This window comes from Schaalia suimastitidis DSM 15538, from assembly GCF_000429105.1.
GTDB lineage: Bacteria > Actinomycetota > Actinomycetes > Actinomycetales > Actinomycetaceae > Pauljensenia > Pauljensenia suimastitidis.
The window spans coordinates 1-57,412 of sequence record NZ_AUBF01000012.1 but is presented as its reverse complement, the minus strand read 5'-3'; the positions used below and the strand labels follow the sequence as shown (position 1 = coordinate 57,412).

At 56.2% G+C, this 57,412-nt stretch carries 51 protein-coding genes, 3 tRNA genes and 1 rRNA gene (1 of these 55 cut by a window edge); 27 read left to right on the top strand and 28 right to left on the bottom strand.

Annotated features, from left to right (window positions below):
- Positions 1-1,333 carry the 5' portion of a TrkH family potassium uptake protein gene (locus tag G438_RS0106395; RefSeq protein WP_051259374.1) on the bottom strand. It extends 92 nt beyond the left edge of the window, so only the first 1,333 of its 1,425 coding nucleotides appear in the window; its start codon is at positions 1,331-1,333; its stop codon lies off the left edge, out of view.
- A gap of 249 nt (positions 1,334-1,582) precedes the next feature.
- On the opposite strand from G438_RS0106395, the gene G438_RS0106390 reads away from it, so the two are divergent.
- The 3 genes from G438_RS0106390 to G438_RS11190 all read left to right on the top strand — a co-directional run bounded on the left by G438_RS0106390 (position 1,583) and on the right by G438_RS11190 (position 4,745).
- Positions 1,583-1,801: a helix-turn-helix domain-containing protein gene (locus tag G438_RS0106390; protein WP_026460605.1), complete on the top strand. Its 219-nt coding sequence runs from the start codon at positions 1,583-1,585 to the stop codon at positions 1,799-1,801.
- Positions 1,802-1,840: 39 nt separating this feature from the next.
- Positions 1,841-1,939, top strand: coding sequence for a 30S ribosomal protein bS22 (locus tag G438_RS12250; RefSeq protein WP_003792170.1), 99 nt, complete (start codon positions 1,841-1,843; stop codon positions 1,937-1,939).
- Positions 1,940-2,264: 325 nt separating this feature from the next.
- Entirely contained in the window at positions 2,265-4,745 is a 2,481-nt protein-coding gene (locus G438_RS11190; protein WP_084403172.1) for an ATP-binding cassette domain-containing protein, read from the top strand.
- 23 nt (positions 4,746-4,768) lie between these two features.
- On the opposite strand, the gene G438_RS11185 is transcribed toward G438_RS11190, so the two are convergent.
- Positions 4,769-5,620 carry a cutinase family protein gene (locus G438_RS11185; protein ID WP_051259373.1) on the bottom strand — a complete coding sequence of 284 codons (852 nt, stop codon included), beginning with the start codon at positions 5,618-5,620 and terminating at the stop codon, positions 4,769-4,771.
- A 307-nt stretch (positions 5,621-5,927) separates the two neighbouring features.
- On the opposite strand from G438_RS11185, the gene G438_RS0106370 reads away from it, so the two are divergent.
- Complete coding sequence (locus tag G438_RS0106370; protein ID WP_034285505.1) at positions 5,928-7,130, top strand: carboxylate--amine ligase; 1,203 nt, start codon at positions 5,928-5,930, stop codon at positions 7,128-7,130.
- Positions 7,131-7,338: 208 nt separating this feature from the next.
- Here G438_RS0106370 and G438_RS0106365 read toward each other — a convergent pair.
- Positions 7,339-7,415, bottom strand: a tRNA-Pro gene (locus tag G438_RS0106365).
- 127 nt (positions 7,416-7,542) lie between these two features.
- Between G438_RS0106365 and G438_RS0106360 the strand changes: the two genes are divergently transcribed.
- Positions 7,543-7,616: transfer RNA gene (locus G438_RS0106360), tRNA-Gly, on the top strand.
- 302 nt (positions 7,617-7,918) lie between these two features.
- Here G438_RS0106360 and G438_RS0106355 read toward each other — a convergent pair.
- From G438_RS0106355 to G438_RS12005, 7 genes are all read right to left on the bottom strand, one after another.
- Positions 7,919-8,404: a hypothetical protein gene (locus G438_RS0106355; protein ID WP_026460603.1), complete on the bottom strand. Its 486-nt coding sequence runs from the start codon at positions 8,402-8,404 to the stop codon at positions 7,919-7,921.
- A 2-nt stretch (positions 8,405-8,406) separates the two neighbouring features.
- Entirely contained in the window at positions 8,407-10,986 is a 2,580-nt protein-coding gene (locus tag G438_RS0106350; protein WP_026460602.1) for a DEAD/DEAH box helicase family protein, read from the bottom strand.
- Positions 10,986-12,614: an Eco57I restriction-modification methylase domain-containing protein gene (locus tag G438_RS0106345; RefSeq protein ID WP_026460601.1), complete on the bottom strand. Its 1,629-nt coding sequence runs from the start codon at positions 12,612-12,614 to the stop codon at positions 10,986-10,988. The genes G438_RS0106350 and G438_RS0106345 overlap by 1 nt, the downstream gene beginning before the upstream one ends.
- A complete protein-coding gene (locus tag G438_RS0106340) occupies positions 12,611-13,261 on the bottom strand; it encodes a DNA methyltransferase family protein (protein WP_026460600.1) in 651 nt (216 codons plus the stop codon). Before G438_RS0106340 ends, G438_RS0106345 begins: the two co-directional genes overlap by 4 nt.
- A gap of 178 nt (positions 13,262-13,439) precedes the next feature.
- Positions 13,440-15,329 (bottom strand): AAA family ATPase, encoded by a 1,890-nt coding sequence (locus G438_RS0106330; RefSeq protein ID WP_026460599.1) that lies wholly within the window; start codon positions 15,327-15,329, stop codon positions 13,440-13,442.
- The gene (locus G438_RS12735; protein ID WP_338054387.1) at positions 15,326-15,778 is read right to left on the bottom strand and encodes an ABC-three component system middle component 2; all 453 of its coding nucleotides are present in this window, start codon (positions 15,776-15,778) and stop codon (positions 15,326-15,328) included. The genes G438_RS0106330 and G438_RS12735 overlap by 4 nt, the downstream gene beginning before the upstream one ends.
- Entirely contained in the window at positions 15,768-16,874 is a 1,107-nt protein-coding gene (locus G438_RS12005; RefSeq protein WP_026460597.1) for an ABC-three component system protein, read from the bottom strand. Before G438_RS12005 ends, G438_RS12735 begins: the two co-directional genes overlap by 11 nt.
- A gap of 398 nt (positions 16,875-17,272) precedes the next feature.
- On the opposite strand from G438_RS12005, the gene G438_RS0106315 reads away from it, so the two are divergent.
- The 7 genes from G438_RS0106315 (at position 17,273) to G438_RS12000 (ending at position 21,187) form a co-directional block, all read left to right on the top strand.
- The gene (locus G438_RS0106315) at positions 17,273-17,881 is read left to right on the top strand and encodes a sigma-70 family RNA polymerase sigma factor (protein WP_026460596.1); all 609 of its coding nucleotides are present in this window, start codon (positions 17,273-17,275) and stop codon (positions 17,879-17,881) included.
- Between the two features lie 86 nt (positions 17,882-17,967).
- On the top strand, positions 17,968-18,264 hold the full coding sequence (locus G438_RS11170) for a hypothetical protein (protein ID WP_034285496.1): 297 nt from the start codon (positions 17,968-17,970) through the stop codon (positions 18,262-18,264).
- Positions 18,261-18,665, top strand: a complete 405-nt coding sequence (locus G438_RS0106305) for a hypothetical protein (RefSeq protein WP_051259372.1) — start codon at positions 18,261-18,263, stop codon at positions 18,663-18,665. Before G438_RS11170 ends, G438_RS0106305 begins: the two co-directional genes overlap by 4 nt.
- On the top strand, positions 18,658-19,794 hold the full coding sequence (locus G438_RS0106300; RefSeq protein WP_026460594.1) for a DUF2800 domain-containing protein: 1,137 nt from the start codon (positions 18,658-18,660) through the stop codon (positions 19,792-19,794). Before G438_RS0106305 ends, G438_RS0106300 begins: the two co-directional genes overlap by 8 nt.
- A gap of 18 nt (positions 19,795-19,812) precedes the next feature.
- Positions 19,813-20,337 (top strand): DUF2815 family protein, encoded by a 525-nt coding sequence (locus G438_RS0106295; RefSeq protein WP_026460593.1) that lies wholly within the window; start codon positions 19,813-19,815, stop codon positions 20,335-20,337.
- 27 nt (positions 20,338-20,364) lie between these two features.
- Positions 20,365-20,568: a hypothetical protein gene (locus tag G438_RS0106290; protein ID WP_026460592.1), complete on the top strand. Its 204-nt coding sequence runs from the start codon at positions 20,365-20,367 to the stop codon at positions 20,566-20,568.
- A gap of 202 nt (positions 20,569-20,770) precedes the next feature.
- Positions 20,771-21,187 carry a hypothetical protein gene (locus G438_RS12000; RefSeq protein WP_026460591.1) on the top strand — a complete coding sequence of 139 codons (417 nt, stop codon included), beginning with the start codon at positions 20,771-20,773 and terminating at the stop codon, positions 21,185-21,187.
- Positions 21,188-22,040: 853 nt separating this feature from the next.
- Here the strand turns inward: G438_RS12000 and G438_RS0106275 are convergent.
- Positions 22,041-22,901: an Abi family protein gene (locus G438_RS0106275; RefSeq protein WP_240471007.1), complete on the bottom strand. Its 861-nt coding sequence runs from the start codon at positions 22,899-22,901 to the stop codon at positions 22,041-22,043.
- 1,039 nt (positions 22,902-23,940) lie between these two features.
- Between G438_RS0106275 and G438_RS0106265 the strand changes: the two genes are divergently transcribed.
- The gene (locus tag G438_RS0106265; protein ID WP_026460588.1) at positions 23,941-24,315 is read left to right on the top strand and encodes an SdpI family protein; all 375 of its coding nucleotides are present in this window, start codon (positions 23,941-23,943) and stop codon (positions 24,313-24,315) included.
- A 449-nt stretch (positions 24,316-24,764) separates the two neighbouring features.
- On the opposite strand, the gene G438_RS11160 is transcribed toward G438_RS0106265, so the two are convergent.
- The gene (locus tag G438_RS11160; protein ID WP_034285491.1) at positions 24,765-25,745 is read right to left on the bottom strand and encodes an alpha/beta hydrolase; all 981 of its coding nucleotides are present in this window, start codon (positions 25,743-25,745) and stop codon (positions 24,765-24,767) included.
- Positions 25,746-25,858: 113 nt separating this feature from the next.
- Here G438_RS11160 and G438_RS0106255 point away from each other — a divergent pair, with 113 nt between their 5' ends.
- From G438_RS0106255 to G438_RS0106245, 3 genes are all read left to right on the top strand, one after another.
- Positions 25,859-26,314 carry a MerR family transcriptional regulator gene (locus G438_RS0106255; protein WP_034285489.1) on the top strand — a complete coding sequence of 152 codons (456 nt, stop codon included), beginning with the start codon at positions 25,859-25,861 and terminating at the stop codon, positions 26,312-26,314.
- 327 nt (positions 26,315-26,641) lie between these two features.
- Positions 26,642-27,430 carry an SDR family NAD(P)-dependent oxidoreductase gene (locus G438_RS0106250; RefSeq protein ID WP_034285488.1) on the top strand — a complete coding sequence of 263 codons (789 nt, stop codon included), beginning with the start codon at positions 26,642-26,644 and terminating at the stop codon, positions 27,428-27,430.
- A 105-nt stretch (positions 27,431-27,535) separates the two neighbouring features.
- Positions 27,536-27,904: a helix-turn-helix transcriptional regulator gene (locus tag G438_RS0106245; protein WP_026460585.1), complete on the top strand. Its 369-nt coding sequence runs from the start codon at positions 27,536-27,538 to the stop codon at positions 27,902-27,904.
- A 71-nt stretch (positions 27,905-27,975) separates the two neighbouring features.
- Here G438_RS0106245 and G438_RS0106240 read toward each other — a convergent pair whose 3' ends face one another.
- On the bottom strand, positions 27,976-28,209 hold the full coding sequence (locus tag G438_RS0106240) for a helix-turn-helix domain-containing protein (RefSeq protein WP_026460584.1): 234 nt from the start codon (positions 28,207-28,209) through the stop codon (positions 27,976-27,978).
- 1 nt (position 28,210) lies between these two features.
- Complete coding sequence (locus G438_RS11990) at positions 28,211-28,690, bottom strand: DUF2975 domain-containing protein (RefSeq protein WP_051259370.1); 480 nt, start codon at positions 28,688-28,690, stop codon at positions 28,211-28,213.
- A gap of 157 nt (positions 28,691-28,847) precedes the next feature.
- Between G438_RS11990 and G438_RS0106230 the strand changes: the two genes are divergently transcribed.
- Positions 28,848-29,480: a GyrI-like domain-containing protein gene (locus G438_RS0106230; protein ID WP_026460583.1), complete on the top strand. Its 633-nt coding sequence runs from the start codon at positions 28,848-28,850 to the stop codon at positions 29,478-29,480.
- 130 nt (positions 29,481-29,610) lie between these two features.
- Here the strand turns inward: G438_RS0106230 and G438_RS11150 are convergent, their stop codons facing one another.
- The 9 genes from G438_RS11150 to G438_RS11985 all read right to left on the bottom strand — a co-directional run bounded on the left by G438_RS11150 (position 29,611) and on the right by G438_RS11985 (position 35,742).
- Positions 29,611-30,324: a Fic/DOC family protein gene (locus G438_RS11150; RefSeq protein WP_051259369.1), complete on the bottom strand. Its 714-nt coding sequence runs from the start codon at positions 30,322-30,324 to the stop codon at positions 29,611-29,613.
- Entirely contained in the window at positions 30,311-30,508 is a 198-nt protein-coding gene (locus tag G438_RS12650; RefSeq protein WP_034285485.1) for an antitoxin VbhA family protein, read from the bottom strand. The genes G438_RS11150 and G438_RS12650 overlap by 14 nt, the downstream gene beginning before the upstream one ends.
- Before the next feature lie 185 nt (positions 30,509-30,693).
- Positions 30,694-30,767 (bottom strand) — tRNA-Met (locus G438_RS0106215).
- 37 nt (positions 30,768-30,804) lie between these two features.
- Entirely contained in the window at positions 30,805-32,418 is a 1,614-nt protein-coding gene (locus tag G438_RS11140) for an MFS transporter (RefSeq protein ID WP_051259368.1), read from the bottom strand.
- Between the two features lie 102 nt (positions 32,419-32,520).
- Complete coding sequence (locus tag G438_RS0106205) at positions 32,521-33,066, bottom strand: dihydrofolate reductase (protein ID WP_034285482.1); 546 nt, start codon at positions 33,064-33,066, stop codon at positions 32,521-32,523.
- Entirely contained in the window at positions 33,066-33,878 is an 813-nt protein-coding gene (locus tag G438_RS0106200) for a thymidylate synthase (RefSeq protein WP_034285536.1), read from the bottom strand. The genes G438_RS0106205 and G438_RS0106200 overlap by 1 nt, the downstream gene beginning before the upstream one ends.
- A 108-nt stretch (positions 33,879-33,986) precedes the next feature.
- Positions 33,987-34,724, bottom strand: coding sequence for a hypothetical protein (locus G438_RS0106195; RefSeq protein ID WP_051259367.1), 738 nt, complete (start codon positions 34,722-34,724; stop codon positions 33,987-33,989).
- A 1-nt stretch (position 34,725) separates the two neighbouring features.
- A complete protein-coding gene (locus G438_RS0106190; protein WP_026460579.1) occupies positions 34,726-35,187 on the bottom strand; it encodes an OsmC family protein in 462 nt (153 codons plus the stop codon).
- A 69-nt stretch (positions 35,188-35,256) separates the two neighbouring features.
- Entirely contained in the window at positions 35,257-35,742 is a 486-nt protein-coding gene (locus G438_RS11985) for a DUF2505 domain-containing protein (RefSeq protein WP_051259366.1), read from the bottom strand.
- A 62-nt stretch (positions 35,743-35,804) separates the two neighbouring features.
- Here G438_RS11985 and G438_RS0106180 point away from each other — a divergent pair, with 62 nt between their 5' ends.
- On the top strand, positions 35,805-37,256 hold the full coding sequence (locus G438_RS0106180) for a sensor histidine kinase (RefSeq protein ID WP_026460578.1): 1,452 nt from the start codon (positions 35,805-35,807) through the stop codon (positions 37,254-37,256).
- Between the two features lie 168 nt (positions 37,257-37,424).
- Here G438_RS0106180 and G438_RS0106175 read toward each other — a convergent pair whose 3' ends face one another.
- Together G438_RS0106175 and G438_RS0106170 are read right to left on the bottom strand one after the other, a co-directional pair.
- Entirely contained in the window at positions 37,425-37,673 is a 249-nt protein-coding gene (locus tag G438_RS0106175; RefSeq protein WP_026460577.1) for a WhiB family transcriptional regulator, read from the bottom strand.
- A 151-nt stretch (positions 37,674-37,824) separates the two neighbouring features.
- The gene (locus tag G438_RS0106170) at positions 37,825-41,262 is read right to left on the bottom strand and encodes an FtsK/SpoIIIE domain-containing protein (RefSeq protein WP_026460576.1); all 3,438 of its coding nucleotides are present in this window, start codon (positions 41,260-41,262) and stop codon (positions 37,825-37,827) included.
- Positions 41,263-41,527: 265 nt separating this feature from the next.
- On the opposite strand from G438_RS0106170, the gene ligA reads away from it, so the two are divergent.
- Positions 41,528-43,909, top strand: a complete 2,382-nt coding sequence (gene ligA / locus G438_RS0106165; protein WP_051259365.1) for an NAD-dependent DNA ligase LigA — start codon at positions 41,528-41,530, stop codon at positions 43,907-43,909.
- 10 nt (positions 43,910-43,919) lie between these two features.
- On the opposite strand, the gene G438_RS0106160 is transcribed toward ligA, so the two are convergent.
- Positions 43,920-45,182: a phospholipase D-like domain-containing protein gene (locus G438_RS0106160; protein ID WP_026460574.1), complete on the bottom strand. Its 1,263-nt coding sequence runs from the start codon at positions 45,180-45,182 to the stop codon at positions 43,920-43,922.
- An 83-nt stretch (positions 45,183-45,265) separates the two neighbouring features.
- Between G438_RS0106160 and gatC the strand changes: the two genes are divergently transcribed.
- The 3 genes from gatC to gatB are packed head-to-tail and all read left to right on the top strand — an operon-like array spanning position 45,266 to position 48,566.
- Positions 45,266-45,562 carry an Asp-tRNA(Asn)/Glu-tRNA(Gln) amidotransferase subunit GatC gene (gene gatC / locus G438_RS0106155; protein WP_026460573.1) on the top strand — a complete coding sequence of 99 codons (297 nt, stop codon included), beginning with the start codon at positions 45,266-45,268 and terminating at the stop codon, positions 45,560-45,562.
- Positions 45,562-47,070, top strand: coding sequence for an Asp-tRNA(Asn)/Glu-tRNA(Gln) amidotransferase subunit GatA (gatA, locus tag G438_RS0106150; protein WP_026460572.1), 1,509 nt, complete (start codon positions 45,562-45,564; stop codon positions 47,068-47,070). Before gatC ends, gatA begins: the two co-directional genes overlap by 1 nt.
- Positions 47,070-48,566, top strand: a complete 1,497-nt coding sequence (gatB, locus tag G438_RS0106145; protein WP_026460571.1) for an Asp-tRNA(Asn)/Glu-tRNA(Gln) amidotransferase subunit GatB — start codon at positions 47,070-47,072, stop codon at positions 48,564-48,566. Before gatA ends, gatB begins: the two co-directional genes overlap by 1 nt.
- A gap of 321 nt (positions 48,567-48,887) precedes the next feature.
- On the opposite strand, the gene G438_RS0106140 is transcribed toward gatB, so the two are convergent.
- Both G438_RS0106140 and G438_RS0106135 read right to left on the bottom strand, forming a co-directional pair.
- A complete protein-coding gene (locus tag G438_RS0106140; protein ID WP_026460570.1) occupies positions 48,888-49,643 on the bottom strand; it encodes an ATP-binding cassette domain-containing protein in 756 nt (251 codons plus the stop codon).
- The gene (locus G438_RS0106135) at positions 49,640-50,842 is read right to left on the bottom strand and encodes an ROK family transcriptional regulator (RefSeq protein WP_026460569.1); all 1,203 of its coding nucleotides are present in this window, start codon (positions 50,840-50,842) and stop codon (positions 49,640-49,642) included. The genes G438_RS0106140 and G438_RS0106135 overlap by 4 nt, the downstream gene beginning before the upstream one ends.
- A 198-nt stretch (positions 50,843-51,040) precedes the next feature.
- Here G438_RS0106135 and G438_RS0106130 point away from each other — a divergent pair, with 198 nt between their 5' ends.
- From G438_RS0106130 to G438_RS0106105, 5 genes are all read left to right on the top strand, one after another.
- The gene (locus G438_RS0106130; protein WP_026460568.1) at positions 51,041-52,597 is read left to right on the top strand and encodes a sugar ABC transporter ATP-binding protein; all 1,557 of its coding nucleotides are present in this window, start codon (positions 51,041-51,043) and stop codon (positions 52,595-52,597) included.
- A 39-nt stretch (positions 52,598-52,636) separates the two neighbouring features.
- The gene (locus G438_RS11130) at positions 52,637-53,869 is read left to right on the top strand and encodes a sugar ABC transporter permease (protein WP_051259364.1); all 1,233 of its coding nucleotides are present in this window, start codon (positions 52,637-52,639) and stop codon (positions 53,867-53,869) included.
- Positions 53,870-53,977: 108 nt separating this feature from the next.
- Positions 53,978-55,087, top strand: a complete 1,110-nt coding sequence (locus G438_RS0106120; RefSeq protein WP_026460567.1) for a substrate-binding domain-containing protein — start codon at positions 53,978-53,980, stop codon at positions 55,085-55,087.
- A 257-nt stretch (positions 55,088-55,344) separates the two neighbouring features.
- Complete coding sequence (locus G438_RS0106115) at positions 55,345-56,772, top strand: NAD-dependent malic enzyme (protein ID WP_026460566.1); 1,428 nt, start codon at positions 55,345-55,347, stop codon at positions 56,770-56,772.
- Between the two features lie 459 nt (positions 56,773-57,231).
- A 16S ribosomal RNA gene (locus tag G438_RS0106105) occupies positions 57,232-57,412 on the top strand; the annotation flags it as partial.

Below are 57,412 nucleotides of genomic sequence, written 5' to 3'. Positions count from 1 at the left end.
GTCCAGCGAACATCAGTAACGCCAAAACGTATTTTGCTCCTGTGGGCAGCGTGGGCGTGATTCCTGTCGACAACCCCACGGTAGCAAAGGCGGAAATTGCTTCAAAAAGTATGACGTCAAGGGTGTAATTCGTCATTGCCAGCAGTACGATGACGGCACCTGCCACCAGGGCGACACCCATAAGGGTTACCGCAACGGCAAGGCGGACAACGGAGATGGGGATACGCCGACCGAAACTTTCAATGTCGCGATCACCGCGCGCCTCGGCAAGTACCGCAAGCACAAGGACAGCAAAGGTAGTGACCTTAATTCCACCCGCCGTTGAAGCCGAACCGCCACCAATCATCATCAGGATGTCTTGCATGAAATGCGTGTGGGGACGCATTACCGAAATGTCGAGGGCGGACAGGCCGGATGAGCGCGTATTGACACCAGCCAGCAAAATATTGAGCGTTTTCCCTGAGGTGTCGAGCTGACCAAGAGTTTCAGGGTTTGTCCATTCTGTTAAGGCCATCATGATGGCGCCAACAAAGACAAGGATGGCATAGACCGACAAAGTGAGTTTGGTGTGGAGACCCCATTTGCGTGGTGTGCGCCACCGCGTAGATACGTCACGAATGACGGGGAAACCGACCGCTCCGATGACGGTGCCCAAAATAATGGGGAACAACATCCACCAGTCCGAAACGAATGGCGCAAGACCGCCCACGTGGATGACGAAGCCAGCGTTATTAAAGACTGAAATGGCCATGAATGCGGCCTGCCAAGCGGCCTCGCCGGTGGACATGGTGCCCAGGGTGAGGAAGCGGGGAAAAAACAAAGAAAAGAGGATGGCTTCAGCAGCCAACGAGGTGACAATAACAGCAGTGAGTAGCCCGCCGAGTTTACTCATATCCTGCTGTTTTGTTTCAGCAGCGGCCAGGAGTCGTTGAGTCAGACCCAGGTGGCGTGACACGGCCACACCAAGTATTGAGGCAAGGGTCATCACACCCAGGCCGCCCACCATAATGCCCAGGGCAATCACCGCCTGCCCGAAGAAAGTCCACTGTGTTGCCGTGTCGACCGTGGTCAGGCCCGTGACACATACAGCGGAAACGGCCGTGAAGACGATGTCGACGAATGAGGGATTCTGCTCACCTGTGGAGGCGATAGGAAGGCTCAAAAGGGCGGTGACTGAGGAAATAATGAGAGCGAAAACGGTAACGGTCAGCCGTGCCGGTGAGGTGCGTGCTTGGCGTGCCACCCATTCGCGGATTGGCGAGGCGTGGGTCTCGTGGACATGAGAGGGCACAGTCCGGCGGGTGGCTCGGCCCCGCTGTGCGTTACGAGTCATGGTGCCTCGACAAGATGGTGGCGGTTTGGGACAACGTGCCAATAGTAGGCCCGTTGATTGCCCAAAGGGGAGTCAATGTTAGGGATGGAACGTTTCGACCGACAAACTGCGTGAAATATCAACGTGACATGAGAGAATCCTGTGAATGGAGTTGCTAATGTGACGACCATTTTGGGTATCATTAATGCGGAGGTCACTCAAGGTACAGACACAAGATCTGTACGCCTCGTCTCACACTGGGAGTCGTGAATGGAAAACCGGTCTGCCCCCCGTTTTATGACGGTATCCGAGGTGGCCGATATGATGCGTGTCTCCCGAATGACGGTTTACCGCCTCATACACAGCGGCGAACTGCCAGCGATCCGTGTGGGCAAGAGTTTCCGTGTGCCCGAAGTTGCGGTCAATCAAATGCTTCAAGCGGGTCTGCCCGAACAATTCGATGAGAGATCATTAGGTTTGGGCGGGTAACATACAACAGTCACATTCGATTATTTAAGGAGGAACCCTATGGGCTCCGTGATCAAGAAGCGCCGCAAGCGCATGGCGAAGAAGAAGCACCGCAAGTTGCTCCGCAAGACCCGTCACCAGCGTCGCAACAAGAAATAAGCGCGAAGAAGGCCCGGCAATAGCCGGGCCTTCGCTGTACTATCACTCAAAATTGAACGACACCCCACGACGAGTTTGCCACCGTGAAACGCTGCATCAACAGCTTGCTGCTCTAAGGCCTCGCTGAGGCGCGTATGCGACCGGCGCCTTCATAGTCCGCATGAAGATCTGCTGGATGTCTCGGTTCGCCACCGCTCAAGCCAGACTTCCTGGCACACCGAATAAAGGCTGGCACGGCAATATGCCAGACCCGCGCAATAAACGACCTGAGCCATCTCACGGACGCCTGCGGGAGGTTTCAGCGTCGCTGTGGTTCACTTATCCAATGACTTCTGCACCCGATGCCCTTTCTGCGCAGCCTACGCGTCGCCTCGACAATACCGACCAGCGCAACTTTGACGTGATTCGCGTGAGAGGCGCACGCGAAAACAACCTGCGCGATGTCGACGTCGACATCCCCAAACGTGCGCTCACCGTATTTACGGGCGTGTCTGGTTCAGGGAAATCATCCTTGGTCTTTGACACCATTGCAGCAGAGTCGCAACGACTACTCAACGAAACCCATTCGGCCTTCGTCCAAGGTTTCCTGCGCACACCGCCGCGACCTGACACCGACCTCCTTGAGGGCGTAACCGCAGCCATTACGGTCAGTCAAGACCCCATGGGAGCCAATCCGCGTTCCACCGTGGGCACCGCCACCGACATTGACGCTATGCTTCGCGTGCTGTACTCCCGCCTCGCACAGCCCCACGCGGGCGGCCCCCAGGCCTACTCTTTTAACGTGCCGACTGTCAGTGGTGCGGGCGCAGTTAAAGTAGAAAAAGGAGGCCGGACACTCGCCCAAAAACGCACATTCACACAGGTAGGCGGTATGTGTCCACAGTGCGAAGGACGCGGAGCCATTTCAGACCTCGACATGGATGCTGTCGTCGACATGTCACTGTCCCTGGAGCAAGGTGCGATCCTCGTCCCCGGATACAAAGTGGGGGGCTGGGCAGTCCGTCAATTTTCCGAGGCGGGATTCTTCCCCGGCGATCAACCCATCGCGTCCTTCAATAAACGCCAACTGGAAACATTCCTTTACGGTGAACCAGTCAAAGTGGAAATATCCGGCATCAATATGACCTATGAAGGTCTTATTCCGCGCATCCGTAAATCCATCCTGTCCAAGGATATTGAGGCGCTCCAACCGCACCTGCGCGCATTTGTTGAGCGTGCCGCAGCATTTGCCACCTGCCCTGACTGCAAGGGCACGCGCCTTGCCCAGCATGCCCGCGCCTCGTTCATCAACGGCAAATCCATCGCTGACCTGTCACAAATGGAAGTGGCCGACCTGGCGGTATGGATCAGCAGCCTTGACGCGCCCGAGGCCGCTCCACTTCTGCGCTCAATTGGCGACGCACTCACGGCCATGGTGGGGGTAGGGCTGGGATACCTTGCCCTCAATCGCGCCACAGGCACCCTGTCTGGCGGCGAGGCGCAACGCATCCGCATGGTGCGCCATCTTGGTTCCGCCCTGTCAGATATCACCTATGTTTTTGACGAACCGACAACTGGTCTTCATCCGCACGACGTGGCCCGAATCAATCAACTCCTTCTGAATCTGCGCGATAAAGGCAATACAGTCCTTGTGGTTGAACATGACCCAGAAACGATTGTGCTGGCCGACCACGTCGTTGATATGGGGCCTGGTGCAGGGTCAGGCGGCGGCATGGTGGTCTATGAGGGCAGCGTCGACGGCCTGAGGACAGCTGATACGCCAACCGGCAGACACCTGGCCGATCAAGCGACCCTTAAACCGCAGGACGCTCAGCGTTTAGCAACTGGCCACCTTGAGATACGAGGGGCTTCAACGAATAACCTGAAGAACGTCGATATTGACATTCCTCTAGGTGTTCTCTGTGCGGTCACCGGTGTCGCAGGGTCAGGTAAATCGTCATTAATCCCAGGGTCACTGCCGAAAAAGAGTGGGGCACTGGTGGTTGATCAAAGCCCAATTAAAGGTTCGTCACGTTCTAATCCGGCAACGTGGACCGGCATGCTGGAACCTGTACGTAAAGCCTTCGCGAAAGCCAATGGTGTGAAACCAGCGCTTTTCAGCGCCAACTCTGAAGGTGCGTGCCCTAACTGTAATGGAGCGGGCGTTATCCGTACCGAACTGGGCTTTATGGAGACCGTGTCAACACCATGTGAAGTATGCGAAGGACGTCGTTTTGACGATTCGGTCCTTGAATATCGGCTTGGTGATCTCAATATTGCTCAGGTTCTTGCGTTATCGGCCGAGCAAGCGGCGCAGTATTTTGCGCGCTCGGACGTTAAAGTGCCCGCAGCACGCAAAATCTGTGAAGCGATGTGCGCTGTTGGATTGGGCTACCTTGGGCTTGGCCAGCCTCTGACCACACTGTCGGGCGGTGAGCGTCAACGTCTCAAGCTGGCGGCACATATGATGGATGAAGCAGCCACGATCCTTGTTCTTGATGAGCCGACGACGGGCCTGCACATGCAGGATGTTGAAATGCTGTTGGCACTGCTTGACCGTTTGGTTGATTCCGGTAAATCAGTGATCGTTGTCGAACATAACCTTGCTGTGATGGCACATGCAGACTGGATTATCGACATTGGGCCGGGCGCTGGCTCTGGTGGTGGTCAAGTGGTATTTGCGGGCTCTCCTGCTGATTTGATTGCCCAGACGCGTCAGCATCAGTCGGCCACAAGTTCCTCATCCACAAGTTCCTCATCACAGTCTGGAGAGCTCGCATCGGGTGTGTCGGTGACGGGCCTACACCTTGCCCAGCACATCGGATAGTTCAGCGGATCGACGCGGAGGATTTACGCGCCTGCAGGCACGTAGGCGCGGATCTTTTCAATGACGAATGATGCCAGCTGATGAGCGGTGCCGTCCGTGTAGTAGCTCAGGTGAGGCTCAATGTCGCCACCTTTTTGACAGACAAAATCCTGGGCTGCACACACGTCAACAATGCGTGAGGCATAGGGCTCAAGTGCGCTCGCATCCTCAGGTGCGAATTCACCGTTGAGTGCTGGGTCGTAGGTTCCGGCATTGTAGGGTGCAGTGCCGATGAAACGTGGGTTGCCGACAAGTCCGATTGCAGCGATACGTGCTGCAGCATGGTCTAAAACCGTTGTTCCACTGTCGGGGTACTGTCGAAGCGACGGGGAACTCAGAGCGTCACTGACCACTAACGCCCCCTGAGAAAATCCCAGTAATACTGTGTGCTGACCGGGACAATCAGTGGCCTGTGAGTTGAGCATTGTGACGAGTCCGTCAACGCCTGCCGGTGTGGAGGTTTCAAATTGCCAGTCGGCAGGATATTCCAGTTGTGTCACCTGAATATGCTGTGGTGCGAAGGCTTGGATTTCTTGCGCTGCCGGGTTGAGTAAACCTGAGTCAAGCGTTTCGTCGGTGCCGCGAGCAATGATGACGCGGATGGTTTTGTCAGCCTCGCACGGCGTAAGGGGGATTGCTGGATGCGGGGTGGGGGTCGCCTCGTCAATCTGATTACTGGGTGCGGATGAGGAACTTTCCGAGGCGGGGGAGGACCCGGCAGGTGAGCTATCCGGAGCACTCGCTGGCGTGCAGCCACTCAAGACCAGGGCCAGTGCAGCCGACAAGGCAGTCACATATGTGGCACCAGTGATGAACTTCGGTGTGGAATATTTCATGGTCTGCCGTGCCTCCCGATGGTCACTTATGGGTGTCTTAGGACCAACGTTAGCGTGGAGTGGGCGCGCGACCAATGCGAAGAAAGGTCGGTACGGCAGAATCCTTCGGTCATTCACGTGGGTATTTCTGAGTAATCGTTGCAAGGTGGAAGGTGGCAGACCACCTTGGTAGGGGAGGGTATGCCGGTCATATTCCTCGTGGAAGCGCGAAGAACCGCCAGTATCAATTCTGCGTCAGTGCCCACTATTGCCCCGTCGTGCAGTGGCAAGATTGGGACAGGCTTCAAATAAAGGGAGGGGCTTGGGCATGAACGTCGCAGCGAAAGCAGTCATACTTCCAGCAACCTACTACAACGTTCTTGGTGCCATTCGTGGTCTTGCTCGCGCCGGTATCACTGTGGTGGGGATGCATCACAGTGCTGACGACAATTATGCGTTTGCCTCCCGCTACCTGAGCGAATCCCACGTGATTCCCAATATGAAGACCGAACCTGAGGCGGCTCTGCAGGCTCTGGTTGACTACGGTGTACGCCAGGACGTCAAGCCGGTGCTGATACTTGCTCAAGACACTGCGGTCATCTTCGCTGACCGATACCAGGACATATTGCGGCGGCACTATCATTTGTCTCTGCCAGAGCAGCAGGGGATTGCTCAAACCATTGTTGAAAAAGACACACTGTACCCACTGGCTGAAAAACACGGTGTGCGGGTGCCTACAACGGTGCTGTTGGACGACCCTCAGCTGCTGGAAAAGGCAAGGACCCGCCTGGGCTATCCGCTGATAGTTAAGCCAGCAGAATCCATTCCATTTGTCGCGAAGTTCCGCAAGAAAGTCATTATTTGCCGCGACGAGGCCGAGCTGCGTGACGCCAAAAACCTCCTTGACGCCAATGACTTCGTTGGGTTCGCCCAGGAAATGGTGCCTGGTGACGATGAACATATGCTGCTCTATGACGCTTACGTGCAACAAGACGGCACCATTGAGCATATTTTTACCGGCCAGAAACTCCGACAGTGGCCCATCAATTTCGGAGCCTCGTGTTTGATGAGGCAAAAATACCAGGCGGATCTAGTTGAGGTGGGCACACAATTTTTCCGTGACATCGGGTGGCGAGGTTTTGCCGAGATCGAGTTTAAGCGACACGCTGAAACAGGTGAGTTGTACCTGATCGAAATCAATGCGCGCATCACCAATTTTGATGCGGTGATTTGTGCCAGCGGTTTCAGTCCAGCGTTGCTAACCTACCAGGACGTCACCGGACAGACTTTGACGCCGCGCAGTCGCATTATCACCGAAGACACTGGCTTGGCCTTTGAGTTTCTTCACGAGAGCCGTGCAGCTCAGCGCGCCTATATCGCAGCCGGTGATTGGAAAGCCTCACACGTGAAGGCGCAACGTCGTGCGTTGTCGGTTGTACATGCCATATGGGATGCCTCCGACCCGAAACCGTATTTTGTTTATAGCCTTGGCCTGATTCGCAACAGATTGCAGCGTCTGCTCAAACGCTAAGAGTCCTTGTGGCGTCCTTTCAACCGCTCAGAGTTCTTGTGGCGTCCTTGTGGCGCGGTGCTATCGAATTGGACAGAGGACAACTGTGTCAGTATCGCACCGGATCTGAGGAAATGTCAGCAACCAGGAAATGCCTGATGCCGAAAGAGCGCCGGAAAGAAGAAAACCGCTGGAAACTAGAAAACCGCTGGGAACCAGCGGTTTTTGTTGGTCGGGGTGACAGGATTTGAACCTGCGACATCTTGCTCCCAAAGCAAGCGCGCTACCAAGCTGCGCCACACCCCGTGGCCGCCTCAGCGGACTCGAACTATCATAATGCTTTTTGTTCACATCGCGTAATCGAGTCCTTCCTTCGTTTCGCATTCCACAGATAAACACGCTAGTATTACCACTTGTCGGCATCGCTGACGCTGCGGATGTAGCTCAATGGTAGAGCCTCTGCCTTCCAAGCAGATGGTGCGGGTTCGATTCCCGTCATCCGCTCCAAAAGGACGTCACTCTGGATACAAGGATTTCCGGCCCGGCCGGGAAGTGTCCGGAGTGGCGTTTTCGCTGTTCTGATGCGGTTTTAGGGGTGGTGCGGTCGGGCGCGTGGAGCTGTGGAGCGGCTCCCAGTGTGGGTTGATCGGAGCCTCGAAGGGGTACCTCAGGGGCTCAGCTGGTGCGTCGAGGCAGGAAGCGTCAAAAAGTGCGGCCTAGCGTCAAAAGGTTCAGCCCTGCGTCAAAAAGTATGGGGCTTGCGTCAAAAAGTATCGAGCAAGCGTCAAAAGGTATGGGGCTCAGGCGAACTAGGGAACGCTGCGTCGTGTTTCGTGAATCTCATCCTCACCTTTGAAGCGCCACTCAATAATCAGGGTCTCTACCGTCAAACCCCATACACCGAGGATGGTCAGCGCGTACTGATCTCCATAATCCAGCGGATGAGGAAGCGATGAGTAACGCACGAATTGCGCGGCTTCATCCGGGAGTGCTGAGATCGCCACCAACTCAATCGCGCGGCCGGACTGATTGGTGAATGCCCATTTGTGCTTGTCCAGATGCACCAATTCGCTCAGAGGAGCGGGGGCTTCTCGTTCTGCTAGTTCAAGTGCCTGCGCGCTGATGAGGTTCGCCTTGTCAGCATGCTGATTCGATTGCTCTGCGAGCGTGTTGGCGCGTTCAGCGATTTGGTTTGCTTCTGCTGAGCGCCTATTGGCTCGGTGTGACTCGAAAGCAGCCCAGATGGCAATGATGAGCGCGCCGGCGGACAGGACGATGGAAATAACGCTACTCACACTCATTCTGCTTTCAGGGTGATGACGGTGTCGTAGAGGCCGACTTGGCGCAGGTCTTCACGGCGTTTTTGTTCCGCATGGGAGGCGTAGCCGACGTAGGACAGGGAGGCGTCCTCGTAGCGGCGGAATGCAAAGACCGCTTGGTTCATGTGGATGGAGTTGAAGACTCCCAGGTTCACCAGGAGGTTGAAGTCCTCTACGGACAGGCCGGTGACCCGCTTGAACAGGTCTGGTTCGATCTTGGTGATGACGTCGTAGAGCGTGTTCTCCCTGAAGTCGGTGAGGTACATGAAGGCGGGGATCCGGGTGGCGAACTTGATGAGCTTTTCCTGGATCTGCTTGCGCTTGGACTTGTATTCCTTCTCCTCTGCGGAGAGTTCCTTCTTTTCCTTCTTGGTTAGTGAGTCGCCCTTTTCCTTCTTGGTCTTAGATACCGCCTCGCTCTTGTTCACCACGGTCTCGAAGATGTCAGCACCCAGGGCACGGAAGCCTTCGATATTGAGGATGGCTTCCATGGCGCGCTCGTCGTTCATGATCTTCTTGAGCGTCATGTTGTCGACGTTGACCAGGATCGCGGACTCCCACTTCTTCGCCAGTAGGGTGGCTGAGGTGCCAGACATGGCGATATCGAGCACCTCGCCCGCGTCGATCTCTTTCATTGTGGCACCGTCGTAGGCCAGCACTGGCAGGTAGTTGACGAGCTCGGCGACGGCATGTTCGGGGCTCTTCGCCTCAGGATGTAGCCCTGTGCCGTAGTCGGCGATTTGGCGCAGAGCGCGCGTGGGTGCGAAGTCGAAAACGAAGCCGACAGGCTTGAGGATCTCCTCCCGGTTCGGGTCATCCCCGTCAGGGTTCTTGATGGCCCACGGGGACTGCACCCGGAAAGCGGCCTGGAAGTAGGACTCCGGGCTGGTGAGGTTGCGCAACATCAGGATTGATGACCATTGCTTGACGGTCACCCCGGTTGTCAGCTTGCCGCACGAAAGCGTGATGGTCTTGGTGTCGTGCCCGTCCCCGATTGCCTCACGCACGGGCGGCAGTGCCTCAACCCCAACCCCAGCGCCCGCACCAGCGGCGACGATCACCCGGTACTGGTGCCAGAACGTGTTGTGCCGGGCAGCGAGCAGGTTCGCCATGGCCTGGCAGGCAGCGACGTTCGGCAGGTACCAGAACGAATGCTGGAGGTACGGGAGCAGGCGGGCATCCGCGTACGGGAAGGGTGGGCGGCCACCGGCTTTGAGCATGTCCATCTGCGTGGGCGCGTGCTCGCCACGGATGAGGTCCAGCCACTTCTGTACGTCTGACTCGTGGACGAACCGCGCTTGCTCGCTGCTACCTGTGGCTTCGAAGAAGGTGTTGAGATCGAACTCATCGAACTCACCCTGGTGGGCGATAGCGACCAAATCATCGGGCATCCGGTAGGTCAGCAGACGCATCTCCGGTAGTGCGGCATACGGGTTCCACTCACCGGGATGCTCACGCGCCCATTCGCGTTTGGCAAGCTGTTCGTCGGTGTAGGTCCAGTTGAAGATCTGTTCCTCGATGAACTCGCCCGTGGCTAGGGCCTTGAAGGGTGTACCCGAGAGGTAGAGGTAGGAGCGTGTCGTGATGGGAAGAAAGTCTTCTTCATCGCTCCCCAGCTCGTCGAGCTCTTCATCGAACGCGACAAGCCCCTCGTGGTACTCAGCCTTGAGTTCCTTGGCTGCTTCCTTCTCATCCTCACCTTCGAAGAGGGCTTTGGCGTTTTCCCTCCAGGCTCCGAAGTGGTACTCGTCGAAGACCACCAGGTCCCAGTTGACGGTGTGAATCCACTCGTTCTTCGACTTGATCAGGCCGGTCTTCTTGTCCCGTCCGAGGAGGTCCTGGAAGGAGCCGAAGTAAACCAGAGGCTGATCTGCTTTGACTTCGCTACCCTCATTGAGAGTTTTCGCGCTCAGGTACTGCCAGCCTTCAAAGTCCACATGGCTTGCCAGGTCTTCACGCCAGGCGTCTTGGACGGCAGGTTTGAAGGTCACGACCAGCAAGCGTTTGGCACCCATGCGTTTGGCGAGCTGGTAGGTGGTGAAGGTCTTGCCGAAGCGCATCTTCGCGTTCCACAAGAAACGCGGGACCGCACCCGGATCTTCTTCCCAGATGGAGTTGTAATAGGCGAGGGTTTGCTCCACGGCACGGGCTTGCTCGGGGCGCATCGCGAAGGTCTGGTAGCGCTCGCCCGTGTACTCCACCCCGGTGCGGAGCTCCGCGATAGCCGTGAGCACATCAGCAGGCTTGCAACGCACCCACTCCGTCGCAGACCCAAAATGCGGGTTCTCAAAACCCTTCGCCTTCAGGCGTTGGATAACGTCCTTGTCCCGGAAGAGAGTGCCGTCCTCACGCTCAGCAATGATGTCTGCGTGCAGAGTGAACTCCTGCTGCATCTGCCCCTGTGACTGGCGGATCCGCTCACGCACATCCTCCTTCGTCGTCTGCCCGACCTTGATCAGGCCCTCATAACCTGCCGGAGGACTCTTTGGCGACCATGCATAAATCCGCAGTCGCGCCGAGGGCTTGGATGGAAGCAGCTCGTCATCTCGCCGAGTCATTACTCTTCCCCGATTGGTTTAATAGTCTGCTCGATCAGTTCTATCTCATCCGCCGAGAGGTTAAATCTCTCATACAAGTCTCGATCATCCCAACGTTGTGACAAATCGACTTGTGGGACCATTATGAATGATGCTCTTGAAATGTTCTGAGTAATGAGAATTGCTGAAACTAAATACCTGAAAAACCTAGTTCTCATATATTCGGCAGCATTGTGCGCTTCGTTTTCTGAAGAGAATGGGCCGATAATCAAATAACTTTCAGTGGACACTGAACCAGGAGGCATTACCTCGATCCTAGATAAAACTCTCTTTCGGCCTGATTTGTCGGTCTGGCCAGCATGCTCGCTTGAGCTCTTTGATAGCAGAACCCGCCATGTATCGATTAGGGCATGCCCCTTTGGAACATCAGCGCGATTAATTCTTGCATCACCCGAAGAGCTGAAAAGGTACAGATCGCCATCGACAGAACCTGTGAAGGAAGAGTCAATACCAAACGGACGCCTTGCCGAGACGATTTCGCTGAAGGTTCCAAATTTTTGCTTATCGACTTTTCTAATGATGCGTAGTGTTCGATTGTCGCGAACGAATGACTCGTATTCATCGAGGCGACGGTATTCAACAAATTCATGCCCGTTGGTGATCGTTGTGACTTTGCACATTTGTGCAGGTAACCTTCCTCTGAGAAAGTAGCAAACGCCTCCTGCAATATCTACACCATCAAAGACATCACGTGAGTTTGGGTAGTCCACTAAATCAGTCAGATGATCGTCAGTGAGCATTGCCTTCCGGAAAGCACTTAACCCCTTTCCACCAGTGAACCAACGTGATGGAATAATCATTGTGATTAATTCTGGATCAAGGTTCTTAGCCTGCTCAATGAATCGGTGGTAAATAGGCACCGCACTCGAGCCCGATCCCCCTCCATCGGAGAGCTGGTAAGGCGGGTTTCCGACGATAAGGTCGAAGTGCATGTTCGCTCCAAATATTTCGTTGATCCGTTCGTAAATATTGTTTGTGTGTATGAAGGCGTAAGCGTGGGTCTCGAGTTCCTCCCCGCGCCCGTAGTCTTCTTCCCCTGCCCCGCAGTACGAGCAGCGCCGGCCGGTGCGGACAAAGATTTCCTCGCCGGAGAGTGGGTCAACGCGGCTCTCGCGCGTGCCGGTTTTGTCATCCCAGGTGTGTTCGGTGCGTTCGAACCAAATGTTGCCTTCTGGGGTGTCGAAGGCAGTGCAGATAGAGTGCTCACTGTTGGCGTACTTCGAGCAGTACACACTGCGGCGGGCCATGAGAGCGGTGAGCTCAGTGATAGCGATCCCGAAGATCTGCTTGGTGAGGATGTGGTTGACTCGCTCCTGAGGATCTGGGATCAGGGAGGCCAGTCCATCGTTGAATCGGTGAGTCGCCTCCCGCAAAAATACCCCGGTTTTTACGAACGGATCTAGCACCCGGGCGTTCGGGTTCGCCCACAGGTTCTCCCCATTGTGGTCACGCGCCCAGGCTTCGGCGGCGAGGTCAAGCATGGCTGCCGCCATCTCCGGAGGTGTGAACACCTCATCGTTCGAGAGGTTCGCGATGCAGGTGAGCACGTCCGGGTTGTGCTTGTTCAACAGGAGGTTCGGCACGCTCATGCTGGCTGCGCTCCTCTTTCGGCAATCTCGGCCACAGTCATTGGGGGGAATGAAGTGTCGGGGGTGAAGATTTCGGCCTTGTCCATGGAGCCGAACAAGGTGTCCTCCCCAAAAGCCGCACGCTTTGTCAGGTCCTGATACTGGAAGTCTCGTCGCTGGAACTTTCCCGCCCCGAGGTAGCCCCACTCGGCGAAGGTCAGGGGCTCGCCGTTGGGGATCGTCATGGTCAGAGCATCGGCCTGAACGATGTTGATTGCCAGAACTGTATGAGCCGCCGCCGCCCACGTGGCGTCTGGATCCTCGCCGATGAAGTCCGTGAAGATTGCGAGGAGGTTGGCGCGGCAGATCTCAGCGTTGTCGGCAAGAAGCTCGATGCCGTAGGTACTCATGAGGGCTAGGAGTGCGTAGTGGCGGCGCTCGAAGTCGTTCTTGCCGTAGCGGGCGTGGACGGTTGCGAGCTTGCGGCGCAGGATCTCTTGGAGGAAGGCGCCCTCGCCGCAGGCCGGTTCCAGGACTCGGGCGTCGATACGCTCCGACTCGTCCTTGACCAGGTCAAGCATGTCGCCCACCATCCACTCCGGTGTGAAGACCTCGCCGTGGTCGGCCACGCGCTGCTTCGACTTGACCAGTTGCGCCTGTTCGCTCACATCTCCTCCTCGCCTGCTCCAGCGTGGAGCATCGCGGCTGCCTTGTTTGTCTCAGCTCGATGCTCGAAGCGGCCGCGAGGAGACATGCCATCTTCCATTATCGGTTCTCTGCACTCTCAGAGGGGTGAGGCGACACCGTGTATGTGGCAGATTTTCGGGGTTCCTACGCAAGATTTGGCTACTCGAAGAGAACTCCCTGCCCTTCTGATTGCGAGTCGAGTTCATCAGCGTTTTCTTCTCGCAGGTCACGTAGGAGGCCCGGCCGGTGTGCTTCAGGCCCGTTGCCGAAGATGAGCTCTGTGGAGTCGTCGTAGTCGAAGTTGGTGGTTGGAGTGACATCTGTGTTATTCAGGACGATGATTTGGCCGTATTGACCAGCGTCGCGCATGTAGTCGAACAGGTTCCGTAGAAGGCCGGTGCGCGGGCGTCCTGTACTTTCGTCTCTGCTGGTGACGAGCTGGTCACCTTTGCCTTGATGCTCGAGCCCGAGGGTCGGGGTGTCTAAGACGATAAGTGATGGCTGATGGATCGCGTTCTCAGCGATGTACTTGTGCAAGGCCAGGAGCATCACAGTATTGAGGAACGCTCGCATGCCCTTCCCGTGGGAGCGCTTACGTTTGCCCCGGATTCGGATGTCGAAGTCCTTTTCGTTGAATCTCGCGAGTTCGGCGTCCTCGAAATGCAGTTCTCCCAGGATCGTTTGAAGGTTGCGCGTCATCGCATCGTAGAACTGCTTCGGAAATTCCTTGGCTGGTTCGAATGGATGTGGTGGTTCCTGTGGATCTGGAACATCGCCGAGTGCCTCGGTCAGGATTCTGTGCCGATCCTCCAGGAATTGAATCCTCCTAACGACGTCACGTTGATCTTCGAGAGCATCGATCGCCTGTCGGATTTTGCTTAGCTCAGGCAGGAGAATGCCTGAAAGCCGCGCTTCAATAGAACGCTGTTCATCTTCCAAATGTGCGATAGCTTCCGCTAGTGCTGCAATCTCATCAGATGCGTTCCTTCGTACCTCTGCTAAGTCGTGGAGGTTATGCGCGGTGGTGACGGCCTCGTTATGAGCAGCGATCGAATAGTCGACCGAATGGTGGCTACTCATTGGCGCGTTGCAATATGGGCACGCTTCTGGTTGATCGAGCTTGCTGAGCTTGTTTTCCGCATCTGCTATCGCATTGAGCCGCTCAATGTTGCCCAGGTATATCGTGGCTAGTTCTTCGTATTGTCGAAGCTCAAACTCCTTTTGTGTCCGTTCCTTTGTCGCTTCAGACAGTTCGTGGGCGTTGTCTTTGAGTTTCTGACGATAGTGATTGTTTTCCTCCGAGAGCTCGTTGAAGCGGTTTAAGAGCTCTTCTAGCTGAGCTTCGAGCTTGTCAACGTCTGTGGGAGCTGATTCATAGAGCTTCTGTATTTCCGCAAGTACATCGTCGATCATTCTGTTGATATGCGGACGGAGAATTCCCGCCTTCGTTTTGACTACTGCGGGATCGGGATGTTCAGTGACCAAAGAAAGGTCCCGGTCGAAAACCAAGGTTAGGAAGGCTGACAGCGTTGAGCACTTGTCGGTGGAAAAGATGGATTCTTCGGAGGTGATACGTGATTCGGATCGGTGAAGCACGTCGGCAAAGTTCCGCCAGGTCAATATCTGGTGCGTGCCGTACTTGTTGGTTATGACCGTTCTTCGCTCTTTTACGCCAAGGATCGCTAGGAGCAGGTCTGAGACGGTGTAGGATTTCGGGTCACGTTCGGTGGGTATGACTGGGTAGGTTCCCGTCGGCACACCGAAGCCGGGGGCACTTACGGTCATCTGGGAGGAGTCGATGTCTCGCGTCAGGTGAACTGTGCCCTCACCGGTTTCCAAAACCATCGTGATCTGGTCATATCCAATGGACTTGGAAAAAGGTGCGGTACCTCCCGCAAGCATGTACTTGATAGATTTCGCCAGGTAAGTCTTGCCGGTGTCGGATGGTCCGTGGACGATGTTGAAGCCGGGCTTGAACTCGACGGTCGACGTGCCGACAAGGTCGCCGGAGAAGGAAATCCTGCGGATCCAAAATCCTTGAGTGCTCACTGAATACCTCCTTCGGTCAGCGGATATCTCCCATCTAACATGGCTAAAACATCATTGATGGCGTGTGAATCGACGAATGCGAGCGTTGAGGTAAGCATCGTCTTGTAATCGCGCACGTACTGACTGTCCAAGTTGTCCACGAAACGTCGTCCTTGCTCCGTGGCCGTGTAGCAGATTGTTCCACCTTGAGCGTCAGGCACGATTAGTCCACGGGTGACAGCAAATGGGATCGCGCGTTGGATGAGAGACATTCTGCTGGCGAGGCTTGCGCGGATCATGGAGTGGCCGTGAAGATTGATTCCACGGCTTGAAAAATCTCCGCGGTTTGTTGTCAGCAGGTCAATCGCCGCCAACGCTCTTTCGCCTCTGGGAACGTTTGGGCGCTCTGCGAGTATCAGTACTATTCGAGTGGCGATCTCGAATGGGGAATTGAAAGGGCTAGTCGTCATCGCTCACCCACGCAATCCGATTGTCGTTGACCAGCATGTGCGTGATGCCGTGGCGATGTTTGGCGGTGAAAAGGCCAGACACGCTAGTCACGTGAGAACTTTGAAGTGGTGCTGAAACTGCTTTCTCCAAGGTTGCTTGCATCTTTTCGAAGGCATCTGAGTGGCTGCGGCGGACAGTTGGGTGAACTGCAAAATAGGTATCGTCTTTGATCTTTTCGAATTCCTCCACCCCGTCGACGGTATGGTCACGCATGATCATCCGAAGATGATCAGCATGAAAATATCCATCGCGAGCTTGGGTAACATCCCGAACGAATTCTTTGTAGCTGCCCTCAAGATCAGACCTCACACGTTCAATCTCGTCGAACGGAGCATGTCGCGGTCGCAAAGACTCCACGTCCAACTGGCTTACCGTACCGATCGCTAGGAGGACTTGACGCAGATAATTGCGCTCCATCCGATCTACAGTCTCCGGGATTGGTTTGCATGGAGGAAGCGGAATCTCAATGCTCCCAAGGAACAAAGATTCCCCGACGACCTTTATATCGTCTTTTCCTAAGCCGGAAAAAAGAACTTTAGTGCTCCCGATTGCAGATATGTCGTCCATGTTCGCTCCAACTAGCGAACCATCCCAGGGCTTGTTGTCGATCGAATTGTCACTCCCTTTTACCGGGATTCGCTCTAACCCTTGCTTCAACATGGTGGCAAGGAAATCTGACACGCCTTCCCGTTTTACCGCGTAGCCATTGGACCTAAGGATCGTGGCAATCTCCGAAGCACAATCGTTCAATCGCCAACACTTGTCGAGGGCATCAATCATGCTGGGGATGTCAAAATTGCGGTGCCAGAATCTTGCAAGTTCTCGCTGTATTTTTCTCTCGCCCACGATCCAACGCTGGCGAGCGGTGCGTTCCACCTTCAGGCGTTCGGCTTCTTCATACTGCTTTTTGTGCTTATAAGGGCCGTAGAGGAGATTATTGCCCGGCCCGCGCAACTTGGACGGCAAGGACATGTCAGAAATCGCCAAGAGCAGATCGCCATGCGAAATTGTCGGACAGTAGACGTCGAGCAGGTGAAAGAGGTCAGGCAGCTTCACGGTGGCCTCCTTCGATTCGTTCTGTACAAACGTGTACGCGTCTTGTGCATCCCGGTACGAAGTCACCCAACAGCGATCCGCGTTCTGCGGGACAGTTAAAGGGACGCCGCGACGAGACGTAACTAACACACTGATTTTACTGGTCCGTGACCACAGCTGTTAGCACTCACTGCGCGTCGTTTCGGAGATGAAGCGATCCCCGCCAGAAACCGCTGACTCCCCGCTAGCCCAGCTGTGATCGAGCCAGGGCTGTTTCCAATCCATCGGGAGACGCGTTCGAGACCAGTGGGCAGGTAGCTACCGACTACCTGCCCACATCTGTCTTAACGCACCATCCCAACGGAAACCACAACTGAATACTTCTCGAACGGGTCTCCCTCAACACGAGGGAGTATCCAATGGCAGGCAACGCCTCCACCCCACACAACTACATCACTGTCAAGCTCGCTTTCGAGGTCACGGTCGCCGCTGACGCGCGGCGAGCAACCCGCGATACCAGCTTCCGTATCAGCCCGTCCGAGGCCGATACCTGGATTGAGGGCGACTACCAGAACCGCCTGGCGCAGGCCGAGGATCCCGACACGGTTGAGCGTCGGTCTTTGAGTGAGATTCTCGAAGAGCTCAATGCCTCGGAGCGCAGCACGTCGCGGCGCTGGCGCACCCACACCGCCTTCCTCACGGTCGATGACAGTGACCCCAGTGATGAGGACATCGAGTCCGGCCAGGTCGGCCTGCGCGCCGCATCCGGGTACCGCAACGGCATCTACACCTCCACCACGCCAGACGATGCCACCGACTCGTGGTCGACCAGGTTGGCCGTGCGCCAAGCACTAGCCGCATTGTCTGAACGAGAGCGGCAGGTAGTAGTCGCCTCCCGTGTCTACGGCCTCTCCCAGCGAGACATCGCAGCCGTGCTGGGCGTGTCCCAGCCGATGGTGAAAAAGATCCAGGACCGCGCCGAGAAAAGACTCCGCGTACTGCTTTCGGACCCTGGGGTTATCAACTAGGGCCCTTTGCCGCCTTGAGGGTGGAAGGAGCATCAAGCCAATCCCGGCACCACCTTCCTTCCACCAAGTTTCTAAGGAGGAAGCTGATGACACACAAGACGGTGACAGTGAGTCTGTCGCGAGAACCTGACCCGGGCAAGGCCATCAACATCGGCCGGGTGGGTTTGCGAGAGCGGCTCTTGACCTGGTTGTTCGGCCCCATGCGGGACGTGACCGTTTTGGTCCCCGGCAGGGAGGTACGGGACGTGACGCTGCGCAGGGTCGATGAGGCCTCGTGCTGCGGGGCGGAATGTTCGGATGAGGAGCTGATGGCTCTGGCGGATGCGGTCAAGCGTCACCCGGCAGGCAGCAAGCTCAACCGCGCAGGTGGTGATGCCGCGTGAACCCGCAGCACCGCAACGCTCTGATCGCGGGCATCAACCGGGTGATGGAGGGCCTGGCCATGGTTGGACAGGCGCTCGAAGCCGACGGCTGGGAGGGCATCGAGGACGAGTACGCGCTGGCTGGTGCTAGGCCGGTTGCCGCCGCGCGACTCGAGGAGCCCGCTTTCCAGGCCGAGCTCGAAGAACGCGTAGCAGCCGAGGAATCCGCCAAGCCTGCCGAGCCGGTGCGTGAGTACACGCTCGAAGAAGTGCGAGCTTTCCTGGCGGAGCTGTCCCAGCAGGGCTACACCACCCGGGTGCGCCAGCTGATTCTGGACGCTGGTGCGAAGGCTCTCTCAGAGGTGGACCCGGGCAAGTTTGGCCAGATCATGGCTGGGGCTGAGGAGATCGCGAATGCCTGATAGCCACGCACTCTTGAGTGCTTCGAGTGCTCACCGGTGGCTGCACTGCCCGCCCTCCGCGCTCGCCACAGATGGCGTGGCAGATACGCCATCGGACGCTGCGTTGCAGGGCACGGCCGCGCATGCTCTGGCTGAGTACAAGCTGCTGCGGTTCCTCAAGCGCCGTGCGAAGCGCCCCACCTCGGAGTGGATTGATGAGGAGATGGAGGGCCACAGCGACGACTACGTCGCCTTCGTGGCCCAGCACCTCGAGTCTACTCGGGAGCACTGCGCGGACCCGCAAGTGTATGTCGAGCAGCGCCTGGACTACTCCCACCTCGCCCCGGGCGGCTTCGGGACCGGGGACTGCGTCATCGTCGCCGAGCCCACCTTGCAGGTCATTGACCTCAAATACGGGATGGGTGTCGAAGTCAGCCCCGTCGAGAACCCACAGCTCATGCTCTACGGGCTCGGCGCTCTGGCCGCGTTCGACGCGCTCTACAACATCGAGGAAGTCTCGCTGAGCATCTTCCAACCTCGTCGCGCCAACGTCGAGACCTGGACGATAAGCACCCAGGACCTGATCGCGTGGGGCGAGAACACGGTCAAGCCGATTGCTGACCTGGCTGCCCGCGGTGAGGGCGCGTATGCCGCTGGTTCGTGGTGTCAGTTTTGCCGGATCGCACCCACCTGCCGCCCTAGGGCCGAGTCGAATCTCGCACTCGCAAGGCACGAGTTCGCCCCACCCGCCGAGCTCAGCATTGCTGAGGTCGCGGATGTGCTGGCGAAAATCCCTGAGCTCAAAGCCTCGGCATCCGACATCGAAGCATGGGCCTTAGCTCAGGCCCAAGCCGGCACCCAGATCCCTGGGTTCAAGGTCGTCGCCGGCCGCTCCATCCGCAAATACACCGACGAGGCCGCGGTTGCTGAGGCCGCCAAGGCCGCGGGCTACACCGACATCTGGGACAAACGCCTGATCGGCATCACCGCCATGGAACGCCTCATGGGCAAGAAGACCTTCACCGAAACCCTCGGGGACCTGGTGGTCAAGCCCGAAGGCAAACCCACCCTCGTTCCCGAATCAGACAAGCGGCCAGCACTGCACCGAGTTAGTGCGGCCACCGATTTCACCAACAACACCATCGACTGACCAAGGAGGTCAACCATCATGACTGTTCACAATCCGACACGCGTTGTCACCGGCGAAGTCCGCCTGTCCTACGCCCACCTGTTCGAGCCCCAGTCCATCCAAGGCTCCAAGCCCAAGTACAGCGTCAGCCTGATCATCCCGAAGTCTGACCGGGAGACGATCGGCAAGATCGAGCGGGCAATCGACGCCGCCATCGAGGTCGGCACCGCCAAGTTTGGTGGCAAGCGCCCTAACAAGGCAGCCCTGAAACTCCCGTTGCGCGATGGCGATACCGAGCGTGACGACGAGGCTTACGCCGACTGCTTCTTCGTCAATGCGAACTCCACCCTGCCGCCTGAGGTGGTGGATCAGGACTTGAATCTGGTGCTCTCTGTCGCGGAGGTTTACTCCGGCTGCTACGCACGTGTCTCGTTGAACTTCTACGCCTTCAACACCAACGGCAACCGCAGCATTGCCTGCGGCCTAGGTAACGAGCAAAGATTGCGTGACGACGAACCGCTGGGTGCTGGCCGCATAAGCTCTGCTGACGACTTCCTGAACTAGGCACTTACAGGAAGGAAAACAACGCTCATGTGGAACTATCTTCTCCCGTTTCTCGTTGGCTCGGGTTTGGCGACCATCATGTTCTCCATCGCTCTGACCGTGTCGGAACTGGCCTCGGAATTCATCCGCATCACGTTCTCAACCAGGGAAGCGCATAAACGCCTCGACGAGACCCTGCAAGCCGAACGCGACGCTACAAGCCGCCTCGAGAAGCTCACATCAGGAAAGTAACCAACACAACCCCCAGGGGTGGGGCATGCCAGGTATATGTTTTGGCCTGCCCCACCCTTTCTAGCGTGAAAAGAACGGACGTGGAACACGTCGACACCGATCTTGAAACATACAGCTCGATAACCTCACCACCCATGGTGTCCACCCATACACCCAAGACCCAGGCTTTCGTATCCGCTTATTCGGCTACGGTGTCGACGGCATGCCGGGGAAAGTGATTGACCTGGCCCAAGGCGAAGTCATCCCACAACAGCTCCTCGCCGAGTGGGTGAACCCACTGATCGTGAAATCGGCGTTTAACGCAGCAAAAGACTCTGCCGGTAAAGGCCTCATCCGACGCTTCTCCATCCCCAGCAAAACCGGCATGTCCACCCTGCCCTCAGATGGCTTGGAGGGCTGGCAGCACTTCATCTCCTATAACCAGCGTGACGTGGATGTTGAGGTCCGAGTCGTCCAGCGCCTCGAGCGAAACCTCAGGCGCAATTCGAATGTGGAACCTACTGGCTTGACCTGTACAGCAACTGCCGTGGAGTGCACTCTGACACGACTCTTGCCGTCCGTGCCGTTTGGACCGACACTAACCACCGGGACGTTTGTCTCAGCAGGGCACAGCGGGTAACCGGGTTGGACAATCCCAGCGGCCTGATCGAGCTCGAAAACTGGCTGACTGAACACAGCCGCACGTTGAAGTCCTTAACCAAAGCAAAGGTAGAGACAGCGTTGGAAACAGCTACTGGTGAGGCGACCAAGGTCCTCAGGTTGCCTCAAGATCTGTCCCGGTCTTCGGTGAAGTAATACCGGGCAATGCTTCAAGTGGCAGGAACCAATGAATTCGCTCGAGAGGCTGATTCAGTGCAGGAGGGCCGGGCGTACCAAACATTTCGCCTACCCCTCGTTCATGTGCAGAATCTTCCCCGCAATCGCATGGCTGACGTTACAAACGCCTGTGCCCTCCCCACCACGCACAGCGGGCCTTGGAGTAGCTCCACACCTTTTGCCGACACGCTCAGTCAGGCTAATCCGTAGCGTCTTCATCCCATCCCGAAATGTAGGTTTATCGTCGCAGACCTTTCTGGGATCGAGGCCCGCGTGCTTGCGTGGCTTGTCGGCGAAGACGGCACCTTCGAGACTTCCGTCAGGGTAGGGATCTCTGCTGTGAAAGCACATCCCCTCATGTTTGGTATCCCAATCGAGAAGTATGCTGTCAACAGTGAGCTGTGGCAGAAAGGCAAGATGGCGACGCCTTCCTGCTGGTATGGCGGTCAATCGGGGTCCTCACCGCTCGCTACAAGGGCGCTGCGCACGGAGTTGGCGAGACAGACAGAACATCGTCGACGAACCCACCGGCGGTGCCAGCATGGAGGATACCGTCGCGTCCACAACCCGGCTACCCGTCTGGGCTGATGAACTGCCGCTCGATACCGACGGGTATAAGTGCGACTTCTGCATGAAAGATTAGTTAAAGACGCGAGTTAAAAATTCCATAGAGGCAAGTCATGCCAATTCTGCGGTGCGCCTGTCCTCTCGAAGGGAATAATTGCATTGTGGGGGAACGTCTCCAGCGTATTCACTAGCACCTTACTGCCGGTCAGATCGAGCTGGTAGTGAAGGAATCGGATCAGGCTGATCTGCCCAAACAATCTATGGGTGAGGCTGTTAACTGGCTCCATGAGCTCGTTGCTAATAGGTTTAGGTTTGATATCGAAGCCCCGATTGAACAGTCGTGCGTGATGAGCGGAAAGGTTACGCAGCACGTTCAGTGATTTCAGTGTTGACTCAAGCTGTGGAGCCGTCATCGCGCATAAACATGCAATCGCTCCGCGCACATGTTGAGGACAAAACCGATACAGGTTAGACAGCATTCCCCAGTCCATGATCTCGACGGCCACCCACACTGGTAGCATTCCCCCATACCGTGTCCGGTGGTGCTCGACGAAATCCTCACGCGATTTCTTCAAGGCATCGCTATATTTATCAAGCCATACTGCGTGCTGTGTCTTGTGCGGATCTTTGCGATCGGGCATACGAGCCACAGCATTGAGCTGTTCAGGGTCTAGGTGCACCAGCGGATCGACTTTTCCTAAGTGATATCCCACTAGGGTGCGCAGTGCTAGCTCTACGGGTGACAGGCTTGTGAACACTGCACTGCGTAGCCTTGCGTCGAACTCGTACAAATCGACACACAGTTTCAATGACATTCCCCGCTGAAAGTTATCGGTAGGTTTGCCCGACTCAAAATCAATGATGCGTGCCGAATGCCAGTATCCAGAAAGCCGGTAATAGTTGCGCGTTGCAAGCACTGCGACCGCCTGATCAACTTCCTCGATATGCATGCCACGTGAACGCAAAAGGGCTACTTGGTCTGCATAACTACGAAAAGGCTTAATCGCGTCGTCGGCCGCTACTCCTCCATACGTGAAAGGACCGGCCCTGGACTCCCACCGAAGCAGGTAGCGGAACCGGTCGTGTTGCCAACAAGTGTAGCACATTCCATCTGACAGGTGTAGCTGGAACGAGACAGTGTCCCGTCTTCCGGTTTTGGCTCTCTGTCACGCCTGATAGGTAAGCGGCACTGTATCGCCATTCCCTTCCACGCCAAGATCATTGTCGATGATCCCACGAGCGGCGCTAAGCTCGACGGCATTGATTTGCGCATGACGTGGTCACCCGCCACCTGGGCCACTGGCCGACCGATCACCGCAGATTCCTATGAGTTCGAGTTCTTCATGAAGGACTCCTGTTCAACTCCTCATGTCGCCGGTTTGGTGTGCCGCATAGGACGTATGGTCGAAAGGCCAGGGAGCGCTAGGTGTCATCGAGTACGCTACCCTGTGCCGCTCAGAAAGGAGCCTGTGATAGCTACCATCTTAAGCTGTTTGAACACCCGGGTTTTGGAAGCCTACACGCCGTTCTTGGCGGTGAGGTGATCCACGTCTACATCAAGGGCGCTGCTGTCGCGCGAGGACATCGCAACACCAACAAGGTGATCAAGGATCACAAAGCAACGAGGCGCTAGCTGCCCATGCAGCGGTGGGACAAAGGCAATCACATCATCGACAAAGCAACCCTTCAAGGAAGGCCATGTTATGTAGGGTTCGACTATGCGTTACGCAAGGCCGCCTCGTGACGCCTCCTGGCGGCCTTGGTATGACGCCCGCGTACTTCCGGGGCTCAGCCTTGATCTTCAGCGACAACACGCTCCCCATGTCCGTACCTGTCCGCGAGCCACGCGGATGTTTCCACGTCAGGCACGCAGTCTCACACAAAGGCATCCAAGATGAGCCTGACACCAACGCGACATGTGGTGAGTAGTGCCATACAGTCTACGTAGCTGTCAGTGTAGCCAGTTTCTTCCTGAGGGGATTGTCCCGAATGTATCAAGCCATCTCAATCAGCCTAGGTCTTCTGATCTTGGTGGTCGCAGTTATCTTGATAGTCATCGCGCACGCCATGCGAAAGGACAAGCTGCCGCCAAACTCATGGGCAGGAATCAGGACAAAGAAAGCATTTGAATCGTATGAATCCTGGTACCAGGTTCAACGTTCGGGTTCAATACCGCTCATGTGCCTTGCTGTCGCGTATATCGACTCGAGCTTACTCTTTATCCTCCAAGGGATTTACCATGAGACAATTTCTGAACTCATCCCGATAACTGTTCTTACCGTACAAAGCTTCGTTGGAATCATCTGGACCTACCAAGCAAGTCGGAACCCACATCCATCGCAGGCGACAAACCAGGAGAAGTGACGTCGTTCGGAAGAATTAACGCCACAATGGGGTCGATCGACGCATACTTCAGCATTTATTTGCTGGTATGCTTGGCGAGCTTTTGACGCGTACTCCCTCATGATAGCCATTTCAGGGCTATCAGGAACGAGAAGCGTTCCTGCTGCTATCAATTCTTGGAACTACGCTCTGTTTACAAATGATTCCTCACTTTTGGGGTGTGCAGCGAATTTCCAGTCGAGTATCACCGGCCTGGAATGCTTGCTCAAGGGCATCCATCCCCTGGGCACTTATTCTTCCGAGCCGGGTGTTATTCCCAAGATGGGTGCTCACCATGAATACCACAGAGGACGATTGGTACAGCAAGATATCCCCCGGCTGTGCTGTCTGGAACGGGTGATGTAGTTGATTGGCTTTGGGCACGATAGGCATGACATGCGGATACAGCGAAATGAAGGATTACCGCAAGACTAGAGGCCGAGGCTATTTGTGAAAAACTCATGAATCTTCTCAAAGGGGATTATCAGCATCTGGTCGTATAAGTCTGTGTGGTTCGCCTCTGGGATGATCAGTAGCTCTTTGTTCTGTGGGTAGCGTGACGACAAGCGTTCAAAGGCGGTCTCACTGAAATAACGCGAGTGAGCTTGCTCGCCATGGATCAGGAGCACAGCGGAACGGATTTCGTCAGTGAATTGCAAGGACTTGGCGTTCAGGAAGGACAATGCCGAGGTTCTATTCCATCCATGAGTGGAATTCAAGGAGCGTGGGTGGTATCCGCGCTCGGTCTTATAGTAAGCGTGGTAGTCCTTGATGAAGGTGGGTGCATCGTCGGGAAGTGGGTCCACAACCCCACCAGCGCGGGCGTAACTACCGTTGCGCATGTCTTCGATTCGTTGCTGGTTGAGTTGAACCTTGAGTTCATGGCGTTCATCAATACCAACACCATCGTTGTATCCGAATGCGCTGACCCGGGTCAGGTCGTACATCGTCGAGGCCACTGTGGCCTTAATCCGAGAATCAACGGCGGCCGCGTTGAGCGCAATGCCACCCCATCCGCAGATTCCAAGGATGCAGATCTGTTCTGAATTGACCAGAGGGTGTAGTGAAAGGAAATCGACGGCGGCACTGAAATCTTCGGTATTGATGTCTGGTGAGGCAACGTAGCGGGGGTGTCCGGAGCTTTCTCCTGTGAAACTCGGGTCGAAAGCGATGGTAAGGAATCCGAATGCAGCGAGTGTCTGTGCGTACAGGCCAGAAGCCTGTTCTTTTACTGCTCCGAACGGTCCGCTCACAGCGATGGCCGGTAATTGTCCTTCGATGTCACGTGGCCGGTACAGGTCGGCAGCCAACACAGTGCCGAAGCGAGTGGCAAACTCGACTTTTTCGTGGTGAACCTGGGAATCACGTGGGAATGTTTTGTCCCACTCTGGGGTCAGTTCAAGGGTAGGCATCGCTTGTCTCCATTCAGAAAAGTGAGGGTCTTATGTCACGGTATTCGTGCTAACCTCTACGTTAAAACCTCAATCCAACTTGAGGTCAAGTGGAAGGAAGAGGTACTCGTAAAATGCGGATCGGAGAAGTGTCTGAGCTTTTCGGACTGCCGGTCTCCACACTGCGCTACTACGACAGCTGTGGCTTCTTCCCCAGGATGAAGCGTGCAGGAGGACAACGAATCTTCAGCCGCAGGGAGATCGAGGCCATCGAAACGATTGAATGCCTCAAGAAGTCGGGCTTGTCAATCGATGAAATCCGACGTTTCATTTCGTGGTGCGAACAAGGTGACGTAACGCTCAAAGAAAGGCTTGCCCTCTTTACGGAGCGTAAGCAGGAACTTCATCGTCAGATGAGCGAGTTACGCAAGGTCGAAGCGATGCTTAATTTCAAACTTTGGTACTACGAACGTGCGGTCGAAGCAGGAACTGAAGGAGCGGTCAAAGGTCTCACCGAGGATCAGATGCCCGAATGGGTGAGGACCGAATACCAAATCTCCTACTCCACGTCCAACGGCGTCAACCCCTAGCGGAGCGTAATCATGCCCATGCCTCACCTGATCGGCTGCTTTGCGCCTCGGCAATGGACGCATACCGGGCATGCGCGGCAGGACGCCTCGGCCAGTGCCTTTCGAGCCACCTCGTATAGTGGCCAGACACGGACTCGTAAAAACGACGCACTACCAACAGTTTGCGGCCTGATGCCTTCGTTTTTGTTTTCAGCGATGCGGTTCTGACGCATACGCACCCCAACTTGGCGCGTATTGACAATAGTTGGCGCAATTTGTTGACGTGCAACTGTTGATTCTTGCGTAGTGTTGACAACGTCAAGGCAATGTCAATAGAAAGAGCACATCATGTCACTTGCACTTATCACTGGGTCATACGGCGGTCTCGGCACTGAGTTCGTCAACATCCACGCAAAAACAGGCGGGGACCTCATTCTTGTTGGACGTTCTCAAGCCAAACTTGAAGAACAAGCCACAAAGGTCCGTGACACCTTCGGTGTTCAGGTATACACCGTGAAAGCTGACCTCTCTGACGAAAGTGCCGCGCACACAATCTTCGAATACTGCATGAGCAATATCCTACTTCCTGATCTTTTCATCAATAATGCAGGATTCGGCGGTCAAGGTGACTTCGCTCGCGAACGCTCAATGGAACAAGACCTCTCGATGATTGCAGTCAACATCGAAGCTCCAACCCGACTTCTCAAACTCTTCTTGCCTGAGATGATCAAACGTGGCAGTGGCCGCGTTCTTAACGTCTCTTCCACTGCGGCCACCACGCCGGGGCCACTCCAAGCCGTCTACTATGCGACGAAAGCGTATGTGACAAGTTGGTCCAATGCGCTGTGGCGTGAAGTGCAAGGCACAGGAGTAACCGTTTCTTGCCTCATGCCAGGTGCGATGCAAACAGGCTTCGCGACTGCTGGCGGCTTAGATGACACCAAACTTTTTGCCAACGCAATGTCCCCGACCAAGGTGGCACAAGAAGGCTACGACGGAATGCTCCAAGGAAAAATCAACATTATTTCTGGCCTCGTTTCGTGGCAGCGTCCCCTTATCGCATTGTCGCCACTCATGCCACGCAAACAAATGCTGAACTTTGTGTACGATCAGCAAATCGCAGGTAGCGCAAAGTAAAAATATGCCGACCTACCTTCTCGATCAATCGTTGTTAACGGTATCAACGCAATAACCTTCAACACCGCTGATCTTTTGCTTCCGTTTGTTGCAACAAATACGGCAATGTGGGAGTTTTTCGAACCGGAATTACGTAAACGGCTCGACCACCTCGAAATAGACGACACAATGGCCGCTCGGGTACGTGCAGCGCTTATTGAACTCCTTCCGGCAGGCAAAAGTACCGTTGAAGACGTTGCACACGCACTTCACACAAGTGCTCGCACAATTCAACGCAGACTCAGCGAAGAAGAAACCACATACCGCAAACAACTCAATCACGTACGTTTATTGTTGGCGAAACAGTACCTTGCCAATACTGAAATGAGCCTGGACACCATTGCATTCATGCTCGATTACAGCGAGCCCCACAGCTTCGTACGTGCCTTCACTTTGTGGACTGGTCAAAGCCCCACACAGTATCGCGCTCACTAACGAAACGAAAGGCGAACGTTAGTAATCACGTGTTCCCCGTTTCGTGAGCCAAATTCGTGAGAGGAAAGAGGCTATACGTCAAAGGTGGAGGCACTGTCATCTTTTGTTGGCACGTATTCCAAGAGGTCGGCAGGTTGGCATTGCAGGACTTGGCAGATTGATTCCAGAGTGGAAAAACGTATTGCGCGTGCCCGTCCATTCTTCAGTATCGACACGTTAACGGGCGTCAATCCCACGGCGTCGGCAAAGTCTTTAACAGATAGGCCCTTTTGGGCAAGCAAGGTGTCAAGTTTGACGCGAATCATCCTAAATCACGTACTCCAACTCATCGTGGGCGCTGGTGTGTTGAAGATAAAGGAAACGACCAATAGATACCAGGGCATAAAAACAGACGCCGAGTGTCAAAAAACCAATGAATCCGAGGCTCACCATTAGATGTCGGACCTGGACACACCATATTGCATGGGCAAGGCCAAGTGTGGGTAGCCCAGCGGCAAAGACCGTTGCGACCTGAATCATCGTGAACCATTTTAGTGACCTGCGTGTGTAGTAGGCGGGCGTCTCAACGCTTCCAGCCAATAGCCACAGAGCAACGAGGATCACTTGCACTGCACATAATGCCCCAACTGCACAGAGTGAATACGGGAGCACAAGATGTGACACCTCAGGATTGAACAGGGCAACCTCGTTGGCTACTAAGGGTGCAATCAGTTGAAAGGGAATGATTGCAATGATGAGAATGACAAGGGTGATTCGCAAAAGAAGACGCGCATTTCGAAACTCCATATATCGATTATCGATATGTCTCTATTGTCTGTCAATACCTGGAACTGCCAGAAAAACGTCATTACGATAGTGACGAACCGATTCGATACGCAATCTCAGCCCATCTGACAAAGGTGGCTGCACCTCGGCAAACACCAAGGAAGGGACGAGCAGACGCATGGTGCTGGACCTGAAAAAAGAACATAAAGAACTCTATGCACCGCAAGCTCAACCGACGATACTTACCGTTGCGCCCGCTCGTTACATTGCGGTGAGGGGACAAGGCGACCCCAACGAGAGTGATGGCGACTATGCGCACACTATTGCCGCACTCTACGCGGTCGCCTACACAATAAAAATGAGCAAAAAAGGTGACCGCCACATTGAAGGCTACGTTGACTTCGTTGTTCCACCCCTTGAAGGATTCTGGTGGCAAGACGGCACAGAAGGTGTTGACTACGCAAATAAGGCAGCATTTCAATGGATCGCACTGATCCGAATGCCTGACTTCGTGACACCCGAAGTAGTGGCATGGGCAGCTCAAACGGCAAGTGCGAAAAAGAAACAAGATTTTTCGTGCGTAGAACATCTGGTCTACGACGAAGGGCTGTGTGTTCAGTGCCTCCACGTAGGCCCCTATGACGACGAGCCAATGACCGTTGCCTCGATGCATGACTACATTGCCCAGCAAGGCTACGTCCTCGACATTTCACACACGCGCCACCACCACGAAATCTATTTAGGGGATCCGCGCAAAGTCGCTCCAGAAAAACTCAGAACTATTATTCGACACCCCGTGCGTCCCAAATAAAAGCGATCAATCAGGCAGACGGGCCATTGCACTAAAGTGGCGGGGAATAACGGGATCGTTCACTGGAGAAAGACGCCGCGACGACCGCAAGCACCAATCAACTCGATGGGTACCTTACTCGGTTTCGATATCACTGCTCGTCTGCTGTGTTGGGACCATGCGTAGTCTCGATGGCACTCGTAGGGAACGACAGCCTGTCGCGCTCCGCGGCGAGCCAGGTGGCGTCTCGCTCGCCCTGAGGGATCGCTTTGCTGACGATCCGATTGAACATCTCACGTAGTGGCTGGAAATTCTGTTGCTCAGATGCTGCCCGGCTTGCGTGGTCGTTGGTTGCGCCGAGCACCTCGCGCCAGTCAAGCTGCCACCCGGCGTCGCGGGCGACGCGATTCCAGAACACTCGTTGCGTCCTGCCGTTACCTTCGCGGAACGGGTGCACGTAGTTAAACTGGTCGTAGTGGTACGTTAGGCGGTCGATGAACAGCTCGCGGTTCATACCGCGCAGCTCATTGTCGGCCCGTAACTCCGCCGCGCAGTATGCGGCGGAACGACTGATCATCGATGCGGGAAGAAAGAACAGGGCTCCCTCCACATTCTTTCGAATGTCAACGGTGCGCAACTCTCCTGCCCAGTCGTAAACGTCCTGGAACAGATGACGGTGAATCGCACACAACTCGTCAAGGTCGCCGGTCGGCTTTACCGGGTGATCTAGGAACTGAATCAGGCGGGCAAAGGAAAGGTCACCCTCGGCCTCGTCGAGGGCAGTCTTCGTCCGTGCGCCGACCTTATTCCTTAGTAGACCCGTCTTGGGATCAAGATACGGGTCGACGAAGTCAGTCGAGGCCATAGCGTGCCCGCGCGCGGGCCACTAATTCGTCAGAGTCAATGCGGCCAGCAATGTACTCGGCGGCGTCCTTCCGGCCGACAGGCGTCACCGACAGGCCTTCCATCTCGCCACTGTGGATCGCCTCGGCCACACGCAGCTTGCGTTCGTCCACGGTTGTCACGGTGGTTGCTGTCGTGGCTGCCACGTGGTGCTCCTTTCGCTTGGCGCAAACTCATTTCTAGTCGGTTGCCTTGAAAACGATCGAGGGAGAGTTTTGGGATGTGTGTTTTACCCGTGAGTAGATTGAAGACTGGGAGTCGAAGCTTCGGCTATGAAGCGCCCGGGAGGTGTCCCTATCCTGAGAATCCTCAAGTATGAATCTTTTTCTAGTAGCGGGGACAGGATTTGAACCTGCGACCTCCGGGTTATGAGCCCGGCGAGCTACCGAGCTGCTCCACCCCGCGTCGGTAATGACCAGCCTACCTGCCTGTCGTGCGAGCCTCAAACTGAGGAGCGGTGAGATGGGTCATGTGTGGCTGATGAAGTGCCTACCTGCCCGCCTCGTAACCTGGGATGAAACCACACAACGGCCACACTTACCGCCAGAATTGCTACCGCCAAGGCAAAAGGGGATAGAGGATGCCAGCCGTACATTGCGGCTGCGCTGACTGGCGCAAATATCCACGTCACCGCTCCGGTCGCGTTGAGGACGCCGGCAACGCCACCTTGTTCCGCAGCGCTGACAGCAAGGGAGCCTCCGGCAGAAAATCCGGGCCCAACCAAACCCGATGCGACACCAAGGGTCAGGGCCACCACAATCAACAACCACAGTTGCGTAGCGAAGGTAAGGACGATCAAGAAAATAAACCCGAGACTCACCCCTCGGCGCATCAGCTCGGCAGGTGTCCACGCAAGGCGAGGGACGACCACTAGTTGCATGAGCATCGCTCCGACGGCGTGCGACATCAACAGCACTGCTGTTAAGGGAATTGCTTCTTGTGGAGTCAGTGCCAAACGGTCCTGCACAATGAAGCCTGCCAGAATCTGGGTGACCCCTGTAGCGAAAAAGATTCCGAAGGCTCCAAGCATCCACGGCAAGATACGCGCGTCATTCCAGGCGACACGAGGCGGTAGTGCGGCTGGCGTTTCGTGCGCAGCTCGTGTTTCTTTGCGAGGCGGTGTGTGGCGTGGCAGTTGTTCTTCCTTGTGCGGTTCCTCCTGCTGTTTTTCCTCGTTTTGAGGTACTGCGTGGGGCTGCTGCCCGCTTGACGTAGCGGCAGAGTTTTCTCGTGCGGTGGGCTCCTTGCCCAATATGGTGCGGTTTTCACGTGCGCTCACGAAATTGGACACCTCGGTGGGCTCCTTGCCCAAAATAGTGCGGTCTTCGGTTGCCACACCGAGGGCCTCTTTTGCCACGCTGCCGGTAGCCTCAACCACACCGAAGGCTTCTTCTGACACGCTACAGTGCTCATCTGCAGTGGAACGTGAAGACACACCTTGGCGTGCTTTCGGTAAGGCAAACCACGCAATTAGCAAAGCAATGGCAACAAACCATGGTGTTGCATGTACCGGCGCATCAATCCACCACAGTGCCAGAAGAGACGACACCATTGACCCGATCATGATGGACACATTGATCGCGCCAGAAAAAGAGGCCATCCCGCGAATACGTGCCGCCTCGGTGTCGGTCAGCTGCGCAACAAGAACCTGACCGGTGGGCGGTATTGCCGCAACGGCAGCACCAAAAAACGGGCCACGCGAGATGATAATGGCACATGCGGTTAGTGCCACACCAAGGGCGCCAATACTGCGCGCCCATACAGCCAACGAAAAAAGAATCCCGGCAACAAAGGCGCAGCTGAGGGCCAAAAGAATGACACGTCTAGGGCCCCAAGCAACCGCACGGCGTCCCCAAAACTGTGATAAGGCAGCAACAGTCAGTGCCGCCACTGAAACCGCCGCGCCGACACTCCACTCAGGTAACTGCAATTCACGGGCCAACGGCGCCACGGATACATTCAACATATTTTGCGCGGTATAGGTAAATAACACCACGGCAAGTAAGGCACGTACAGTCGGGTCAGCAGTTACAGCAGTCACGCGGGTTGAAGGCACGACGTAACAATACGCCTGCGCACGTGACGGCTCCACATCGTCAGTGCGACACGTGAGTAATGCGGACAGTCGGGCGAACCCAGTTACCTCTACGCGGGAGTGTCAACGACGAATATACGTCACAACTTTCCAGGCAGCATCCCCGGAAATAGGCCGCCACTCCTGATCTGAACGATCCTCATCGACGCGCCATGTGGCGCTGTCAATAGGTGGCGCATAGACCGCTGGCGCTCCCTCAGGCACGTTCACTTCAAGGTCAAGGTGCGTCACGACCAACTCGTCTACTAGCGGGAGTGCTTGCGCATATACGGCGCCACCTCCGGCAATCCACACTGTATGAGCGGTATGTTCGCGCGCCCAGTCCCGACAGACGACAATGCCGTCCTCAAGTGACGACACGACAACTGCTCCCGAAGCAACATATGTTGTGTCGCGCGAAAGGACAACATTGAGTCGTCCCGGCAGGGGGCGACCTAAGGCCTCCCAAGAGGCGCGTCCCATCAACACCGGGCAGCCCAGCGTTGAGGCTTTAAAATGTGCGAAATCTGCTGGGACATGCCATAGCATTGCCGTGCCTGACCCAAGGAGCCCACGCCGGTCCTGTGCCCAAATTGAGGCGATACGCACCCCTGTTGTCGCCTCGTCCATCACACCGCCACCGGCGCCTTAATGGTCGGGTGATGCTGGTAGCCAACAACGTCAACATCATCAAAGTCATAGTCGAAGATCGACGATGCCTGCCGGAGTCGCAACACTGGGAAAGGGTACGGCTCGCGCGACAACTGCTCGGTGACCTGCTCGACGTGATTGTCATAGATGTGGCAGTCGCCGCCCGTCCACACGAAATCGCCCACCTCAAGACCGGCTTGCTGAGCAAACATGTGGGTCAGCAGCGAATACGAGGCAATATTGAAGGGGACACCAAGGAACATATCGGCACTACGCTGGTAGAGTTGCAAACTCACGCGCCCGTCTGCCACATACAGCTGGAAAAAGGCGTGACACGGTTCTAAAGCCATCTTGCCTAACTCGCCAACATTCCAGGCTGACACGATCATACGTCGAGAGTTGGGGTTCGTTGTCAGCGTGTGGAGGACCTCGGAAATCTGGTCAATTTCGCGGCCAGCCGATGCCGCCCAGCGTCGCCATTGCACGCCATAAACCGGACCGAGGTCACCGTGCTCGTCGGCCCACTCATTCCAAATACGGATCCCATTGTCTTGCAACCACCGCACATTGGAGTCCCCCTTGAGGAACCACAAAAGCTCGCCGATGATTGACTTCATGTGGACCCGCTTGGTTGTGATCAGCGGAAATCCTTGCGACAGGTCATAACGCAATTGTGCACCAAAAAGGGAACGTGTACCGGTGCCCGTGCGGTCCCCTTTGGGTTTTCCTTCGCGCATTATGCGCGCCAGTAGGTCCTCGTATTGGCGATCGATTGCCGAGGCGGGGGCGATAGCGGCGCTGTCGGCGTCCGCCGAGGGGAGCTGGGATGAGTCGACAGTGGGGGACACGTTAAACTCCGATCATTACGTGAAGCTAGGATTTTCCCACATGGTGGTGGGTCAGTGGGGGAGTTGCAATTCGGTGAAGCGACGCTCAATATCGCCTTCATCAGTGGTGTCAATATCAACGGTCACCGGGACATCGATGATGAGTGGCGCTTCGCCTAGCGCAATATTCAAACCCTCTACCACCTTCTTAGCAAGGGAGGAACCAACACCCCAGCCCACCACCGCGCCAATGCCAAAGGGGATCAGGCGTCCCAATGTGGATGACACGGCAGATGATGCTACCCGTTTGCGAATCCACCGCAGCATCAGCGAATTAAATTGCTCAGCTGAAATGGTGCGAATATCCAAGAATGACGTGCGGAACCATGCGAGTGCCTGAATCCCCACTTGGCGACTGATGACGTCGGCACCTTCCTGGCCGGTAAGGGATGCTAAGACAAGTGCCGTCCGTTTCGCAGGGTCGCGAATATCTAGCCCGTGGAGGTGAGCGACGACGAGCGCATGGTGGGACGCCTCGGCAATAAATGCGGTCAGCTGAGCCGCCGAAGCGGCAGCACTGACGGCAGTGCCAGCTCCCGGGAATGCAGCAGCACCACCAACCGCAGCCGACTCCGCACTGACTCGCCGAATAAAACGCCGGTGAGCGATGTCAACGAGCTGGGCTGGCGTAGCCTCAGGGTGTGCGGCGCGTAGCTTGAAGGCTGAACGTTCTGAAACGTCATACGGTACCTCAACGGCAGCAGCCCACAGTGCGCTTGGAGAGAACTTCGTCAACTGCTTGGCAGACATACTAGGCCTGATCGGACAGATCTTCACTGGTGAAGGTACGCGTGTACGGAAGAGGACGCTCAAAGGAATGGCCAATCGTGCAGTTGCGATCAATGGCTCCTTCAGCGCGGCGCAAAACCGTGGCACGCTGCTGCTCATCAAGGGCCGACAGATCCTGAATAAGCTCAACTTGGAACGCTTCGTAGCGGTCAGCGTCAGAGTTGTAGGTGCCGCTGACTCCAATCAACTGCTCGAAGTCTTCGCCAAGCGCTCCTGCTAGTCGCACGTCACTGGACATGGCGTTGCATCCGGCTAAGGCAAGTTTCAAAAGGTCCCCGGGGGAAAAACGACCGGGTCCGTCACCGACAAGCACTTCGGCGCCGCGCGCGTTGCGCGCAACGTATTGGCGTGTCCCGGTGCGCTCAAGGTAGAGCGCTGGGCCGGGGCCGTTATCGGCAGCTGGTGCGGGAACTTCAGTAGTCATGGCTCTATTCTTTCGCGATTGCCGAGGCTGTGCACAGGAACACTCGGTCCCTCAGTGTTGGGGTCGCCACTAGTGTTCAGATAGCCAGGTGGAGACGAGCTCTTCTTCTTTGCGAATGAGACGATCCACCTGACCTGACAGCATCTGTTCGACGCGTGAGCCAAATAGTGGGATGGTCACGCGTACGTCAGCGGTAATGGTGCGCAGCGTTGAGGTGCCATCCGCGTCGGTGAGCTCCTGTGTGATAGAGAGTTGAAGGGGTAATCCGGGTGCTTCAACGGTGATGGTTCCACGCCACCCTTGCCCGTCATGGTGCCAACGTTCATGCAGACTTACACTAAGATCGCCCTGGCCTGGTATAAAACGTGCAGCTGCCCCAGGTAGACGTGATCGGGGGATGGCAACCACGGTATCGAGGCCCGTATCAATGCCGTTGACGTCAACCGAAATTGTAGGTATTTGGGACAGGCGAAACCGCGCAAAATCGGGGTTTTGAAGCAGTCTAGCGATCACGTCTGGTACAGCGTTATGGTGCAAGGTTGCACAGATTTGCACGATTGGCTCCTTAAAGTGGAAAAGGGTGAGACCTATGTGATTGTCGCATTAGAATCAAATCTATGAGAAGCCTGACGCAACTAGCGGAGAACGCTGACGCCGTACCTTTGGCGCCCGCGGACCTCGACTGGTTGCACCTTCTTCTTGCTGACTGGCAGGTATTGGCTGATCTTGCTGCAGCTGACCTTGTTCTATGGCTTCCAACACAGGATGATCGTTTCGTTGCCATTGCACATTGTCGTCCAGCAACATCGGCCACGGTTCATGTGAATGACATCATTGGCTTGTATTTGCCTGCGGCGCGTGAAATTGAAATGAGGCGTGCCCTGGTCACTGGTCAAGTGGTGAAGGCCTCGTCTGCGCGGTGGGCAGGCACGTATTCCATGATGGAAACATGCGTGCCGGTGTGCCGCAACGGACGCATCATTGCTGTGATGTCCTGTGAAGCTAATCAGTCCTCGCCGCGCCTCCCACTGGGTTTTGAAACGTGGACGCTTGAGGCCGCTGACTGTCTGTGCTCCATGATGTCGCGAGGTGAATATCCTTACGAATCGACGCCAACGGTGACCAGTCGAGGCGTGCCGCGTGTCCTTGATGGTGTTGTCCTGCTGGACGCAGAAGGACGTGTGGAGCAGTTGACGCCGAATGCGGTGTCCTGTCTGAAGCGCCTTGGTATACATGGTCCCGTTGAGGGCCGGATCCTTGCCCAAGAAATCACTGAAGTTGTGGGTGAAGAATCCGTGGTTGAAGAGTCACTGCCTGTGGTGGTGATGGGACGGGCATCGTGGCGCGTGGAAATTTCGGCTCACGCATCAACGGTCACTATGCGCGCATTGCCGCTGCAGCATGGGAGGAAACGTCTGGGTGCGGTGATCCTCACGCGTGACGTGACCGAGGTGCGTCGTCGTGAGCAGGAACTCATGACGAAAGATGCCACCATTCGCGAGATCCACCACCGCGTGAAAAATAACTTGCAGACAGTTTCAGCATTGTTGCGTTTGCAGGCGCGTCGCAGCGACCAGGAGCCAGTACGTAAGGCGCTTGCCGAGGCGGAGCGACGCGTGCAGGCCATCGCCACTGTGCATGAGGCACTTTCGCATAACGTGAATGAGACCGTGGACTTTGACGAGGTAGCGCGCTCAGTGTTGCGCCTTTCTGGTGCCGTCGCAGCCACCGACCATAAGGTGGATGTGGTCACGACTGGTCGTTTTGGTACCTTGCGTGCTGAACAGGCACAAGCATTGGCGTCAGTGCTCAATGAGTTGGTGTCCAATGCGGTGGAACACGGATTTAAATCTTGTGATGGTACCGTCGTTGTTGATGCTCATCAGGAAGATGAGGTCATGGTGATTACGGTGACCGATGACGGTGAGGGCTTTGATCCTCATACGGTCGAGGTAGGGTTGGGCACCCAGATTGTTCGGCAGGTGGTGCAAGGCGAGTTGCATGGCACCATCGAGTGGCGTCGCCGCGATCTGGGCGGTACGTCCGTCATTATCCGTATGCGCCCGTAGTTATTTCGACTGCCGATATTTGGTTGTGCCCGCGTGGTCGTTGCGTGACCTCGTATGTGAGGCCTATTGGTCAAGGCGCCCGTGGCGTGGCAGAAACAGCGGGGAAGGTAGTGGCAAAAAGCAGGTGGGGCCAGCCGCAATGTGCTGGCCCCACCTGTCGTAAGTATTTCAGGAGGCGCGGCGTGCGCGTGCTGCGCGGCGCTTCAAAGAGCGACGCTCTTCTTCGCTGGTGCCACCCCAAACCCCAGAGTCCTGGTTATTATCGATGGCCCATTGCAGGCAGATTGCTTGCACCGAGCAGGTGGCGCATACGGCTTTCGCTTCTGCAGCCTGAGCAATAGCTGGACCGGTGTTTCCAATGGGAAAAAACAACTCGGGGTCAACGTGAAGGCAGGCCGCCTCGCTACGCCAGTCCATGTTCTCGATCCTCGATTCGGATAAGTACTTCGTCTACCAATTTTCTTCGCTGCGTCATTGACACAAATACAACATCGTTAAGTGTGAGTCATTGACGCCACGGGTTCAAGAGTTTGTGTTCACAATCCCGCGATTATCTATGTGTAAATGATCACGTTACTTCATCTGCGCTTTTCTTTATATCTGCAGGTGACGAAGGTAAAACAAGGAAGCGTTCTGTGTTGCCGTTAATAACAATCAGCCCATTGTGTTCATGCCAATGTTGGGCCCAGGGGGCGCGGCTGTTTCGGGATGTCGCTGAGCGCAGTACGCGAATCGTGTCAATACTCGGCTCTGCCGCAAGATAATTCTGACCACGCATGATCCGTATCAGCGGTACGCGTTGCGCTGGTACGACTGTGACCTCACCCGGTGCTGGCTCCCCATCGTCTATCAGGCGAAGTGGTGGCAAACCGACGCAGGTATAGGCATTGTTGAGATACGGCAATATCTTGAGGCTATGCTCACCGATCAGTACCCACGAACACTGCGTTGTTGGCTGGTAAGCATGAAAGTCGGCGCCGATTAGCAGTACACCGCGATCATACACATCGTTTTCTGAACGCACGAGCGGTGCGGTGAATGGATGGGAAACATTATTTCGGCAAGGCTCTTGCCCCACCGTGTTGTTGCCTGCGCTATTTGCGGTACATGCTGCGACGTATGGATCCAGCGGGATCGCACACAGTCCGGTGGTGCCGACGCGTTCGAAAAGAAAATGATTGGGTGCAAGTAAATCAGGTACCCGTGAAGGGAGCCGGGCCAACATCCGTTCAGTAGTGGTGTGCGCCCGAATAAGACGGGTAGAAAAACTGCCGTTCTGATCGCGGCCATATCCTGGAATGACTGCCACCGCCTGAACGTCGTATTGTGCGGCCCGCGTCAGCAGTGTGCTCAGCAATTGTTTGCCTGCAGAAGCACCGAGGCGACGGTCGATTGCCCCGACAAGTCGAGGAACATCTTCAATGAGAAGAACCCCAGGTCCGAGGTGCTCCACGTATTCAAGAACATAGGTAGTATCGCCAGCATTGTCTACGTCCAGCCAAGAACCGCTGACATACGCTGGGCGCGCTCGTGTGTGCGTTGAAACGGGCACATAAAGGCAGTGGAGTCGAGCGTCACGCGCGTGTGCAATGGCAGAGGCCAAGGATTGTGCTCCGCGCCGAAGGAGGGGTGCCTCGGAAAATGGACCCTCGACGGCTAGATGGCATTCATCCCACGCCAAGCGCGGATACGTGCCTAGGGTATTCCCGCCGTCTGCTGTCCGGCGGATTGACGAGGCTAATGCCACGGGAGGCACTACGGCAGAAGGGTCGCTTTCTAAGGTATCGATCAGGGCGATGGGGAGCGTTGTCTGGTTCAGCGTGGTCTTAGCGGTGTCGGTACTCGCGGGGTGCTCATCCCATACTTGGGACCATGTGAGTACTTCGGGAAGTGGAGGCAACCAGAGATATTGGCGGCCAAATGTCGGGTATTTGCTGACAATGGTGTCAACGATGCGTGGCACATGAGGTGTGAGGGCACACTGGACGTCGCCATATCCTCGCAAATGTGCGCGCCCAGGTAGGCGCGGCAGCTGCGCAGCCAGATCATTGCCGAGCACATCAAGCGAATCAGCAGGTTCTGCACATCGGAAGACGAGTTTAAGGTCCATATTCGCGCGTATCGCAGCGCTGACAATACCAGCCGGACGCTGCGTTGCGGCGATAATATGCACGCCGAGGGAACGCCCTTGGGCGGCCAACCGCACAAGAGTATCCATCGCATCACTATGCGCGCATGACAGTTGCCGGAATTCGTCAATCACGATCACGAGACGTGGCAAGGGGTCGGCGCCATGTATGGCACTTCTCTCGGCAACCATGCCTGCGTCGGCTGTGCTCGCGGCAGCCGTGCCTGCGGCGCTTGTGCCCGGGTCGCTCCAACCTGCATTGGCATTGGCACGTGCTAGACACGCTGCTTCCCATGCGTCAAGGCTGGGATAGCCTGCCTGGGCCAGGATTGCCTCGCGCCATTGGATGTGGCTATCTAAGCCTTTGAGGCAACGCAACGTGTCGCCTGGCGTCAAATCGGTCAGTATCGTCGCCACATGAGGTAGTGGCCTGAGCGCACCAAAAGTGGCACCACCCTTGTAGTCAAGCAGGACAAATTGGACCATTTCAGGAGGGTACCGTTGAGCTAAAGCAAGGATCCACGTCAGGAGCGCTTCAGACTTCCCGCTCCCGGTGGTTCCTGCAACAAGTGCATGTGGCCCATCTGAAACGAGATCGATACTGACCACCCCCTGTTTCCCAACGCCGAGCGTGGCCGCGAGTGTCCCTTGGAGCGATGGAGATGTCGTGGCGAGGGTCCCTTGAGGCGCCGGCGACGGAGACGCGAGTGGCTCTTGGACCGATGGAGATGCGGCCGCGAGTTCATTGACGTAGACAAGATCGGGTAAGGCACCTGAATCGATGCAGCCGCCACCGCATAGCAACCACCACAGGTGACTTGTCATTGGTCGTTTCGCATGAAATGCCGCATCACACCAGGCAGGAAGGGCCATCAGTGACGGCGCATACGCAATATTTATCGCGTTGGCATCGACCGCGGCAGCATCGGTGGGAGCCGACGATTCCACCCCGATGTCAGCAGTGCCTGCATGAAGATACACATCGCGCACCGGGCGGCCCAACGCAATGACGGTCCCGTCAGGGCAATGAATACGAGCCCCTCCCACCCCTAAGGCCACCTGGGCAGCGCACCAGTAGGCACTCGCCTCACAGGCCGACCCATAAAAGCCGGGGCTCGTACATGGGGGCGGACCTTTGCTATCTCGCGGCGCCCGATCAGAAATCTGTAAATACTGGACACCCCACGGCCTTACCTGCTGTGGCCAAAACGCAACCACCCCGTCTTTAGAAAGGGACGGCACACGACGTGCAGCTAAAACCAGTGCCAACATCGCGGCGTCGCACTGTTTCCACAGTCGACGTGACCTGAGGGCACTGCGGCACCACCGTGTGGCGAAGAGAATCAGGACGACTGCTCCTGCGCCACCAATCCAAACAGGGAGACGTGAGGCGTCAATGTCAGGAAGAAACACCCGCATCATAAGGGGCAGACGCCACAAGAGAAAGGCAAAAAATATCGCAGGTAATAGCCGGGTGACAAGGGTACGACCCGAGAACGCAGTAGCAGAAGGCTCAGCCCACAGCAGACGGCGTGGGCGTCGGCGCACTTGGAAAATATCCTCCCCGCATCGCAGCCGCATTGACGGGCGTAACGTTGTCCAGCGGTCCACGCCAATGCGTTGCCACGGCAACAGCGATATGCGCCACAACAAAGGTGCCCCACGTTGGAGGGATGTCATTTGCCAAAGGGTGGTGCGCCTGGTCACTACGCATCGAATCTTGCAATGCTGCCTCGACACAGCGTCATCAGACAGCGGATAGGTACCGCAACGCCCAAGAATAAGGCCATCCTCCACCGGAATGACACTGCCAATATCTGGGCCAGCGATACACGCCAGGTGCATGGGCGCGCCTAGAGCGTCGGCAGCCGTGAGCACTGGGCACTCCTTCCTTCTTTGGTATGTGATCGATCGTGCATCCCTTCGATGCGACGGATCGATGAATACCGTGTCGTGCGTTGACAACGACGAGATGCCGCTGGTTACGTCCTTGATTCTTCACTTCAGAGCGTCAATGCACGTGTCGGTCACCAGGTTCTGTGGAAAGAGCGTGCCTAGGCACATACCTGTGGACTGACGGTATCGGATTTCGCCGACAGACATGCGATACACATTTTTGCTTCGGCAATGCCACAATTGCGCCATGACTCATGGCGATACCGTTCCCACCACTGTGCGTGAAGCCGCTGACCGGCACGCCGCGCTCATCGACATCATTGAGCAAGCACGCGCCGCTTATTACGATCGCGACGAGCCGACCTTGTCGGATGCGGACTATGACCGGTACTACCGCGAATTAGAGGATCTTGAAGCGGCTTACCCGCAACTAGCTGGCGGCGATTCCCCGACCCATTCAGTGGGCGGTACGGCCGTGACGACGTTCGCGCCAAGTCCCCACCTGGAACGCATGATGAGTCTCGACGACGTTTTTTCGCTGGAAGAACTCGCCGCGTGGGAAGATCGCGTACGCGCCGACTTGGGCACAGATGTCCCCATGACCGTTGAGGTTAAGGTCGACGGTTTGGCTGTCAACCTCCTTTACGAGGCCGGCGTACTGGTGCGCGCCGCCACCCGGGGCGATGGGCGCACTGGTGAAGATGTCACTGCGAATGTCGCCACCATTGCGTGCATTCCGCATCGCCTCGCTGGGCATGTTGTCCCTGATCGCGTGGAAATCCGTGGAGAAATCTATTTCCCAGTGGCTGACTTTGCTGCCCTTAACGAGGCGCGCGTACTGGCTGGGGAAAGACCATTCGTTAATCCGCGCAATGCCGCCGCCGGTTCATTGCGGCAAAAAGATCCCTCCATTACCGCCAGCCGCCCCCTTGCGATGCTTGCTCACGGCATTGGTGCCGTTGAAAGCACAGATGGTACCTTCACTGCGCCAACAACCCAGTATGGCTGGTATCAACAAATACAAGCCTGGGGACTGCCAGTGTCACCGCATACGCAGCGTTTGACGGGCCCAGATGCTATCAGTCAGCGTATTGACCAGTTGGGACACATGCGCCACAGCCTCGACCATGAAATTGACGGCGTCGTCATCAAAGTAGACGACCTGGACTTACAGCGCGCCTTGGGAACGACATCGCGGGCCCCCCGGTGGGCAAGTGCGTATAAATTCCCACCTGAGGAAGTCCACACGCGCCTGCTCGACATACGTGTCCAAGTGGGGCGCACAGGTCGTGTCACCCCCTTCGGCGTGATGGAAACCGTCCTAGTTGCTGGTTCTCACGTTTCGCGAGCGACCTTACACAATGCCTCCGAGGTGGCACGTAAAGGTGTCCTTATCGGCGACATGGTGGTCCTGCGCAAAGCCGGCGATGTCATACCTGAAATCGTTGGCCCAGTAGTCGCAGCTCGCAACGGCACAGAGCGGCCATTTGTCATGCCTACACAGTGCCCCTCATGTGGAGCGCCGCTAGCACCGGCAAAAGAAGATGACGTTGACCTGCGCTGTCCAAACCAGGCCTCATGCCCGGCTCAAATCACCGAACGCCTCGCCTTTATTGGGGCACGCCAAGCCTTAGATATTGAGGGCCTTGGAACGGAGTCAGCCCTCGCGCTCACCCAACCTGAGGCGAACCGTGACCTGGTTGTTGCCGCCCTTGTGGCAGGTGAACCTGTGCAACTGGCAGATAATTCCATCCTCACCTTCCATCCTGATCTTTTGGAGGCGGAGGATCACGCAGACCTATTCAGTCACGCTGAAGCCCTTCTGCCCGCACCCGCCACACCAGCGCTGCGTTCAGAAGCCGACCTTTTTGATTTGAGTGCGCAGACCGTCAAAGACGTGCACACCTGGCAATACGGCCCGCTACTTAAGAGTGTCCGTGAAACAACGGGACGTGACAGCGGGTGGAAACACGTGCGGACCTTCTGGTCATCGGGTGTACGAAAGAAGGACGGGTCTTTCCGCAAGGGACAAGAAGAACGGCCATCTAAAGGCCTTGACAACATGCTGCGTGAACTTGACGCAGCAAAATCCCAGCCGCTGTGGCGTGTCATCAACGCTTTGTCGATACGACACGTGGGGCCAACAGCAGCGCAGGCGCTCGCGGCGGCATTTCCATCAATGGAACGCCTGCGAGGCGCCAGTATCGAGGAACTATCCACAGTTGACGGTGTCGGTGCCACTATTGCTGAAAGCTTGATCGATTGGTTCAGCGTTCAGTGGCATCGTGACATTGTCGAGGCGTGGGCTAGTGCCGGGGTTCGCATGGAAGACGAGGTGCAAGGGCCCGTTTCGGACGTGCTGGCTGGGCTGACTGTCGTGGTCTCGGGTGCTATGCCTGGGTATGACCGTGAAGGCGCAAAAGAAGCCATCGCGGCTCGAGGTGGTAAAGCGTCAAGTTCCGTGTCAAAGAAAACGCATATCGTTGTGGCCGGGGAAGGCGCTGGGTCGAAAGCAGCCAAAGCCGAGGCACTTGGTATCCCCGTGCTGGGCGCAGAGGATTTCGACACCCTTTTAGAGTTGGGGCCATCAGGCGTGGGGCTAGAGGTGACTGTCTCGGCGGGACGTTAACGTGACGCCGTTACACCACGATCTCAAAAGGACGCAGCAAATGCTCCAATACGCGTGTGAACATACTGCGCCCTTCCCACTCATCGATGGTGAGTCGGCGTGCAGTGGTGAGGTCGTTGGCGAAGATTTCTTCCATTCGACCAGCAAGCTCTTGTGAATGGAATTGCATATTGACCTCATAGTTGCCCTGCATTGACAAGCGATCGATGTTGGCGGTGCCAACAGTGGACCACACGCCGTCGACCGTCATTGTCTTAGAGTGCACCATTGCGTGCTGGTAGAGCCAAATTTCGATGCCCGCACGTAATAGTTCACCGTAATATGGGCGGGCCACCCAGTCGGCAAGGATATGGTTGGAATACTCAGGGATCAGCACCTTCACTTCAACACCGCGTCGTGCCGCTGCTTTAAGGGCAGCCAAAATTTCCTTATCAGGGATGAAGTATGCCTGCGTGATGAGGATACGTTCCGTCGCCCGTTCCATGGCATCGATATACAGTCCCCGAACGGGGTATAGCAGCCGTGACGGTAAATTGAATGCGGCGGTCACCTCTGAGGACCACTTCCGTGCCCCGCGGTCGGGCAGGCTAGGATGCCGACGCAACTTAAAGTGATTCCAAAAGTCAACGAAACCGTTTTCTAGTTCCCACACTGCGTGTCCGGTGACCCGCACATGCGTATCACGCCATTCCTCAGCAAAACGCGTGCCGATGTTATAACCCCCCACGTAGCCTGAGGTGCCGTCGACGACGAGAATCTTGCGATGGTCACGTCCGGTCCTGCGCAAATTTAACGTGAACATACCAGAACGGATCTCAGGGAAGCGTCGCACATACAGGTGGGGGATGCGGGGCATCCGGAAAAAAGCAGGGTTTTGGTTCAGGACCGCAAAACCGTCGTAAACGACGAAGACATCGACGCCTCGTTGCGCTGCCGCAATGAGCGCATCTTTGAAACGTTGCCCCCATTCGTCAGAGCGCCACACATAGGTTTCAAAAAAAATGTAACGTTCGGCGGCGTTAATCTCGGCAAGCATATCCTCGTATAGGGAATTGCCTTCCGTGTATGTCCGCACCGAATTGCCCGCCACATCGGTGTCGACAGGTTGTAACGTGGGAAACCCGTGCCGACCACCAGGTACGCGTGCGGTTCGCATACGGTCAATGGCATGTACCGTGATGAGGGCTGCGGCCTGGGCAACGACAAGTGCCTTCCCAACGTTTTTAGCGATACGAATATTACGGGGAGTGAATAAGCATCTTGGGTGCCACATGCTGTTAGTTTACCCATCGCGGGCGCATACCGGTTGCTGGTAGATGAGGCCAGCTAGGGGCGACAAACGGTAAGATCGTCCCTATGTCACGTATCAGTACTGACGAGGTCGCCCGCGTCGCGGGTTTGGCCCGTATTGCATTGACCGAGGAGGAGATCACCCGCATCGCCGGTGAACTTGACGTGATCGCCTCCGCCGTAGCCACTGTATCCGAGGTTGCCACCCCAGATATTCCTGCCACGTCCCACCCGATTCCGTTATCGAATGTGTGGCGTGATGATGTCGTGGGTCCGACCCTTGACCGGGACGAAGTGATGGCACAGGCTCCGGCAGCTGAAGACGGCATGTTCATGGTGCCTCAAATTTTAGAGGAGGACTGATGAACGACCTGCTGAAGAAATCCGCCGTTGAACTTGCCGCAATGCTGCGCGCCGGGCACATTACCTCGGTGGAGCTGACCACCGCATGCCTTGACCGCATTGACGCACTGGACGGACGTATCCACGCTTTCCTTCACCTTGACCGTGACGGCGCTCTTGCCACCGCCGCCGAGGTTGACCGTCTGCGCGCCGCAGGCGAAGACTTGCACCCGCTGGCCGGTGTGCCCATCGCTGTCAAAGACAATATGGTGACGCGCGGTATGCCCACGACCTGCGCCTCGAAAATACTTGAAGGATGGTTGCCTCCTTACGACGCCACCGTCATCACCAAGATCAAAGAGGCGCGCCTGCCCATTGTTGGCAAAACCAATATGGACGAATTCGCAATGGGGTCCTCCACTGAACACTCAGCCTACGGGCCAACCCGTAATCCGTGGGACGTTGACCGTATTCCCGGAGGCTCCGGTGGCGGTTCGGCTGCGGCCGTCGCCGCCTACATGGTGCCTCTCGCCTTGGGTTCTGACACAGGCGGCTCGATTCGTCAGCCTGGCTCGGTGACGGGCACTGTTGGAGCGAAACCCACGTATGGTGCTGTGTCGCGCTACGGCCTCGTGGCGATGGCATCCTCACTGGACCAAATTGGGCCGGTAACCCGTACCGTTGCCGATGCGGCAGCTCTCACTGAACTCATTGGTGGGCACGACCCGCTGGATTCAACGTCGCTTCCCGCGCCGGTTCCGCCGCTTGGCGAGGCCGTGGCAAAAGTTGCTGCTGACGGCGTGCTTGCCGGATTGAAGGTCGGGGTCGTCAAAGAGCTTTCCGGCGACGGCTACCAGGCGGAAGTGCTGGACGCCTTCACCGATACCGTTGAGCGTTTGCGTCGCGCTGGTGCTGAGATTGTGGAAGTGTCGTGCCCGAGCTTCGACTACGCGCTCGCGGCCTATTACCTTATTATGCCTGCCGAGGTTTCCTCCAACCTGGCTCGCTTTGACGGTATTCGCTACGGCATTCGCGTTGAGCCGACGGAAGGCCCAGTTACTGCTGAGCGCGTCATGGCGGCAACCCGCGAGGCAGGTTTTGGTGACGAAGTAAAGCGGCGCATTATTTTGGGCACCCATGTTTTGTCAGCAGGCTATTACGACGCTTACTACGGCAGCGCACAGAAGGTCCGTACGCTTATTCAACGCGACTTTGACCGTGTCTTTGGTCAGGTTGATGTACTTGTCTCGCCAACAGCGCCAACGACTGCCTTTGCATTTGGCGACAAATTGGATGACCCTCTGGCCATGTATCTCAATGACATTGCGACCATTCCTGCCAACCTTGCTGGTGTTCCGGCGATGAGTATTCCTGTGGGAGTGGATGGCCAAGGCTTGCCAATTGGTTTCCAAGTGATTGCTCCAGCGCATGCTGATTTGCGCATGTATGAGGTGGCGGCGCTCGTGGAGACTCTGAGTGGCGATGTGGCGGGTAGTTGCCCGGCTGCGAATTGGGAGGAAGCACACTGATGAGTGAATTAATGGATTACGATGCCGCCGTCGCTTCCTTCGACCCGGTGCTTGGCATTGAAGTGCACGTCGAACTGGGCACTGCCACGAAGATGTTCGACGCTGCCCCTAACGCTTTTGGTGGCGACCCCAATACGTTCGTGACGCCCGTATCGTTGGGTTTGCCTGGGTCGCTGCCTGTGGTCAACGGCAAAGCAGTGGAATACGCGGTGAAAATCGGTTTGGCACTGAATTGCTCGATTGCGCCAAGCTGCCGTTTTGCCCGTAAAAGCTATTTCTATCCAGATCTGACAAAGGCTTTCCAAACCTCCCAATACGACGAACCTATCGCCTATGACGGCTGGGTCGATGTTGAGTTGGAGGATGGCACGCTGTTCCGCGTCGAGATTGAACGCGCACACATGGAAGAGGATGCCGGAAAGAATAACCACGTCGGTGGTGCTGATGGGCGTATTCATGGTGCCGATTATTCTTTAGTGGATTACAACCGTGCGGGTGTGCCCCTAGTGGAGATCGTTACTCGCCCCATCCTTGGGGCAGGTGAGCGTGCTCCCGAGGTCGCTCGTGCGTATGTGCAGACGCTGCGGGATATTTTCCGTGCGCTTGAGGTATCTGAAGCGCGTATGGAGCGAGGCAATGTGCGTGCCGATATCAATGTGTCGCTGCGCCCTTCGCCTGAAAGTCCATTGGGGACACGAACGGAAACAAAGAATGTCAACTCGTTCCGCGGTATTGAACGTGCGGTACGTTTTGAGATTTCGCGTCAGGCAGGCATCCTTTCGTCTGGTGGCACAATCGTTCAGGAAACCCGTCACTTCCATGAAGAAGATGGTTCCACTTCGCCGGGTCGCGTGAAGTCGGATGCTGAAGACTACCGGTATTTCCCCGAGCCGGACCTTGTTCCGGTGGTCGCTTCCGCGCAGTGGGTTGAAGGCCTACGCGCCACACTGCCTGAACTGCCGGTTGCGAAGCGTCGTCGTCTCCGCCAAGAGTGGGGATGCACAGACGTTGAAATGCGCGATGTGGTCAATGCTGGTGCGCTTGAGTTGATTGAAGCTACTGTGGCTGCTGGTACGCCCGCTGGTGCGGCACGTAAGTGGTGGATGGGGGAATTGGCTCGTAAAGCCAAAGAGTCGGACACCGCACTTGCTGATATGCCTGTCACACCATCGCAGATCACCGAGCTACAGTCACTGGTGGATTCGGGGCGTCTGACCGACAAGCTCGCACGACAAGTCCTCGAAGGCGTGTTGGCGGGTGAAGGCGATCCAACGGCGATTGTCGAGGCGCGGGGTCTGGAAGTGGTATCCGACGAGGGTGCGCTGACGGCGGCGGTTCACGAGGCCTTGGCCGCGAATCCCGATATTGTCGACAAGATTCGCTCTGGGAAGGTGCAGGCTGCTGGCGCACTTGTTGGTGCTGTCATGAAGGCAACGCGCGGGCAGGCTGATGCTGCTCGGGTACGTGAACTCATTATGGAAATCGTCGGTGCCTGACAGCTAACGCTGCCCGACCGCGTCATACGCACATGGGCCGGGATCAGGATGGATTCTCCTGGTCTCACGACACATGGTCGTGTTGGCGCTCATCAGATCGCGCAGGCGCTCGGCTGGCTTTGCCCAGTCGAGCGTTTTGCACACTCTGCTGGCGTGGCGTTGTGCGACGAATGCAAGGTCCACTGCGAATATATGCGCGCCGACTGAGGTGGGCAGATGTTGGCGGTCAAGGGCGTTGTTCTTGCTGGGGTCGGTGGGAGCTGGTCAGGCAGTCGATCACGCCATATGTGCGCGCTGTAGCCCTGCTATTGCAGGGGGCTGTCAGTTGCTAGGCGGGCGGTAGCGCGTCGCGCCGGTAATTGCCGCGATGACTTCTTCGACGCTCACTGTGGTAGCGTCAAAATGCCCGTTGATGCGGCCATGTCGCAGCACAATGATGCGGTCTGCGACCGCGCGTATGTCGGTGAGATTATGTCCAATAAGGATGACACCCAACCCAAGGTCACGCAGACGCGTAATATGGGTCAGGACCTCTGCGGTTTGTGCCACCGATAGGGATGCGGTGGGTTCGTCGAGGACGACCAGTGACGGGTCAGCAACAAGTGTGCGGGCGATGGCAACGCATTGACGTTGGCCTCCGGAGAGTTCATGCAATGGCCGGTGGACGTCAGGGATTTTGCTGCCCAGCATCTTGAGATATTTGCGCGCTAAATCTTCCATGGTTGATTCGTCAAGAAGACGATGGGAGGCCAGTGCTTCACGGCCCAAGAAGATATTGGCGGTGACGTCAAGGTTGTCGCACAGTGCAAGTTCTTGGAATACGGTAGCTATCCCAAGGGTGAAAGCCGCACGCGGGGAGGCGATATCGACGGCACTGCCATTGATGTAAATAGTGCCACTGTCGGGCGGATATACGCCTGCCACCATGCGTGCCAATGTTGATTTACCTGCCGCGTTATCACCTACCAGGGCGACAACCTCACCACGGTTGACGCTCATTTCAACGTCAACGACGGCTTGAACACCGCCGAAAGATTTGCTGACGTGATCAAGGTGCAGCAGGGGAGAGCTCGTCATTGTGCGCCTCCAGATGACACTGTATCGGGTGAATGTGGGAATGCTGATGCGATAAAGGCATCGCGTGCGATGGCTAGTGCTCCAAGCACTTCAGATCTGCCTTCCAGCGGCGTGGTCACAACCTCAATGTCGCCACCGAGGTAGGGGCGTCTAGCCAGTGCTTCGCGGATCGGTGTGAGGAAGAAATCTCCCGTGAGGGCCAGTTCACCGCCAAGGACAATTTTCTCTGGCGCATAAGTAGTCGCCATATCTGCCAATACGCCTCCGATCGCATTCGCGGCGTCGGCAAGCACCTGGCGGCACCCTGGGTCGCCCTCGTGGGCGGCCCGAAGAAGATCAGACATCGTATGGATTTGCGGATTAAGACGCATGAGGTCAAGGAGTGCTTCTGCGCCGACGATGGTTTTGAGGCATCCGCGTCCGCCGCAGCGGCAGATTAAGCCCGTGGGTGCGACCTGCACGTGACCGATTTCGCCTGCGAGGCCTCGTGAACCGCGATGGACTTTTCCGCCCAAAAGGATACCGGCACCGACCGAATGTGAGACATGTATATAAAAGGCGTCATCAATGCCTCGCAGCGCCCCAAAACGTGCTTCGCCGACCACGCCTGCATTGGCATCATTTTCCACGGTCACTTCACGCCCGAGGCGCTGTGACAACACTTGAGCAATGGGCGTATCCTCCCAGCCTGGCATGGTGCCTGCTCGTGCGATCAGTCCAGTGGTGGGATCAATAGGTGCCGGTAGTGCAACGGCAACACCCACCACCTCGTCGATAGTGGAACCGATGGTTTCGACAAGTTCCATGACGAGCAGCGCGGCCCTGTCCAATGTGGTGTCGACGCGGTGATCGTTAGGTAGGGGAAAGCGTTTACTTTCGGTGATCTGATGAGCCTCATCGGCGATTTCGACGGCCAATTGTCGCCGTCCAATTTCAATGCCGACGGCAAAACCAGTTGATGTAGCCAGGGATACCAGTTGTGCTCGCCGACCTGAACGGATGGTGGTGTCGGTTTTGACGATGCCCTGGGCAGCAAGCAATTTGACGATATTTGACACCGTTGCAGCTGAAAGGCCGGTTGCGGCCACAAGCTCAACCTGCGTGATTTTGCCGTAGGTATGAATGGCCTCCACAACGCGGGCAGCATTCGCTTCGCGAAGGGAAGATTGTGATCCCGGTGCGACGGCTGCCGTAGTCATAGCGTCACCGTAGCAGCAAATACGTGGAAGTGGAGCAGGTATTTCAGTAGGCGCAATAAATTGTTGACTTTGTGAAGATAACGATTCTGTTACGGATTGGATTCAAGCCTTGAACGCAAGCTGGTTCTCAGCGTAACGTTTCTCACGTACAAGGACGTGCGCGTCCCCCACAATATTCAGCGAAGAATGGGAGTCGGCATGAGCAATGCCCCAGTGATCCTCGAAATGGAGCACATAGTCAAAGTATTCCCCGGTGTTCGCGCCCTCGACGACGTCACAATGCGGGTACGTAAAGGCGATATCCATGCTATCTGTGGCGAAAACGGCGCAGGCAAATCCACGCTCATGAAAGTCCTCTCAGGTGTTCACCCACACGGCACCTATATGGGACGCATCCTCCTTGATGGCGAAGAAGTCACCTTCAACAACATCAAGGCCTCCGAACACGCCGGTATCGTCATCATTCATCAGGAATTGGCACTGATCCCAGAACTATCAGTCGCCGAAAATATTTTCCTCGGATCCGAAGTGACCTCCCACGGACTGATCGACTGGGACGAGGCGCGTTACCGCTCGCTTGACCTCCTTGCCCGCGTTGGCCTCGACGTTGATCCGGCCACACCCATTAAGAACCTTGGTGTGGGGCAACAGCAGCTGGTGGAGATCGCCAAGGCGCTGTCGAAGGAAGTGAAAGTTCTGATCCTCGATGAACCAACCTCAGCGCTGAACGAGGAAGACTCCCAAAACCTCCTCACACTCATGCAGGGACTCAAAGCGAAAGGCATCACGTGCCTAATGATCTCCCACAAACTCAACGAGATCGCTCAGATATCCGATGCCGTTACCGTTATTCGTGACGGAAAGACTGTGGAAACCTACGATGTTGTCGCCGGTCAAGTTGATGAAGACCGTATTATTCGCGCAATGGTAGGCCGCTCCATCGAAAACCGTTACCCCGAACGCACGCCTGCAATCGGTGACGTGCTCATGAAAGTGAGCGACTGGACAGTCGAATCAGAGATGGTGCCCGGACGTTTGCTGGCCAAGCAGTCAAGTTTTGTAGTTCGTCGCGGCGAAATCGTCGGATTCGCGGGGCTTATGGGTGCGGGCCGCACCGAATTGGCGCGATCCATCTTTGGACGCTCATTTGGCCGCTATATCAGCGGCACGCTGGAACTTGACGGCGAAATCCTCACCCTTGACACCGTAGCTAAAGCCATCCAGGCAGGTATCGCCTACGTACCTGAAGACCGCAAAACACTTGGTCTGAACCTCATTGACGATATCCGCACAACAGTCGTGTCAGCCAACCTGGATGCCATCGTCGAAGGCGGTCTGCTCAACATTGAAAAAGAAGGCGTGATCGCTGAACAGTACCGCAAAGACTTGCGTATCAAGACACCCTCCGTTGACACCGGGGTCGTCACCCTTTCCGGCGGAAACCAACAGAAGGTAGTCCTGGCGAAATGGATGTTCCCCGACCCGAAGGTCCTCATCCTTGACGAACCCACCCGCGGTATTGACGTCGGCGCCAAATACGAGATCTACAAGCTCATACATGCCCTTGCCGACCAAGGTCGCGGTGTCATCGTAATCTCTTCAGAATTGCCAGAACTCCTTGGCATCTGCGACCGCATATACACCATTTGCGAAGGCGAAATTACAGGCGAAATGCTTGCCAAAGATGCCGACCAAGAATCCCTCATGCGCCGCATGACCACTTCATCCCAACCAACCCACGATTCGGTGCGCTGAACGCCCACGACATCAGAGTTCACAAGGAGTATTAACACGATGAAAACACTCAAGCAGGTGTTCGGGGGTAACCTCCAGCAATACACGATGGTGCTGGCCCTCGTCGCCCTCATCGTCGTATTCGAATTCGTCTCCGAAGGGCGTATGCTCACCTCATCAAATTTCCAGAACCTCATCTCAGGCAACGCCTACGTGCTCATCCTCGCCATTGGCATGGTGATGGTTATTGTGATCGGTCAAATCGACCTGTCCGTTGGCTCTGTGGCAGGCTTCGTCGGAATGGTGATGGCACTGACCATTCGAGATATGGGCCTGCCATGGTGGTTGGCCCTCATCGTTGGCCTCCTGATGGGTATCACCATCGGTGCCTGGCATGGCTTCTGGCTCTCCAAGGTGGGCATCCCAGGCTTTATTACAACACTGGCCGGCATGATGATTTTCCGAGGCGGTGTCATCTGGATTTCCGGTTCCATCTCGGTCCCAGTCCCAGATGAATTCAAATTCTTCGGTGCAGGCTACCTCCCTGAATGGGGACCAGCGTGGACGGGACTCAACAACTCCACCCTCGTCCTTGGCATTGCCGCAATCGCGTGGTTCGTCTACTCCGAGTTCCGCCGTCGCTCACGCGCCTTGCGCCTTGGCACAGAAATGCCACTATGGATCCCCATTTTGCGCGCGTCACTGATCAGCATCGTCATCGGCTACCTCACCTACCTCTTCGGCGCAGGTCGCCCAGGAACATCCTTCCCAGTGCCCGGCCTTATTCTGGTGATCCTCGTCATCATCTACCACATCATCACCCAACGCACGACCTTCGGACGCCATGTCTACGCCGTAGGCGGCAACAAATCCGCTGCAGCGCTCTCCGGTGTCAATACGGCCCGCACCTACTTCCTCGTCATGGTCAATATGTCCTTCCTTGCCGCCCTCGCAGGCATCCTCTTCGTTGGCCGCGCCACATCAGCTGGCCCATCGGACGGCAATATGTGGGAACTGGACGCCATCGCCGCAGTCTTCATCGGTGGCGCCGCCGTCTCGGGTGGTATTGGCACGGTCGTTGGCTCCATGATCGGCGGCCTCGTGATGGCGGTACTCAACAATGGCCTGATGCTCCTGGGTGTCGGTGCCGACCGCACCCAGGTCATTAAAGGTCTGGTCCTACTGGCCGCGGTTGCCTTCGATGTCTACAACAAACAACAGGGCCGCGCCTCGATTATCGGGCAACTCACCAAAGGCCTGAAAACCCGCAAACCCGAAGAACAAACGGCCTGAAGCCAACACAGATGTGCGTCAGTGCACCTGCGCCGACGCGAAACCAGTGAGGGAAAGAAGACCCGGCGGGAATGACCCCGCATCTTCCCCAATCCGAAAGGAAACACAATGAAACGCTCACTCACCGGAGCACTGGCGGTCACCGCAGCCGCCGCCCTCATCCTTAGCGCCTGCTCAGGCGGACGCGAAGGAACCACCACAACAGAAGGAACCACCACCGACGGCACCACCGCCTCGGCAGGCTTCGACGCGAACGCCACAATCGGCGTCGCACTTCCCTGGCTCGGCACCCAAAACTGGAAAGAAGCCGAGCAAATGTTCACCGAAGAGCTCACCGCAGCAGGCTTTACACCGCTAGTCCAAAGCGCTGACAATAAAGTGCCACAGCAGCAACAGCAAATCGAAGCCATGATCGAACAGGGCGCAAAGGCAATCGTCGTGGGTCCAATCGACGGCACCCAGCTTGGCTCGGTACTCGACAAGGCACGCGAAGCAGGTGTGGCGGTGATCGGCTATGACCGACTTATCGAAAACACCGAATCAGTGGATGCAGTTGTCCAATTCGGCTCCGTGCGCACCGGTGAACTTCAAGGACAGTCGCTGCTTGATGGCCTCAAAGAACTCAAAGGCGATGGCCCCTACAATATCGAGCTTTTCGGTGGCGGCCCTGCTGACCCGAATGCGCCCAACTTCTTCACCGGCGCCATGAAAGTCCTCCAGCCCAAGATTGATGATGGCACCCTCGTCGTCGTTTCTGGACAGACCGACTTCACCCAGGCCGCCACACCTGACTGGGACAATGCCAAGGCACAGGCACGTATGGACTCCCTGCTGTCAGGCAACTACTCCGACAAGCCGATCCACGGCGTGTTGTCACCCAATGACGGCATTGCACGCGCGATTTTGACCTCCGCCGAGCAAGCTGGACAGGAACTCCCAGTGGTCACCGGCCTTGACGCTGAAAATGAGTCGGTTGTTGCAGTATGGGAAGGCCGCCAATACTCGACTATTGCCAAACCCACTCAGGATCTCGTGGCAAAGACCATTGAATTGATCCAGGCGCTGCAAAAGGGTGAGGCCCTGCCTACGGCAACCGAGACCGCGAATAACGGCAAGATCGATGTTGCGGTCTACGCTCTTGATCCAGTGGTCGTGACCAAAGCCAATATCAAGGAAGTCTTCGCCAACGATCCTGATCGCCTTGCTCTGCTGAAGTAGTTTCGCCTTCGCTTGGTTGAGCGCTTCGCTGAAATCGTTTCGCCTCCGCTTGGCTAGGGCGTATTTCGAGCAGCGCATATCTACCATCACGGTGTCCCCACTGGTTTTTCCGGTGGGGACACCTCTATATGTGAGCGTCCTGGCCCTGCTCAGCACCTGGCCTCATCTTTCATACGAGCCGTAAGGGTCATACGATAGAAATATCTGACCGCGAACCGTTGGCCGCCACATAGCTGGCGCCACATATAAGGAGCAGTATGCGTAACTCGCCGTCCTACACCGCGTCCTATCGGCTTACCCTTGATGAGACGCACACATCGATCTCAGATATCGTCGCGGCAGTAGGTGCTACCGGCGCACAGATCAAAGGTCTTGACGTCGCCGACTCTGACCGTGGACGTATCACCGTTGACGTCACCTGCGATATGCGCGACTCCGAACATCGGCGTGCAGTTGAGGCCGCTCTTGACGCTCTCCCTGGGGTGCACACGTCCTCTGTTGCCGACCAAACCTTCCTCTCTCATGTTGGTGGCAAAATTGAAATTCGCTCCAAGGTACCGTTGCGTAACCGGGACGACCTGTCGCGCGCATATACACCTGGTGTGGCCCGCGTATGCACGGCAATTCATGACATGCCTCAAAAAGCGCACCTTCTCACAATGAAAGCGAATTCGGTTGCCGTGGTTTCTGACGGCACTGCGGTGCTGGGCTTAGGTGATATTGGACCGGAAGCTGCATTGCCTGTGATGGAAGGCAAAGCCGTCTTGTTTAAACAGTTCGGCGGTGTTGATGCGTGGCCGGTGGTCCTTGACACCAAGGACACCGAAGAAATTATCCGTATCGTTAAGGCAATCGCCCCTGCCTATGGTGGCATCAATCTTGAGGATATTTCTGCGCCACGGTGTTTTGAAATCGAAGAACGTTTGCGTGCCGAACTGGATATTCCGGTATTCCACGACGACCAGCACGGCACAGCCATTGTGGTCTTGGCTGCACTTCTGAATGCCTTGAAGATTGTGGGCAAAGATATTGCCGATGTTCGTATTGTCGTATCTGGTGTGGGCGCAGCGGGTAGCGCCATTATTAAGCTTCTTCAGGCCCAGGGTGCCACCGATATTGTGGGATACGGGCGAGATGGTGCGTTGTGCGCAGACCATGTTGACGGTATGCATCCTTCACGGCGATGGCTGGCTGAACACACGAATCCTCGCAGGGTAACGGGCAGTTTGCGGGATGGTGTGCGTGATGCCGATGTATTTATTGGTGTGTCTCAAGGCAATATTTTGAACAGTGACGACATTGCCACAATGGCACCCAATGCCATCGTTTTCGCTCTGGCAAACCCCACGCCTGAGGTTGACCCAATTGGTGCAGCCAAATATGCGCGTATCGTCGCTACCGGACGTTCTGATTACCCCAATCAGATCAATAATGTCTTGGCTTTCCCAGGCTTGTTCCGTGGTTTGTTGGATGCGAAGGTGAAGGAAATTACCACGGAGGTATTGCGTGTTGCTGCCGTTGCGATTGCCGAGGTGATCTCTGACGACGAGCTTGGGCCCAACTACATTATTCCGGGCGTCTTTGATGAACGTGTCCCTACGGCGGTATCGAAGGCGGTGCGCCGCGCGGTGCGTGATCTTCCGACAATCAAGATTCCTATCCAGGAACATATGGGGACACGGTGACGGGAGCTTGAGCGAAAACCGATCCTCAATACGCGGGATCTGCGTAGCGCAGAAGGAACGCATGGGGACACGCTGACGGCAAATATCCGCCGCTGCCTCGTTTTCTTGACGAGGCGGTGGCGGATTTTCGTTGAAATTGCGGGCTTGAGTGCATGGTGTGTCAACCCTCACCCTTGAAGGATTTGACCGCCGGGAATGATCCTGCATAAAGTATTCACCGTTGCGCCGAACGGCAGGGACGAGAAAACGGCCCGGAAACATGGCGCGCCAGCCCTTTTGGAAATGCTCCTAGTGGAGTATGTCTGAATTGTGTGGTTGTTGTTTGTGAACTCGATAGTGTGTTTGTTTGTTTTTGTTTTGCCTGTTTTTTGTTTTTGAGTTTTTTGGTTGGGATTGTTTCTGGTTGGCTGTCTGCGCGTGTTGTGTGTGGGTGGTTGGCTGGGGTTTTCCGTTTTGTTTTTTTCGGAGAGTTTGATCCTGGCTCAGGACGAACGCTGGCGGCGTGCTTAACACATGCAAGTCGAACGGGCTGCTTGGGCGCTTGCGTCTGGGTGGTTAGTGGCGAACGGGTGAGTAACACGTGAGTAACCTGCCCTCTTCTTTGGGATAACGGTCTGAAAGGGCTGCTAATACCGGGTAT

What these genes read in the sequence shown, in the direction of transcription:
- G438_RS0106315 (WP_026460596.1), top strand. Translation starts at nt 17,273, where the DNA reads ATGGCAGGCAACGCCTCCACCCCACACAACTACATCACTGTCAAGCTC.
- G438_RS0106205 (WP_034285482.1), bottom strand. Translation starts at nt 33,066, where the DNA reads ATGGACGAGGCGACAACAGGGGTGCGTATCGCCTCAATTTGGGCACAG.
- G438_RS0106290 (WP_026460592.1), top strand. Translation starts at nt 20,365, where the DNA reads ATGTGGAACTATCTTCTCCCGTTTCTCGTTGGCTCGGGTTTGGCGACC.
- G438_RS0106350 (WP_026460602.1), bottom strand. Translation starts at nt 10,986, where the DNA reads ATGACTCGGCGAGATGACGAGCTGCTTCCATCCAAGCCCTCGGCGCGA.
- G438_RS0106390 (WP_026460605.1), top strand. Translation starts at nt 1,583, where the DNA reads ATGGAAAACCGGTCTGCCCCCCGTTTTATGACGGTATCCGAGGTGGCC.
- G438_RS0106295 (WP_026460593.1), top strand. Translation starts at nt 19,813, where the DNA reads ATGACTGTTCACAATCCGACACGCGTTGTCACCGGCGAAGTCCGCCTG.
- G438_RS0106250 (WP_034285488.1), top strand. Translation starts at nt 26,642, where the DNA reads ATGTCACTTGCACTTATCACTGGGTCATACGGCGGTCTCGGCACTGAG.
- G438_RS0106275 (WP_240471007.1), bottom strand. Translation starts at nt 22,901, where the DNA reads ATGCATATCGAGGAAGTTGATCAGGCGGTCGCAGTGCTTGCAACGCGC.
- G438_RS0106255 (WP_034285489.1), top strand. Translation starts at nt 25,859, where the DNA reads ATGCGGATCGGAGAAGTGTCTGAGCTTTTCGGACTGCCGGTCTCCACA.
- G438_RS0106245 (WP_026460585.1), top strand. Translation starts at nt 27,536, where the DNA reads ATGTGGGAGTTTTTCGAACCGGAATTACGTAAACGGCTCGACCACCTC.
- G438_RS0106345 (WP_026460601.1), bottom strand. Translation starts at nt 12,614, where the DNA reads ATGAGCGTGCCGAACCTCCTGTTGAACAAGCACAACCCGGACGTGCTC.
- G438_RS11130 (WP_051259364.1), top strand. Translation starts at nt 52,637, where the DNA reads ATGAAAACACTCAAGCAGGTGTTCGGGGGTAACCTCCAGCAATACACG.
- G438_RS0106230 (WP_026460583.1), top strand. Translation starts at nt 28,848, where the DNA reads ATGGTGCTGGACCTGAAAAAAGAACATAAAGAACTCTATGCACCGCAA.
- G438_RS11170 (WP_034285496.1), top strand. Translation starts at nt 17,968, where the DNA reads ATGACACACAAGACGGTGACAGTGAGTCTGTCGCGAGAACCTGACCCG.
- G438_RS0106300 (WP_026460594.1), top strand. Translation starts at nt 18,658, where the DNA reads ATGCCTGATAGCCACGCACTCTTGAGTGCTTCGAGTGCTCACCGGTGG.
- G438_RS0106265 (WP_026460588.1), top strand. Translation starts at nt 23,941, where the DNA reads ATGTATCAAGCCATCTCAATCAGCCTAGGTCTTCTGATCTTGGTGGTC.
- G438_RS0106140 (WP_026460570.1), bottom strand. Translation starts at nt 49,643, where the DNA reads ATGACGAGCTCTCCCCTGCTGCACCTTGATCACGTCAGCAAATCTTTC.
- G438_RS12000 (WP_026460591.1), top strand. Translation starts at nt 20,771, where the DNA reads ATGCCGGGGAAAGTGATTGACCTGGCCCAAGGCGAAGTCATCCCACAA.
- G438_RS0106130 (WP_026460568.1), top strand. Translation starts at nt 51,041, where the DNA reads ATGAGCAATGCCCCAGTGATCCTCGAAATGGAGCACATAGTCAAAGTA.
- G438_RS0106120 (WP_026460567.1), top strand. Translation starts at nt 53,978, where the DNA reads ATGAAACGCTCACTCACCGGAGCACTGGCGGTCACCGCAGCCGCCGCC.
- G438_RS11990 (WP_051259370.1), bottom strand. Translation starts at nt 28,690, where the DNA reads ATGGAGTTTCGAAATGCGCGTCTTCTTTTGCGAATCACCCTTGTCATT.
- gatB (WP_026460571.1), top strand. Translation starts at nt 47,070, where the DNA reads ATGAGTGAATTAATGGATTACGATGCCGCCGTCGCTTCCTTCGACCCG.
- G438_RS11190 (WP_084403172.1), top strand. Translation starts at nt 2,265, where the DNA reads ATGACTTCTGCACCCGATGCCCTTTCTGCGCAGCCTACGCGTCGCCTC.
- G438_RS0106180 (WP_026460578.1), top strand. Translation starts at nt 35,805, where the DNA reads ATGAGAAGCCTGACGCAACTAGCGGAGAACGCTGACGCCGTACCTTTG.
- G438_RS0106175 (WP_026460577.1), bottom strand. Translation starts at nt 37,673, where the DNA reads ATGGACTGGCGTAGCGAGGCGGCCTGCCTTCACGTTGACCCCGAGTTG.
- G438_RS0106240 (WP_026460584.1), bottom strand. Translation starts at nt 28,209, where the DNA reads ATGATTCGCGTCAAACTTGACACCTTGCTTGCCCAAAAGGGCCTATCT.
- G438_RS0106160 (WP_026460574.1), bottom strand. Translation starts at nt 45,182, where the DNA reads ATGTGGCACCCAAGATGCTTATTCACTCCCCGTAATATTCGTATCGCT.
- G438_RS12250 (WP_003792170.1), top strand. Translation starts at nt 1,841, where the DNA reads ATGGGCTCCGTGATCAAGAAGCGCCGCAAGCGCATGGCGAAGAAGAAG.
- G438_RS0106370 (WP_034285505.1), top strand. Translation starts at nt 5,928, where the DNA reads ATGAACGTCGCAGCGAAAGCAGTCATACTTCCAGCAACCTACTACAAC.
- G438_RS12735 (WP_338054387.1), bottom strand. Translation starts at nt 15,778, where the DNA reads ATGACGACTAGCCCTTTCAATTCCCCATTCGAGATCGCCACTCGAATA.
- G438_RS0106190 (WP_026460579.1), bottom strand. Translation starts at nt 35,187, where the DNA reads ATGACTACTGAAGTTCCCGCACCAGCTGCCGATAACGGCCCCGGCCCA.
- gatA (WP_026460572.1), top strand. Translation starts at nt 45,562, where the DNA reads ATGAACGACCTGCTGAAGAAATCCGCCGTTGAACTTGCCGCAATGCTG.
- G438_RS11185 (WP_051259373.1), bottom strand. Translation starts at nt 5,620, where the DNA reads ATGAAATATTCCACACCGAAGTTCATCACTGGTGCCACATATGTGACT.
- gatC (WP_026460573.1), top strand. Translation starts at nt 45,266, where the DNA reads ATGTCACGTATCAGTACTGACGAGGTCGCCCGCGTCGCGGGTTTGGCC.
- G438_RS0106115 (WP_026460566.1), top strand. Translation starts at nt 55,345, where the DNA reads ATGCGTAACTCGCCGTCCTACACCGCGTCCTATCGGCTTACCCTTGAT.
- G438_RS11150 (WP_051259369.1), bottom strand. Translation starts at nt 30,324, where the DNA reads ATGGCCTCGACTGACTTCGTCGACCCGTATCTTGATCCCAAGACGGGT.
- ligA (WP_051259365.1), top strand. Translation starts at nt 41,528, where the DNA reads ATGACTCATGGCGATACCGTTCCCACCACTGTGCGTGAAGCCGCTGAC.
- G438_RS0106135 (WP_026460569.1), bottom strand. Translation starts at nt 50,842, where the DNA reads ATGACTACGGCAGCCGTCGCACCGGGATCACAATCTTCCCTTCGCGAA.
- G438_RS0106195 (WP_051259367.1), bottom strand. Translation starts at nt 34,724, where the DNA reads ATGTCTGCCAAGCAGTTGACGAAGTTCTCTCCAAGCGCACTGTGGGCT.
- G438_RS11160 (WP_034285491.1), bottom strand. Translation starts at nt 25,745, where the DNA reads ATGCCTACCCTTGAACTGACCCCAGAGTGGGACAAAACATTCCCACGT.